Annotated in this window: 53 protein-coding genes, 1 tRNA gene and 5 pseudogenes; 50 read left to right on the top strand and 9 right to left on the bottom strand. The window is 68.8% G+C overall.

Annotation, left to right across the window (positions count from 1 at the left end):
* Positions 1-218 precede the first annotated feature (218 nt).
* The 3 genes and pseudogenes from ACFSL4_RS31235 to ACFSL4_RS31245 all read left to right on the top strand — a co-directional run.
* A pseudogene (locus ACFSL4_RS31235) lies at positions 219-1,259 on the top strand (IS701 family transposase); the annotation flags it as partial.
* Between the two features lie 2 nt (positions 1,260-1,261).
* A pseudogene (locus tag ACFSL4_RS31240) lies at positions 1,262-2,329 on the top strand (IS701 family transposase); the annotation flags it as partial.
* 267 nt (positions 2,330-2,596) lie between these two features.
* Positions 2,597-3,370, top strand: coding sequence for a hypothetical protein (locus ACFSL4_RS31245; RefSeq protein ID WP_381090359.1), 774 nt, complete (start codon positions 2,597-2,599; stop codon positions 3,368-3,370).
* A 66-nt stretch (positions 3,371-3,436) separates the two neighbouring features.
* On the opposite strand, the gene ACFSL4_RS37720 is transcribed toward ACFSL4_RS31245, so the two are convergent.
* From ACFSL4_RS37720 to ACFSL4_RS31265, 3 genes and pseudogenes are all read right to left on the bottom strand, one after another.
* Positions 3,437-4,515, bottom strand: a protein-coding gene (locus ACFSL4_RS37720) for an IS630 family transposase (RefSeq protein WP_465269771.1) whose coding sequence is annotated in 2 segments (ribosomal slippage) — positions 3,437-4,014 and positions 4,014-4,515 — 1,080 coding nt in all. Because the reading frame shifts where the segments join, the coding sequence is not laid out codon by codon here.
* A 105-nt stretch (positions 4,516-4,620) separates the two neighbouring features.
* On the bottom strand, positions 4,621-5,214 hold the full coding sequence (locus ACFSL4_RS31260) for a DUF4291 domain-containing protein (protein ID WP_381090362.1): 594 nt from the start codon (positions 5,212-5,214) through the stop codon (positions 4,621-4,623).
* Positions 5,215-5,278: 64 nt separating this feature from the next.
* Positions 5,279-5,579 (bottom strand): annotated as a pseudogene (locus tag ACFSL4_RS31265) (IS5/IS1182 family transposase); the annotation flags it as partial.
* A gap of 390 nt (positions 5,580-5,969) precedes the next feature.
* On the opposite strand from ACFSL4_RS31265, the gene ACFSL4_RS31270 reads away from it, so the two are divergent.
* The gene (locus ACFSL4_RS31270; RefSeq protein ID WP_381090364.1) at positions 5,970-6,896 is read left to right on the top strand and encodes a phosphotransferase enzyme family protein; all 927 of its coding nucleotides are present in this window, start codon (positions 5,970-5,972) and stop codon (positions 6,894-6,896) included.
* A gap of 25 nt (positions 6,897-6,921) precedes the next feature.
* Here the strand turns inward: ACFSL4_RS31270 and ACFSL4_RS31275 are convergent, their stop codons facing one another.
* A complete protein-coding gene (locus tag ACFSL4_RS31275) occupies positions 6,922-8,169 on the bottom strand; it encodes a hypothetical protein (protein WP_381090366.1) in 1,248 nt (415 codons plus the stop codon).
* A 413-nt stretch (positions 8,170-8,582) separates the two neighbouring features.
* Between ACFSL4_RS31275 and ACFSL4_RS31280 the strand changes: the two genes are divergently transcribed.
* The 5 genes and pseudogenes from ACFSL4_RS31280 (at position 8,583) to ACFSL4_RS31300 (ending at position 11,401) form a co-directional block, all read left to right on the top strand.
* Positions 8,583-9,134 (top strand): bifunctional DNA primase/polymerase, encoded by a 552-nt coding sequence (locus ACFSL4_RS31280; RefSeq protein WP_381090623.1) that lies wholly within the window; start codon positions 8,583-8,585, stop codon positions 9,132-9,134.
* Entirely contained in the window at positions 9,124-9,438 is a 315-nt protein-coding gene (locus ACFSL4_RS31285; protein WP_381090369.1) for a hypothetical protein, read from the top strand. The genes ACFSL4_RS31280 and ACFSL4_RS31285 overlap by 11 nt, the downstream gene beginning before the upstream one ends.
* A 4-nt stretch (positions 9,439-9,442) precedes the next feature.
* Positions 9,443-9,772, top strand: coding sequence for a hypothetical protein (locus tag ACFSL4_RS31290; protein WP_381090372.1), 330 nt, complete (start codon positions 9,443-9,445; stop codon positions 9,770-9,772).
* A gap of 326 nt (positions 9,773-10,098) precedes the next feature.
* Positions 10,099-10,860 carry a hypothetical protein gene (locus ACFSL4_RS31295; protein WP_381090375.1) on the top strand — a complete coding sequence of 254 codons (762 nt, stop codon included), beginning with the start codon at positions 10,099-10,101 and terminating at the stop codon, positions 10,858-10,860.
* Positions 10,861-11,136: 276 nt separating this feature from the next.
* Positions 11,137-11,401 (top strand): annotated as a pseudogene (locus ACFSL4_RS31300) (DUF6959 family protein).
* A gap of 364 nt (positions 11,402-11,765) precedes the next feature.
* Here ACFSL4_RS31300 and ACFSL4_RS31305 read toward each other — a convergent pair.
* Positions 11,766-13,637, bottom strand: coding sequence for a 5'-methylthioadenosine/S-adenosylhomocysteine nucleosidase family protein (locus ACFSL4_RS31305; RefSeq protein WP_381090378.1), 1,872 nt, complete (start codon positions 13,635-13,637; stop codon positions 11,766-11,768).
* An 886-nt stretch (positions 13,638-14,523) separates the two neighbouring features.
* Here ACFSL4_RS31305 and ACFSL4_RS31310 point away from each other — a divergent pair.
* Together ACFSL4_RS31310 and ACFSL4_RS31315 are read left to right on the top strand one after the other, a co-directional pair.
* Complete coding sequence (locus tag ACFSL4_RS31310) at positions 14,524-15,060, top strand: winged helix-turn-helix domain-containing protein (RefSeq protein WP_381090380.1); 537 nt, start codon at positions 14,524-14,526, stop codon at positions 15,058-15,060.
* Positions 14,964-15,575 (top strand): IS630 family transposase, encoded by a 612-nt coding sequence (locus tag ACFSL4_RS31315; protein WP_381090383.1) that lies wholly within the window; start codon positions 14,964-14,966, stop codon positions 15,573-15,575. The genes ACFSL4_RS31310 and ACFSL4_RS31315 overlap by 97 nt, the downstream gene beginning before the upstream one ends.
* A 525-nt stretch (positions 15,576-16,100) precedes the next feature.
* Here ACFSL4_RS31315 and ACFSL4_RS31320 read toward each other — a convergent pair.
* The gene (locus ACFSL4_RS31320; protein ID WP_381090386.1) at positions 16,101-16,841 is read right to left on the bottom strand and encodes a GntR family transcriptional regulator; all 741 of its coding nucleotides are present in this window, start codon (positions 16,839-16,841) and stop codon (positions 16,101-16,103) included.
* A 205-nt stretch (positions 16,842-17,046) separates the two neighbouring features.
* Between ACFSL4_RS31320 and ACFSL4_RS31325 the strand changes: the two genes are divergently transcribed.
* From ACFSL4_RS31325 to ACFSL4_RS31360, 8 genes are all read left to right on the top strand, one after another.
* Entirely contained in the window at positions 17,047-17,397 is a 351-nt protein-coding gene (locus ACFSL4_RS31325) for an SCO3933 family regulatory protein (protein WP_381090389.1), read from the top strand.
* Positions 17,397-18,713, top strand: a complete 1,317-nt coding sequence (locus ACFSL4_RS31330) for an FtsK/SpoIIIE domain-containing protein (protein WP_381090392.1) — start codon at positions 17,397-17,399, stop codon at positions 18,711-18,713. The genes ACFSL4_RS31325 and ACFSL4_RS31330 overlap by 1 nt, the downstream gene beginning before the upstream one ends.
* A 12-nt stretch (positions 18,714-18,725) precedes the next feature.
* Positions 18,726-18,920 (top strand): hypothetical protein, encoded by a 195-nt coding sequence (locus tag ACFSL4_RS31335; RefSeq protein WP_073497689.1) that lies wholly within the window; start codon positions 18,726-18,728, stop codon positions 18,918-18,920.
* Between the two features lie 35 nt (positions 18,921-18,955).
* A complete protein-coding gene (locus ACFSL4_RS31340; RefSeq protein WP_381090396.1) occupies positions 18,956-19,246 on the top strand; it encodes a hypothetical protein in 291 nt (96 codons plus the stop codon).
* 104 nt (positions 19,247-19,350) lie between these two features.
* Positions 19,351-19,611: a hypothetical protein gene (locus ACFSL4_RS31345; RefSeq protein WP_381090399.1), complete on the top strand. Its 261-nt coding sequence runs from the start codon at positions 19,351-19,353 to the stop codon at positions 19,609-19,611.
* Positions 19,608-20,978 (top strand): replication initiator, encoded by a 1,371-nt coding sequence (locus ACFSL4_RS31350; protein WP_381090402.1) that lies wholly within the window; start codon positions 19,608-19,610, stop codon positions 20,976-20,978. Before ACFSL4_RS31345 ends, ACFSL4_RS31350 begins: the two co-directional genes overlap by 4 nt.
* Complete coding sequence (locus ACFSL4_RS31355) at positions 20,968-21,180, top strand: helix-turn-helix transcriptional regulator (RefSeq protein ID WP_381090405.1); 213 nt, start codon at positions 20,968-20,970, stop codon at positions 21,178-21,180. Before ACFSL4_RS31350 ends, ACFSL4_RS31355 begins: the two co-directional genes overlap by 11 nt.
* The gene (locus tag ACFSL4_RS31360) at positions 21,177-22,556 is read left to right on the top strand and encodes a tyrosine-type recombinase/integrase (protein WP_381090408.1); all 1,380 of its coding nucleotides are present in this window, start codon (positions 21,177-21,179) and stop codon (positions 22,554-22,556) included. Before ACFSL4_RS31355 ends, ACFSL4_RS31360 begins: the two co-directional genes overlap by 4 nt.
* Positions 22,557-23,309: 753 nt before the next feature.
* Here the strand turns inward: ACFSL4_RS31360 and ACFSL4_RS31365 are convergent.
* Positions 23,310-23,381 (bottom strand) — tRNA-Arg (locus ACFSL4_RS31365).
* 107 nt (positions 23,382-23,488) lie between these two features.
* Here ACFSL4_RS31365 and ACFSL4_RS31370 point away from each other — a divergent pair.
* The 25 genes from ACFSL4_RS31370 to ACFSL4_RS31490 all read left to right on the top strand — a co-directional run bounded on the left by ACFSL4_RS31370 (position 23,489) and on the right by ACFSL4_RS31490 (position 50,477).
* Entirely contained in the window at positions 23,489-24,025 is a 537-nt protein-coding gene (locus tag ACFSL4_RS31370) for a response regulator (RefSeq protein WP_381090625.1), read from the top strand.
* Between the two features lie 378 nt (positions 24,026-24,403).
* The gene (gene nrtL / locus ACFSL4_RS31375; RefSeq protein ID WP_381090411.1) at positions 24,404-25,735 is read left to right on the top strand and encodes an ArgS-related anticodon-binding protein NrtL; all 1,332 of its coding nucleotides are present in this window, start codon (positions 24,404-24,406) and stop codon (positions 25,733-25,735) included.
* 25 nt (positions 25,736-25,760) lie between these two features.
* On the top strand, positions 25,761-27,152 hold the full coding sequence (lysA, locus tag ACFSL4_RS31380; protein WP_381090413.1) for a diaminopimelate decarboxylase: 1,392 nt from the start codon (positions 25,761-25,763) through the stop codon (positions 27,150-27,152).
* Between the two features lie 236 nt (positions 27,153-27,388).
* Positions 27,389-28,681: a homoserine dehydrogenase gene (locus tag ACFSL4_RS31385; RefSeq protein ID WP_381090416.1), complete on the top strand. Its 1,293-nt coding sequence runs from the start codon at positions 27,389-27,391 to the stop codon at positions 28,679-28,681.
* Between the two features lie 6 nt (positions 28,682-28,687).
* Positions 28,688-29,746 (top strand): threonine synthase, encoded by a 1,059-nt coding sequence (thrC, locus tag ACFSL4_RS31390; RefSeq protein WP_381090419.1) that lies wholly within the window; start codon positions 28,688-28,690, stop codon positions 29,744-29,746.
* A gap of 240 nt (positions 29,747-29,986) precedes the next feature.
* Positions 29,987-30,904: a homoserine kinase gene (thrB, locus tag ACFSL4_RS31395; protein ID WP_381090422.1), complete on the top strand. Its 918-nt coding sequence runs from the start codon at positions 29,987-29,989 to the stop codon at positions 30,902-30,904.
* Positions 30,905-31,311: 407 nt separating this feature from the next.
* Positions 31,312-33,297, top strand: coding sequence for a transcription termination factor Rho (rho, locus tag ACFSL4_RS31400; RefSeq protein WP_381090425.1), 1,986 nt, complete (start codon positions 31,312-31,314; stop codon positions 33,295-33,297).
* 634 nt (positions 33,298-33,931) lie between these two features.
* Positions 33,932-35,065 (top strand): LCP family protein, encoded by a 1,134-nt coding sequence (locus tag ACFSL4_RS31405; RefSeq protein WP_381090628.1) that lies wholly within the window; start codon positions 33,932-33,934, stop codon positions 35,063-35,065.
* A gap of 148 nt (positions 35,066-35,213) precedes the next feature.
* Entirely contained in the window at positions 35,214-35,435 is a 222-nt protein-coding gene (rpmE, locus tag ACFSL4_RS31410) for a 50S ribosomal protein L31 (RefSeq protein WP_103838593.1), read from the top strand.
* A gap of 141 nt (positions 35,436-35,576) precedes the next feature.
* Entirely contained in the window at positions 35,577-36,644 is a 1,068-nt protein-coding gene (prfA, locus tag ACFSL4_RS31415) for a peptide chain release factor 1 (RefSeq protein WP_381090630.1), read from the top strand.
* 93 nt (positions 36,645-36,737) lie between these two features.
* Positions 36,738-37,577, top strand: coding sequence for a peptide chain release factor N(5)-glutamine methyltransferase (gene prmC / locus ACFSL4_RS31420; protein ID WP_381090633.1), 840 nt, complete (start codon positions 36,738-36,740; stop codon positions 37,575-37,577).
* 82 nt (positions 37,578-37,659) lie between these two features.
* Entirely contained in the window at positions 37,660-38,307 is a 648-nt protein-coding gene (locus ACFSL4_RS31425) for an L-threonylcarbamoyladenylate synthase (protein WP_381090428.1), read from the top strand.
* Positions 38,308-38,350: 43 nt separating this feature from the next.
* Positions 38,351-39,010, top strand: coding sequence for an arsenate reductase/protein-tyrosine-phosphatase family protein (locus ACFSL4_RS31430; protein ID WP_381090431.1), 660 nt, complete (start codon positions 38,351-38,353; stop codon positions 39,008-39,010).
* A gap of 67 nt (positions 39,011-39,077) precedes the next feature.
* Positions 39,078-40,319, top strand: a complete 1,242-nt coding sequence (locus ACFSL4_RS31435) for a serine hydroxymethyltransferase (protein ID WP_381090434.1) — start codon at positions 39,078-39,080, stop codon at positions 40,317-40,319.
* A gap of 127 nt (positions 40,320-40,446) precedes the next feature.
* A complete protein-coding gene (locus ACFSL4_RS31440) occupies positions 40,447-41,775 on the top strand; it encodes an MraY family glycosyltransferase (protein ID WP_381090437.1) in 1,329 nt (442 codons plus the stop codon).
* 297 nt (positions 41,776-42,072) lie between these two features.
* Positions 42,073-42,510: a hypothetical protein gene (locus ACFSL4_RS31445; RefSeq protein WP_381090440.1), complete on the top strand. Its 438-nt coding sequence runs from the start codon at positions 42,073-42,075 to the stop codon at positions 42,508-42,510.
* 273 nt (positions 42,511-42,783) lie between these two features.
* Positions 42,784-43,554 (top strand): F0F1 ATP synthase subunit A, encoded by a 771-nt coding sequence (gene atpB, locus ACFSL4_RS31450; RefSeq protein WP_381090636.1) that lies wholly within the window; start codon positions 42,784-42,786, stop codon positions 43,552-43,554.
* A 77-nt stretch (positions 43,555-43,631) separates the two neighbouring features.
* Positions 43,632-43,871, top strand: a complete 240-nt coding sequence (locus tag ACFSL4_RS31455; protein ID WP_030928653.1) for an ATP synthase subunit c family protein — start codon at positions 43,632-43,634, stop codon at positions 43,869-43,871.
* 39 nt (positions 43,872-43,910) lie between these two features.
* Positions 43,911-44,468 (top strand): F0F1 ATP synthase subunit B, encoded by a 558-nt coding sequence (locus ACFSL4_RS31460; RefSeq protein ID WP_381090444.1) that lies wholly within the window; start codon positions 43,911-43,913, stop codon positions 44,466-44,468.
* On the top strand, positions 44,465-45,280 hold the full coding sequence (locus ACFSL4_RS31465; RefSeq protein WP_381090447.1) for a F0F1 ATP synthase subunit delta: 816 nt from the start codon (positions 44,465-44,467) through the stop codon (positions 45,278-45,280). Before ACFSL4_RS31460 ends, ACFSL4_RS31465 begins: the two co-directional genes overlap by 4 nt.
* A gap of 115 nt (positions 45,281-45,395) precedes the next feature.
* On the top strand, positions 45,396-46,988 hold the full coding sequence (gene atpA, locus ACFSL4_RS31470; protein ID WP_381090450.1) for a F0F1 ATP synthase subunit alpha: 1,593 nt from the start codon (positions 45,396-45,398) through the stop codon (positions 46,986-46,988).
* A gap of 21 nt (positions 46,989-47,009) precedes the next feature.
* A complete protein-coding gene (locus tag ACFSL4_RS31475; RefSeq protein WP_381090453.1) occupies positions 47,010-47,927 on the top strand; it encodes a F0F1 ATP synthase subunit gamma in 918 nt (305 codons plus the stop codon).
* Positions 47,927-49,363, top strand: coding sequence for a F0F1 ATP synthase subunit beta (gene atpD, locus ACFSL4_RS31480; RefSeq protein WP_381090456.1), 1,437 nt, complete (start codon positions 47,927-47,929; stop codon positions 49,361-49,363). Before ACFSL4_RS31475 ends, atpD begins: the two co-directional genes overlap by 1 nt.
* Positions 49,364-49,494: 131 nt before the next feature.
* A complete protein-coding gene (locus ACFSL4_RS31485) occupies positions 49,495-49,869 on the top strand; it encodes a F0F1 ATP synthase subunit epsilon (RefSeq protein WP_381090459.1) in 375 nt (124 codons plus the stop codon).
* Positions 49,870-50,030: 161 nt separating this feature from the next.
* Positions 50,031-50,477: a DUF2550 domain-containing protein gene (locus ACFSL4_RS31490; RefSeq protein WP_381090462.1), complete on the top strand. Its 447-nt coding sequence runs from the start codon at positions 50,031-50,033 to the stop codon at positions 50,475-50,477.
* Positions 50,478-50,511: 34 nt separating this feature from the next.
* Here ACFSL4_RS31490 and ACFSL4_RS31495 read toward each other — a convergent pair whose 3' ends face one another.
* Positions 50,512-52,101, bottom strand: a complete 1,590-nt coding sequence (locus ACFSL4_RS31495) for a glycoside hydrolase family 18 protein (protein ID WP_381090465.1) — start codon at positions 52,099-52,101, stop codon at positions 50,512-50,514.
* A gap of 284 nt (positions 52,102-52,385) precedes the next feature.
* On the opposite strand from ACFSL4_RS31495, the pseudogene ACFSL4_RS31500 reads away from it, so the two are divergent.
* The 3 genes and pseudogenes from ACFSL4_RS31500 to ACFSL4_RS31510 form a co-directional block, all read left to right on the top strand.
* Positions 52,386-52,910 (top strand): annotated as a pseudogene (locus tag ACFSL4_RS31500) (response regulator transcription factor); the annotation flags it as partial.
* A 226-nt stretch (positions 52,911-53,136) separates the two neighbouring features.
* Positions 53,137-53,541: a hypothetical protein gene (locus tag ACFSL4_RS31505; RefSeq protein WP_381090468.1), complete on the top strand. Its 405-nt coding sequence runs from the start codon at positions 53,137-53,139 to the stop codon at positions 53,539-53,541.
* Positions 53,541-53,753, top strand: coding sequence for a hypothetical protein (locus ACFSL4_RS31510; RefSeq protein ID WP_381090470.1), 213 nt, complete (start codon positions 53,541-53,543; stop codon positions 53,751-53,753). The genes ACFSL4_RS31505 and ACFSL4_RS31510 overlap by 1 nt, the downstream gene beginning before the upstream one ends.
* Positions 53,754-53,758: 5 nt before the next feature.
* On the opposite strand, the gene ACFSL4_RS31515 is transcribed toward ACFSL4_RS31510, so the two are convergent.
* Entirely contained in the window at positions 53,759-54,331 is a 573-nt protein-coding gene (locus ACFSL4_RS31515; protein ID WP_381090473.1) for a cob(I)yrinic acid a,c-diamide adenosyltransferase, read from the bottom strand.
* 674 nt (positions 54,332-55,005) lie between these two features.
* Between ACFSL4_RS31515 and ACFSL4_RS31520 the strand changes: the two genes are divergently transcribed.
* The 3 genes from ACFSL4_RS31520 to ACFSL4_RS31530 all read left to right on the top strand — a co-directional run bounded on the left by ACFSL4_RS31520 (position 55,006) and on the right by ACFSL4_RS31530 (position 56,813).
* Entirely contained in the window at positions 55,006-55,287 is a 282-nt protein-coding gene (locus ACFSL4_RS31520; RefSeq protein WP_381090476.1) for a zinc ribbon domain-containing protein, read from the top strand.
* A gap of 209 nt (positions 55,288-55,496) precedes the next feature.
* The gene (locus ACFSL4_RS31525; protein WP_381090479.1) at positions 55,497-56,345 is read left to right on the top strand and encodes a 3-hydroxyacyl-CoA dehydrogenase family protein; all 849 of its coding nucleotides are present in this window, start codon (positions 55,497-55,499) and stop codon (positions 56,343-56,345) included.
* A 144-nt stretch (positions 56,346-56,489) separates the two neighbouring features.
* On the top strand, positions 56,490-56,813 hold the full coding sequence (locus ACFSL4_RS31530) for an STAS domain-containing protein (RefSeq protein WP_381090482.1): 324 nt from the start codon (positions 56,490-56,492) through the stop codon (positions 56,811-56,813).
* The last annotated feature ends 95 nt before the right edge of the window (positions 56,814-56,908 follow it).

Below are 56,908 nucleotides of genomic sequence, written 5' to 3' on the forward strand. Positions count from 1 at the left end.
AGACTGCAGCAGGACTTCACCCCCGCAGCGTAAGCAACCGCTGTCCACGATCAGGGTGGAACTTCACAAGCTCGCCGTCCGCTACGAGGCGACCGTGCTGGTCGCAGCCATCAACGAGTGGCTGTGACCAGCACTTTCGAAACACGCCCTAGTACTGCAACCACAGTTACTGGTAGGGCAGTTGTGAGCTCTGCCGGTGACTGTGGTTGTGTTCTGCCGTGTCTGTGGATCTCGGAGTGGGGCAGATCGAGGCCTGGCAGGGGATGCTGTCCGGGCTGCACGAACGGTTCGCTGAGCGTTTTGCCAGGTCCGAGCCTCGGGCGCGGGCCCTGACGTATATGGCGGGGTTGATCGCTCCGCTGGAACGGAAAAACGGGTGGACGCTGGCAGAGCGTGCGGGTGAGGGGCATCCCATCGGGATGCAGCGCTTTTTGGGCGAGGCGGACTGGGACGCGGACGGTGTCCGTGACGACGTGCGGGACTTCGTCGTGGAGACCATCGGTGCCACGGACGGGATCCTGATCGGTGATGACACCGGCTTCCTGAAGAAGGGCACGCGGTCGGCCGGCGTCCAGCGGCAGTACACCGGGACGGCAGGCAGGACGGAGAATTCCCAGGTCGGCACGTTCCTGGCGTACGCGTCGGCGAAGGGCCGGGCGCTGATCGACCGGGAGCTGTACCTGCCGAAGTCCTGGACGGACAACCGTGAGCGGTGCCGGGCGGCCGGCATACCCGACGAAGTGCCGTTCGCGACGAAGAACGAGCACTTCCGGTGGATGCTGCAGCGCGCGATCGATGCCGGGGTGCCGTTCGCGTGGGTGACCGCGGACGAGGCGTACGGGCAGGTCAAGCACCTGCGTGTGTGGCTGGAACAGCGCGGGGTCGGCTATGTGCTGGCCACCAGGGTCAACGACACCGTGATCACGACCGGTTGGCGTGAGGTCCGGGTGGACGAGCTGGTCGCTGCCTTGCCCCGGCAGGCCTGGAAGCGCCTGTCCGGTGGCCCCGGCTCCCACGGCGAGCGCGTCTACGACTGGGCCCGGGTGGCGATCCGCCCCGTGTGGGAGGACGGTGTCGGCCATTGGGTCCTGGCCCGTCGCTCGGTCAAAGACCCCACCGACATCGCCCACTACGTCTGCTACGGCCCCGTCGCCACCCGTCTGAAGGACCTGGTCAAGGTCGCCGCGGCCAGGTGGGCCATCGAGGAATCGTTCCAGGTCGCGAAGAACGAGTGCGGCCTGGACCACTACCAGGTCCGCCCATCGACCAACTCGTCGATCAGGACGTGGTGCTGGTGGTGGACGAGACCGGGGACGCGAAGTCCTCGACCGGCTGTGTGGGGGCGGGGCGGCAGTACTCCGGCGCTCTTGGCGGTGTGGGTCTGTGCCAGGTCGCGGTGCATCTGGCGGCGGTCACGCCGACGATGCGGGTCATCATCGACCGGGCCTTGTATCTCCCGGCCGACTGGGCCGCCGACGACGAGCGGCGCGAGGCGGCCGGCGTCCCCGACGACATCGACTTCGCCACCAAGCGCCAGCAGGCGGCACGGATGGTGGCCGACGCTCTCGAAGCCGGAGTGCCTGCTCGCTGGTTCGCCGCCGACGAGGTGTATTGCGGCCGCGAACTACGAGCACAGATCCGGCAGTTGGGTCTCGGCTATACCGTCGGCGTCCCGGCAACCCACCCGGTGACCGACGGGGCCGGCCGCCGCAGGCAGGCCCGCCAGATGCTCAACAAGGTCCGCCCCGGGCAGTGGATGCGCCGGCAGACCGGCGACGGGGCCAAGGGTAGACGCGAGTACGACTGGGCCTGGCTGGACATCCGCACCGACGACGCCCCGGACGGCGCACGACAGTCGGACGGGATGAGCGTGCTCGTCGCCCGCCGCCACCGCTACACCGGCGAGACCTCCTACTTCCGCTGCTGGGCACCGGGCGACGTGGCCCTCGGCGCCCTCGTGGAGATCATCTGCCGCCGTTGGAAGATCGAGGAAACCTTCCAGCTCGCGAAGGGCTTCACCGGCCTGGACCAGGGCCAGGTCACCTGCTGGAACTCCTGGATGCGCTGGTCGCTGTTCTCTCTGATCGCCGCCGCCGTCCTCGCACTGACCCTGCACGCCATGACACCCAGCACCACCGTCAGCGCGAGGGTCTCCCGGCTCGTCCCGCTGGCCTGCCCGGAACTCGTACGCCTCCTGCGCAGCCTCGTTCTGCCGCCACTCGCCCGCGACCGCGAACACGTCCTGCACTGGACCGCTTGGCGCCGACACCATCAAGCCACCGCCCAAGCCTGCCACCAGCGGCGACACCGTCTTCACGACCAACCATGATCGGAACTACAGCTGCCGTGGCGGACCGGCCCCGCCACCCCCGGCGCTGCTTCACAGAGTGGGAAGGCATGTGGGGCCGGCTCTGTCTTGAGAGGTCAGGCCTCGGGAGCGACTACGGATCACCACATGCCCCCGCCCAGGACGCTTGACTATGAGACACCGCCAAGCGTCTTACGACGCCATTACTGACTTCGGCTCGTCAGGGTGACGTAGGTGTGTACGTGTGTCGGACCTTGCCGGTAGCGGGCGGTCCGTGAGACTCGTCGCATGAGTGAGGAGAAGGCTTCCGGGGACTACCGGGAGAGGGCGGGGCACGTGATGCTGCTGGCGGTGGTGCTCGCGGTCCCGGCGCTCAAGCTGGCCTGGACGCTTGGCGGCGGGGACGCGGCCAGGGACGCACTGATCGCCATGGGGCCGGGCAACTGGACCGACATCCCAAGCGGCATGTTCCTGAACGAGGCCCTGTTGGCCACAGTGCTGGCCGTGGTCATCTCGCGCGCCACCTACGCCCACTTCGCAGCCAGGGGCGGCGCCCTCAGACATCGGGACACCCCCATGGCAGTGACCGCGGCCACTGCCGCCGTAGTTCCGGCCGCCCTGGGGGTGGTCGTCGGTGCGTTCAACGGCCTGGGCTGGGGCCTGGCCACCGGCCTGGCCTCCTACGTACTGCGGGTGGGGGTGATGGTCGACTACAAGACCGGCCGCCGTGAGCACACCACGGGCCGCCGTACCGGCAACCGGGCCGAGACCGCCCCCCAGCGTGCCGCCGACGCCCTGTGGATCGCCGGACTGCTGCTCGGCGGCATCGTCCTGCCCGCCGTGGCGATCACCGCCGCCCTGGACGGACGCTCCTGGACCAGTGTCGAGACGTGCGACGTGAACACCGGCAGCGGAACCCACCGCGCCCGCCTGGTGGAACTGGCCCGGCAGGGCAACGGCATCGTCGGCTGGGACCTGGCCGGCTCAGAGGTCGTCCACGGCGTCAACTGCGCCGCCGACGGCAACGAGACCATCCGACCCCCGTGGTGGCGCGACGCCTGACAACAACTCATCCGGCTCCCGTCTGGACGTCGATGAACAGACCGGTCTCAGTGAGGCCCCTGTATGTCAGAGGGAGGCCGGGGTGTCGAGGGTCAGGCCGGTACCGGCTATGAAGCCGTCGAGGGTGTCGGGCCGGTACTGGAGGCGTTTGAGGCGGTTGCGTACGAGCGTCTCGAGCCGGTCGAGGGCGACAACGGCGAGGTTGGCCAGGCTGCGCTTGACGTGCGCCCACACCCACTCCACCGGGTTCAGGTCAGGCGAGTACGCGGGCAGCAGGAACACCGTCAGCCAGTCGCGCTCGGCGATCAGCTCACGCATGGCGTGGGAGATATGGGTGTTGAGCCGGTCCCACACCAGCACGATCGGTGCCTTGACGAGCTGATGGGTGCCGTCGATCAGCGCGATGAAGTCACGCTCGCCCATACTGCGGCGTCTGCCCTTGCCCGCGGGGTGGGTGCGCAGGCGGTGGCACAGCCGGGTCCGTGAGCCGGGACGCATCGCGATCAGCCCGGCTACCGACAGACGCCCCGAGCGCCTCCCGCTCACCGTCACTACCGGGGTGCGGCCGCGTCGGCCCCAGGTGCGTCCTCTGGGCGGCCGGCGGGTGAAGCCTGCCTCGTCCTCGAAGCAGATGTAGCCCCCGCAGGCCGCCCGGGCTCTTTTACCTCCGACCAGGTCGCCTCCTTCCATGCCTTGACGGCCTGCTCGTCCCGCTCAGCCACCCGCCGTGCGGGCACCTGCGGGCTGAAGCCGAGCCGGTGCATCAACCGGGTGGTACCCGAGACGCTGTAGGAGACGTGGAACTTCCTGCCGATCAATGTGGCCACCCGCGCAGCGGTCCACACCTGGTCCTCGACCCAGCCGTGCGCGGCCGGCCCTTGTTCGAGATACGCGGCGAGTTTCTCCAGGCAGAGCGGGGAGAGACGGCACCGAGAACCGCTCGGACCACGGGACGCCAGGGCCCGGCCGCCGCCGTCGCGCCACATCTGATGCCACTGATAGGCCGATTTCCGGCTCACTCTCAGCCGACGGGCAACCTCCGCCGGCTTGATCTTCTGCTCGAACAGTTCGGCCGCCTGCAGTCGTACCGACTCACGGCGCTGACGCCCTGCAGGGGTCAGCCCGCCTCCATCCGCATACCTCACACACCACGGAACAGGGCCACCACCCCGGCCTTGTCAGGGACTTCGCGAGAGATCACCCTGACGAGCCGAAGTCAGTAAAGAACATCTCGATAAGCGGGGCCTGGTTCATTGGTGTAGGTGGGCCAGGATTCCGTCGTTCACGGGGTACAGGCGTTCATGGGGCAGGAGTTGCCGGGCCGTGTCCAGGTCTCCGTCCCGTACATGGGTGTGGATCGTGTGGGCGAGCGGGGTGATGTCGACGATGGAAACGATCCACTCGTCGGCGTAGAGACGTGCGGCTTCGCCGGTGAGGCCGAGCTGGAGCGACCGGTGGGGAAGCGGCTGAAGGTGCAGGTCGCGTTCGGGGTCCCATTGGACCCGGGCCGGGGTCCGCTTCAACTGGCGCTTCCATGCGGCGCGGTCAGCGTGGAGCCCGTGTTCGTAGTGGGACAGGCAGGCGTGTTCCAGTGCCCACTCGAAGCCTTCCCGGGTGATTTCGACGGCGAGGACGGTTTCCTGGCCTTCCTTGGTACCCCACCCGCAGCGGTACATCATCCACAGGAACGATGGCTTGATCCATGTCATCCTGTCCCGCTGCCACACTGCTGGGAAACGGCCCTTTCGGGCCGCTGGCAGACCGATCTCCGGCGCGTACGCCTGGTAGACGGTGATCGTGGAGTCCGTGTGCAGGGCTCGAATCTGGTGCTTGGGTTCTGCCACGCGGACCAGGGTGGACACACCGCTCCGCGCGCGCCATCGAATTATCGCGGGGGAGACCGCCCCGCCTGCGGTGGCAGATGAGGGTGGCGGCGATGTCGGCGAAGGCGAGGAGGTTCCCGGCTTGCGCTTGCAGCGGCGGTGCGAGCGGCGGCCTCCGGCCAGCCAGACCACCGTTCTCTCCACAGCCCAGCGGCGACGGCCAGTCTTTGGGAGGACTCGACGCCCTTGCGGGCGATGTGCGGCCTGACATTCCGCGAGCGGAGGCGTCGGCGCAGGCGATTGTAGTTGTGCCCGTTGTCGCCGTGGAGCTTGGCGGGCCGAGGACTACGGGGCTCCCGCCGGGAGCGGTTGGGTGGTATGCACTGCATCAGCGTGGTCCTGTGCATGGTCCACGGGGATACGCTCAGAGGTCTCGGAACACCGTCTGACGTGCTGCGAAGCCCTCCAAGATCAACACGCTATTACAACGTGATCACTGGCAAACGGCTGCTTCCGGCGGCAGTCGCCTGCACACATAACAAGACCCCGCACTCAGCAAACATGCTGATGGCGGGGTCTTCAGGCACCTCATACAGGGTGCCCCCGGCAGGATTCGAACCTGCGCACACGGCTCCGGAGGCCAGGTGGGAACGGAAGCCGATTGGCACCCTGACCTGCGCCGGAGACACCTGATGACCGACCCTTGAGGAAGATCATTACGCCCCTATTACGCGAGCGGCCTGTTGGGTGGTGGGTCCGGCCCGTATCGTCGAAGCATGATCTCGGGCAGCGGCGAGGGACCGGACGGCGGTACGGAGTTCACGGCGGAGGGCCTGGCGCCCGTCCTCCGGGAAGCCTGCGCGACGGCCGGACTCGACTCCCGCGGCGCCGAGTTGCTGCGCCTCGGATCGAACGCGGTGTACCGCCTGGCGTCGTTACCGATCATCGTGCGCATCGCCCGTGACCCGTCGCTCCTCGAAGAGATGGACCGGGCGGTGAACGTCGCCCGATGGCTGGAAGCACAGGACTTCCCTGCCAACCGCGTGCCGGCGCGGGTCGCTCAGCCGCTCGTCATCGGCGGCCTGGTGGTGACCTTCTGGGAGAGCGTCCAGGAGAACGAGGAGTACGCCACCGTCGGCGAACTGGCCGACCTGCTGCGCCGCCTGCACTGGCTCGAAGAGCCGGAATCGCTGGGCCTGCCGTACTTCGACCCGCTGGCCAAGCTGTCGGCGTCCCTCGAAGGGCTGGACGGCGTCGCGGGGGAGGACCGGGAGTTCCTGGAGCAGCGGGCGGCCAGGCTCGCCAAGGACTACGACCGGCTGGACTTCGTACTCCCCTTCGGCCTGATCCACGGGGACGCCAACATTGGGAACGTCCTCCGCCACCGGGACGGGCACGCGGTCTTCATCGACCTGGACGGCTTTGTCCTCGCCCCACGCGAGTGGGACCTGATCCTGACGGCGATCTACTACGACCGTTACGGCTGGCACTCGAAAGCGGAGTACACGGAGTTCGTCCACCGCTACGGCTTCGACCTGATGAACTGGCCGGGGTACGAGACGCTCGCTGACCTGCGGGAGCTGATGATGGTCGCGTGGCTGGGCCACCAGGTCACGGTGAGCGAGCGGTCCGCCGCCGAATTTGCTCGGCGGATGCGGTCCCTGCGCACCGGGGAGGGCCGGAACGAGTGGGGCCCGTTCTGAACGCTGGCTGCGTGTGTCCCGGGCCTCAGACGCTGACGTGAGGGTCGGAGGCGATCCACAGCCTGTGTTCTCTGACCTGCTCGGTGAAGGCCCGTACGCCCGTGCCGTGGTCGGCCGCTGCGAGGTTCTGCCGGAACTCGGCAAGGTAGCTGACGCAACGCGCCGACTTGAGCTGTTCCCCCAGGTCGAGAGCATCGAGTGCGACGCGACACGCCTCCTCGACGTCTCCGGCACGTAGGTGAGCGTCGGCCAGAACCATGGTCACGAAGAAGTCGCTCCGCACGTGGCTGCCGCTCATGGCGTTCTCGGCGTGGGTGACGGCCTGGCGGGCGCTGTTGACGTCGCGGAAGCAGTGGGCGGCCTCGGCGGCAAGTTCGATCTCGTCGAAGTAGCTGATCCACTCAGGCTCGTCGTCGCTGTTCCGGCTCTCCAGCGCCTTCGTGGCCGCGCTCAAGGCTGCCTCGCAGGCGCGTACGTCGCCGGTTCTGGCGAGTGCGCGCGCTTCCATGGCGTGGAACTGAGCACGGAGGGTCGGCGTGGCCACGGGTGAGATGCCCATGAGTGCGGCGCGGGCGAGCGTGGCGGCCTCCGTGTAACGACCGAGGAACGTCGCCTGGTGGCTCATGGCCGACAGGATGCTTCCGGCGAGCCGGCGGTCGTTGGCGTCCTGGGCCAGACGCAGAGCCTTGAGGAAGTACCGCTGTGCCAGGCCGTGACGGCAGGCGTCGTACGACATCCAACCGGCGAGGAGCGTCGCCTCCGCCACGGTGGAGAACAGGGCTCGACCAACCTGCTCGGTGTACCGCCCGCGCAGGAGCGGCGCCACTTCGGTACTGAGGTACTGGATGGCCGCGTGCCGTGCGTGGTCTCCGCCGAAACGGTCGTCCAACTCGGCGAACATGTCCGCGGTGGTCTTGATGGCGGCCACGTCTCCGAGACCGACGTGCGTCCCGTCCTTGCGCTGCCGGGGAATCGCCGGCTCGGGCGCCACCAGCCACCGGAGAGACGCTTCGTTCCACGCGGGCTCGGACGGCTCGGCCTGTATGAGAGGTTCGTACCGGTTGAGATCGGCGCGCCACAGCTGGCCGACTGCTTCAATCGCGTCATCGGGACTCGCCGGATAGCTGACGTCCATGAGCGACGTATCCCGTCCGCTCTCGTGGTTCAGCCCGAGCTCGGCGGCGCTGAGCCCGAACACCTCGCACAGGAGCGGGCCGTAGAAGTCGTCGGGGACACTGTGGCCGTTCTCCCAACTGGCGATACGCCGTTTCACACTGGCGTCCGCCGGGAGCTGGTGCCCGCGGCGAGCCGCGACCTGACGCAACTCGCGCACCAACCGCGGCTGACTCCAGCCCCGATCCGTACGGGCCTGTCGTAAACGAACGCTCGTCGGCTGCATGGAAGACGTGACCGTTCCCTCCCCCGTGCGTGCGCTGGTGCAACTGCTGGGGCCTGTGACTCTGCGCCCCGCGTCCGAATGTACGCGCGGTTCACCGCTGAGCGCTGCAAGTAACCGGAGATCGGCGGCGGTTGGCCCCTGACGGGGGATGACGCGTCTGCGGGTGACGCGTCATCCCCCGTCACCCCTCGTCATCTTCCCTGGCCAGGAGGCTGACCTTGAGTCTGGATGCAGGGCGGCATCGCGGCCGCGACCGAGTCTGACCGAGGTGAGATGACGTGCAGAGGATGACCACGAGGGGCGTCGAATGGCTCTCCGCGGCGGCGGACGATCCGGCCGAGTGCCGGGCGATCTGGGCGGGTGATCCCCGTACACCGTTCGCGCTGTCAGCCGGCCGCTTCTTCGACGTGGTGACGGTCGAGCAACAGATTGGCATGGAGACCTTCGACCAGCTTCTGCGCCGTGGGCTGCCGTTCGGCCCGGTGGTACTCGACCACAAGGCCCGGCGCGTGGGCTTCTTCCTCGGCTCACGGAGCCAGGAGACCTTCACGCACTACCTCACGAAAGAAGAGGGAACTCCACCCGCGTACCGCTACCTGGGGCACGGCTCGGTAGTCGTCGTCCCGGGACCCATGCCCATGAGCGGTGACCGCTACCAGTGGCTCCGGGCCCCGACCCGGCGGCCCATCGCCAACCCGCTGCGCCCGGTCGCCCTGGCCACCATGCTGGTTGCCGCCGCTGAACTGCTCGTCCGTGTGGACCGGTACAGCGAGCGTTATCCGTCTGTGACTGCCCTCGCGCTCCAGATCCACGAGGGGATCCCGACCGATGCGGGATGAGGCCACCTTCCATGACCACGACGCTGCCGCCTGGTCCCCTCTGAACAGCCACGACTGGTACGCCGCCCGCAACGCCACGACCGCTCTCCGGGACGCTCTGCTCCGTGCCGGCCTGGAGAAGGACTTCCCGTACCTGCGAGCCGACTTGAATGCCTTCGGTCACGGCCTGGTCGAACTGGGCCGCGTCTCGCCGGTCACCGCCGAACGCCTGGCCGAACTGCTGCGTCTGGCGCTGGCCGCGGGCCTGCGGCGTCTGGAGGAGAGCGGCGACGGAACCGCCGAACACCACGCGGGAAAGGACTGACACCATGACCGACCGACGGGGAGTCGTTGCCAAACGCGCCGAGAACCTGATGCCGGACGTCCCCTACGTCCGCGGCTGGGCACAGGCTCGACGCGGAGCGGGCGCCTTGGCCACACAGCTGACCGCCCTGGGCCTGGAGCCGGACTTCCCCGGCCTCGCGGCGGACGTGAACGTCGCGGGCGACGGCCTGGTACGCCTCGGCACCATCCGCCCCGAAGCGGCCCTGATGCTGGCAGAACTGATCGTGTCGGGCCTTGCGGCAGAGATGGCGAAGCACGCCGAGACGCTGACACAAGAGGCGGGGAACGCCCGTCACAACTCGTCTGCTGCCTGACCGCTCCACCCCGAAGAACTCCGGCCCATCGCGGCACGAGCACACTCCCACGGCTGGCCGGGTCCCGCCCCGCACGTCACCGTTCCCCCGGCGGACGACGTGCGGGGCCTTCTGCTGTCCGCGGCGTCTCCTCGCCGGTGGTCTGCCGCTCGGCCGGGACCGGCGCCCCAGCGCCGCAGCCCGGACGAACGGGCAGGCCGATAGGCATTATCAGCTTTGGAAGCTCAAGCACATTGAAATCGCTGGATTGCGCGGCTCGCCTCAGGGATGCTCAATCCATGGCGGACAGAGTCTCGACCCCTCACCTGGGACAGCGACGTATCCCCGTGCGCTCACTGAAGGGCTCGGACCCTGTCGCATCCGAGGCACTGCGGGACACGGTGTACCTAGACGAGCTGAATCGGCAGGCCAGCATCGTCAACAACAACATCGCCTTCGCCTGGCGACGGGCCGCGGCTGAGTGCTCACCAACTGATGCGAAGGTATGGTCGGCGCTGCAAGCTGCTCTGTTTGCGGCGATCATCGTCCAGCGGATCCTTCACCCTGGAGGTGTCCATCAGTACCCACACCACAAGACCCAGAAGGAGTCCCGCGACTTCGCTCGGCGGAGAGGCCAGCACTTGCGTGACCTGTTGGGCAAGGCTGCTGACGCGGAGATCATCCGGCTGACGAAGGATGTCCGTGACCCCTTCGAACATGTAGACGAGCGTCTTGATCAGCTCATGACGCCAGATGCCATCGCCCTATCAGACTGGTATATCTCGACCGGCAGGGCGTTGCTCACTCCAGAGACCGGGGTTGGGTCAGTGGGGTATGGGCTGCGTGTGTTCTATCCGGACGGAGGCTTTCTTTACTTCGGCCGCGAGAAGCTCGATCTCTATCTGCTGGACCTGGCAATGCTGCAGCTCCGGACAGCGATCGGTGCAGTCCAGGGTGACCTGCAGAAGAGGACACGGGGCCGCAACGCGTTCGGTGGTAGCCAGCTTGTTGACCTTCTTCCTGAAGGCCGTGCTTACCAACGCACCGAGTATTGGCTCGCCGAGCGGCAGCAGCTCGGCCACGGACTCACACGCCCAACGGGTCGTTGACCTCCGTCGACAGACAAACAACCCCCTCGACGTGAAATACGGGCTGAGGACTGCTGGGCACGTCAAACGGGCGCCTGGGGCCGCTGGCGTTCGGGAGTGGTTGTGGTGGTTGCTTCCCTGCTGTACAGCACTCGCGCTGACCACCGCTTTAGGAGTTCGCTCCATCAGCCGCCCTGGAGCTCTTGGGCCCTCGTTCGTCGGGCGTCTTCGGTTGCTCAAGACTGCCTGCGTCCGACCTCGTTGATGTCAGCTGGTGATGTCAGGTTGGATGGTGCGATGGAACGCGTTGAGGCAGAGCTGTTCACGGACGGTGGGAACAACGCTGTGGTGCGACTGCCACCCCGTCGGTTCCCCGGCGTCTTGATCCAGGGTGACTCTCTCCATCATCCGCAGCGAAGTTGCCGAAGTCGTTGAAGCCTGCGACCAGGGCGACCTCGCCGGAGCACGGGAAACCGCCGGCCTTCTGCTGGCCCACCTCGATGAGCTGCTGGCGCGGTACACGGCCGCGCTGGATGCCCACAAGGTCCCGAGGCCGTACTGATCGCAAGGCTCTGGTCTCTGAAAGCTGGATCGCTGCTGTGTAAGGGCGGACGTGGTCTTCTGCATGTCCGCCCAGGTCGCTACGGCTGTGGCAGTAACCCGGATAATCGGTGCTTCTCGACTGCTACGAGACGTCGTTGACCGTGGCTGACCGCACGATGTGGCACGCCTGTGGCACGAGGACCGCTTAGTCCTGCAGCAGCCCTATGCCCTTGGGCTGCTGCGCCTGTCACCTGTGCTGATGGTCCGCTGGCGTCCACGGGTGTTCGCGGCTGTGCGTCGCGGTTGTCACGCAGTTAGACACGCAGTGAATGCTGTCGGAGAACTGAATATATGAGGGATGACAGTGATGACTGAGTTGTCCGTCAATTCCCACTCATTCGCGGCGCATATGGAACGTAAGTCCAACTGTCAAGCTGCTCCTCGTATCCCTCGGCTGGTACCTGTACGTAATTAGATGGGTCAATGTAATCCTCAAAACACCCCGGATCTGCTGATCGAGCAGTGGTGGAAATAAGGCAAAGAACAGGATCGGGTCTTTGAGACCAGCTACCATCGGATTGCAACAGGGTCCGCATCAACCTGTCCGCAACAACAAGGTCATCCTCGCAAACCTGGCCTTTGTGGGATCCTGAATGCACCCCTAGAACGATTCGCAGCGCGTTGCTGTTACCCATGTTTTCCACAGCTAGGCTTCTAGCCAGTCGGGGAATTATATAACTGACAAAGACATGTTCAGGGCGGGCATTCGTCGCCACAATGGCGAAACCAACCCGCCCCCACGTCCGAAGTTCCAAATCGTACCGCGACCCGGATTCCGATGCATTCGCGCAGATCTCTTGAACCAAAAGATTGATCCGACTCCTGATAACAGATTCAGGAAGATCGTCACTTGCGCTAACGGCCGCACCCACCAGTACAGCCTGCTTGTGAGTTTCGAGACGAGTCTTCATCCTGAGCCACATTCTGCGTGGACGGACCTGCGTCGTAACATCGAGTGATACCCATGAGCCGATTTCGCGTTCTCGTGTCACGTGTGGCGTCCGAGACTCGAATACTTCATCGGAGCAAATAGTAGCAAGCAGCGAGGAACGTCCGGACAGTGCATCTCTCAGAGCTGGGCTTTGCCGGTACGCGTTGAGTTCTGTCAGGACTTCTCCATTGAAGATTTCCCCGTGCAATTTGCCCGCCCCTCGATGTGCGGACATCCACAAGATCGGCCGCGACAAAGCTTGCAGATGCGGAAAGGCCCTAGTTGCCGCAGTGTCCAGGGTTTCCAAGAATCGCTCATAGGCAAGTTGGCTGGACGATCCATTCACGGCAATAGAAACCAGTATCTCACCGGACCACCCCCGGCTTTGATGCACTACTTCGCTGTCCTGCAAACACTCCTGGACTGAATCTCGTACGAGATCATCCAGGCTTACCTCCCTATTGGGGGGATTTCCGGCTGCCCACTCAATGACACAGGCAAGCCACTGGTCTGCGGGCCTGGCTCCAGCATCAACTTGCGGTTTGCTGTCAGTCGATAGCACTTTCAAAATCTCGAAAATCGCCTCAGCCGCACGAACCGATGCATTCTCTTGTGTTCCTTTTGCGTCATGTTGCGCCTTTTCTGCGTCAGCAAGATCGCTGATCCCCCGGACGACAAGGGTCGGGAGGTCGTCTGCTACATGGGCGGCATGCGCAGCTCCAGAGCCTTCCATTTCGATGGCGCAGGCATCGTTGTAGTGCCCTCGCAGAAGCTCTCGCAACTCAGACTCTTCACCTGCGATTACAACGTCCCCAGAGGCAATCGGCTTGTAATGTACACGCACATCTTCCCGGAGGGCTGCCATTGCGGCCTGCAAAAGTCTATAGGAAGCATGCCAGACTTCTGGCCTTACGGAGAATCCTTCCGCTGAAGCCTTACCACCGTGGATACCATAAATTTTAGTGCCGACTACAACATCTCCGATGGAAATATCAGATTTCAGGCTTCCGGCCACTCCGGAAAAGAGCATGATCTCTGGATCGATCCACGCGATAGCCTGCATTGTGGTCGCGGCAGCGTTGATGACACCAGGGCCCAATTGTACGAGTGCTACCCGCCACTCCGTGTCCGCCAAAGTGCCGAGCTCTATGCGGGTCCCATCCCTGTGAATTCCAGTCTCGATCTTGGTCAATCCTGAACGGATGGCGAGGTATTCGACGGGTAGTGCCGTAACGATAAGCGCGGTGCGATCTACGGAAGACAAGAGGGCTCGTTTCGGAGGATGGCGATTAAATCAAGAAATATGGATGCTGGACGATTCCCACACTTTTTCGAATAGGCGAGCAAAGGAGCCGTACATTGGAGAAGTTGCCGGATACTTGAGCACTTTTGAATCGCGACCGTGTGAATCGCTTGAGTAGGGTGTGAAGTAGGCGACGCGATCGGTCAGAAGTATGCGACCCAGATGTGGAAAGTCGTAACGCCGTATCTCAACAAGCCCATCACGTTGGTGAGTTTCCAAATGTGAGATATTCGTTTCGATTTGCCGATTAAGCTGTCCGTTGCCAAAACTTCTATCGAACGTGGCGAGCTCTGCTTCGCGATCGAGTGTCCACTTGGCACTTGGGCCCGACCCAGTACAAGGCAGAAGGACTCGCATGTTCGGACTGCTTCCTGTGGCGGTCCGCCTATTCAGGAATTGATCGAAAGTCGCTCGCTGCAGTTCATTGCCTCTGCCTGTGAGTAGGGCAACGTTTCTGGCTCGACGGAGCTCTCTGGATATATCGGCTTCTGCGGCTTTTTTGTCTGTCCATGATTGGCCGAAATCGCCCGAACTTAGCCGCGACAGTGCTACTATGAGCATCCAGCGGAAACGTCCTGACCACAAAAATGCGGCAACCAAGCCTAGCCATGTAGCAGCGATCGATGAAAGTACACCGACCAAGAAATCCCCCAACGTGACCACTCCCAGCTAGCCCAATGTTTGGGCAAAACTGTACTCAGAGTCGACGCGGCGAGTCCTGGTTTTGCTCGATGCGATGAGGTGATGCAACGTCTCGCACGACGTCTACGCGAAGAAGGTAGGGGAGGCCTGTACTGATCTTTGAGGCCGTGGTTGACGAGTCGGTCATGTGCGGCATACCAGATGTATGGGGACTCGAACTCGCAGGCATCTGAGCCTGGTTGAGGCGGAGCGGCGGCGTTTGCAGGCGGCCGATCTATTCGAACAAGGGATGCGGCAGAGCAAGGTCGCGGAGGTGCTCGGGGTCAGTCGGCAGGCGGTCAGCCTGTGGCACCGGGCCTGGCGGGAGGGCGGCAGCGACGCGCTGTTGTCCAGAGGGCCGGGCGGCAGCTCGTACCTGTCCGCCGAGCAGGAAGCGGAGCTGGAGGTCTTGCTGCGGGCCGGTCCGATGGAGCACGGCTGGGAGGACCAGCGGTGGACGCTGGCGCGGATCGGCAGGCTGATCGAGGAGCGGTTCGACGTCACGTACGAGGTCTCGGGGGTCTGGCGGCTGCTGGACCGTCTGGGCTGGTCCTGGCAGGTGCCGAAGGTGCGGGCCGTCGAGCGCAACGAGGAGGCGATCGCCGCATGGCGCACGGAGACGTGGCCGGCGGCATCCCATCCGCGCATGTCACAGCCCTCGGCGGGTGGATCTGCTTCGAGGACGAGGCCGGAGCCTGGCTGAACGGCCCGGTCCGCCGCACCTGGGGCAAGGCCGGGCACACCCCGGTGCTGCGCATGTCCGGCAAGCGCAACGACAAGATCAGCATGGTCGCCTGGGTGTGCTTCAAGGACGGTGTCGAGCCCCGGCTGATCTACGCGATCAAGCCGTCCGGCGGCTACACGAAGAAGGACTTCCCGCGCTTCCTCGCGCTGCTCCACCGCCGCCTGGACGGGCCCGTCACCGTCGTCTGGGACAACTACTCCAGCCACATCAGCAGACACGTGAAGCAGTACGCGCAGCGGCAGGACTGGCTCACGATCATCCAGATGCCGTCCTACGCACCGGAGTTGAACCCGGTGGAGCTGCTGTGGGCGCACGCCAAGGAGAAGATCGCGAACCGGGCGTTCCGTTCGATCGACGAGTTGCACCGGGCCGCCCGCAGCACCCTCCGCCACATCCAGCGCCACCCCGAACTCCTCCTGGCATTCCTGGCCGGAACCGGCCTCGAACTCACCCCACCAACGTCAAGTCCGTAGTCAAAGATCAGTAGAAGCCGTGTTGAGTGTTGCCTGCACTCGGCTGTCCGCGACACAACAATCGACCCCTGACCTACCACCCACCCCACCTCCCATCCCGTCCGCCGTCGACCCACACGTCTGTGGAGCGGGCGTGGTTCATGGCGTCCAGGTGGAGCGCGCCACTGTACGAACGACCTGGACGCCATGGGCCGCGTCTGCTCGGCTCTGCCTGGGTCGACGGTGGACGGGATGGGAGCCCACCACGCTCACCACGATGGGCCCGCAGCCGGGAACGGGGCCCCCTCCCACCCGGTGCCGGCCGATCCCCCGCCGGAGGCATGTCCTTGACCGTGGGCCGCGTACGTCGGGTGATCGACTCATGACCTCCGGGCCTATCCACAGTGGGCGGGCGTCGGCGCAGCCGGGGCGGAGCGGGCCGAAGGCAGGAGCGGCGCCCCGAGCGGAGCCGGGAAGCCCGCCCGGCGGAGCGGAGCGCAGCCGGGGGCTTGATGACGTAGAGAAAGTCTGAGCCAACACGGCTTGCTACAGCCGGAACGACAGTTCCAACTCGTCGCCTGGAAGGTGGAACTCCTCCAGGGCTAGAGGCTTGTCTGACTCGGTCAGGGTCACGCGGATGACGTGCAGCAGCGGGACCCCGTCCGCGAGTCGTAGGGCTTGGGCCTGGTCCGGGAGGGGCATGCGGGTGCGGACGTACTCCGTGAAGTGGAGTTCGTGGCCCAGGTCGGCGAGTGCGGTGTAGAGCTCCGGCGCCGGCGGTGGGGCCTCCTCCTCGTACTTCGTGTCGAGCAGTACGGAGAACGGTACGTACGTCCGGTGAAGTTGGCGCAGGCGGCCATGGTCGGCGGTCTGTAGGGCGTCGTACGTGAACATCGGCTCGCCTGGCGGGATGCGGAGCAGGTCGGCCAGGGCTAGAGGGGCGTCGGTGCGGGTGGCTACCGGTGGCTCGGCGTCTGCCCAGCGGATGCCGTCTGCCTCGACGTAGCGGCCGTCCGTGGTCCGGCGTACGCCGCGCGGGCGCGTGTGGCTGGGGCGGCTGTGGGGGGAGCGGGCGAAGGTGCCGCGGCCCATGATGGCTTCGACGAGACCTGATGCCCGAAGCTCGCTCAGTCCCTGACGGACTGTGGGGCGCGTCACGCCGAACCGTTTTGCCAACGCCTCTTCGGACGGGAGCGGTTGGCCTGCGGGGAAGGTGCCGTCCAAGATGCCTTCGCGCAGGTAGTCGGCAATCTGCCGGTACTTCGGCTGCGTGTTCTTCGGCGGCATGCGGGCCCTCCGTGGCCGTGGCTTGTGCGGCTGTTCGCCCTCGTAGACGGCTTGTCCACGTTCGTGGACAGCTTCGCTCACGGGTAGGTCGGTTGACAACCCGTACTACGGGTCGTCACTCTTGTCTTCGTCACCCGTACTACGGGTGGTCTAGCAACCCGCAGGATGGGCCTGCGGGTGCTGAGGACGAAAGGAGATCTGAGCAGTGGCAAGCCTTCCGATCGACACCGCGAAGTTCACGGGGATCATCTGCGCGGTTCCCCCGGCTCCGCGGGTCGCCAACCGTGAGACCGGTCAGCTCCGCGTTGACCGCGACACGGGCAAGACCGTGTATCAGGTCGGCCTCTGCCTGATGGCGGGGACGTCGGCCGACGTCGTGAACGTGAGCGTGGCCGGTGAGCCGGCCGGTGTGCAGCTCGGTATGCCGGTGGCTGTGCGAGACCTGGTCGCAACGCCGTGGGAGAACGAGGGGCGGCACGGGATCGCGTTCCGCGCGGCGGAGATCCGGCCCCTGAGCGCTCCCACCACTCCTGCGGGTAAGGGGGCCGGTCAGTGATGAAGCTGGCCTCCGCCACTTCGGCCGGTGCGACCTGGCCGAGCTGGGTGCTGGTGGTGGCCGCAGTGCTGGTGTCGGGTCTGCTTCTGGCGGGCCCGGCCCTGCGCCGCCGCTATCCCGTCGCCTGGTGGCTGTTATGCGGGTTCCCGGCCGTGGCCCTCCGAGTCGTGCAGACCTGGCGGCCTCTGATGGCCGGCTGCGGGCTCGCCGTGAGTCGTCGGCCGGCGCTGACCGTAGTGTCCGGACTCGTCGGCAAAGGGGCACCTCCGCCACAGCCGCGCGTGCCCCGGCGGGGACTCATACGCCCGACCGCCAGAGGCTTCGTACTGCTCGTTCGGCTGCTGCCGGGCCAGGTACCGGAGCACTTTGTCAAGGCTGCGCCCGCCATGGCGGAGAACTGGCAGGTGCACGCGGTGCGGGTGACCTCCTGGAAGCCAGGGGTCGTGCGGATCGTCGCCTCGGCGGCCGACCCATTGGCCGATCCCCGGGTGCCGAAGCAGCGCGGGCCCGGCCATCTGCTCCGGGTGACCGTGGGCGCCTTGGAGACCGGGGCCGCATGGGTGGTCGACCTGCGGCGCGTGCCTCACTGGCTGATCGTCGGGGCCACCCGCTCCGGAAAGTCCACCCTGATCAACGCCCTCGTGGCGGGCCTCGCCCCGCAACCCGTCGCCCTGGTCGGGATCGACTGCAAGGGCGGCATGGAACTGTCCCTCTACGAACCCCGGTTGTCCGCCCTCGCGACGAACCGAGAGCAAGCGGTCCGGCTGCTGGCTGCCCTCGTCGACCTGACCATTGACCGGATGACCCTGTGCCGGGCGGCTCGCGTCCGCAACATCTGGGGCCTGGCCCACAAGGAACGCCCGGTACCCGTCGTCGTGATCGTCGACGAGATCGCGGAACTGTTCCTCGTGGCGGGCCGGAGCGAGAAGGACGAAGCGCACGCGGCTGGTACGGCGCTGATCCGGCTGGCCCAACTCGGTGCGGCCTTGGGGGTGTTCCTGGTCGTGGCCGGCCAACGCGTCGGCTCCGACCTGGGGCCCGGTGTCACCGCGCTGCGGGCGCAGCTGGGCGGCCGGGTGTGCCACCGCGTGGCCGACCCCGGTACGGCCGAGATGGCTCTTGGCGACCTCAACCCCGACGCGCTGAAAGCGGCGCAGGCCATCACCCCGGAACAGGCCGGTACGGCCGTCCTCGCCTCCGGCGACGGCTGGGAACGAGCCCGGTCCCACCTGATCACGGAAGCGGAGGCGGAAGCCGTCGCCGCCGAGTACGCGCACCTGACTCCCGTGCTGTCCGAACTGCACGTCGAACTGTGAAAGGGGCCTGCCGTGCTGGTGTCCATGTCGGCCGTTCTGCTGCTCGGCCTGCTGATCTGGTTCCTCCTGCGCATCCGGTACCTGAGGTGGGCCGACGCGCTGCTCTGCGGAGCCTTCGGCTTTCTGCTCGCCCGGACCGTGGCCGCGCCCGTGGTTCAGGCCCTCCTCGACGGAGTGAACGGCTTCCTCGGCCAACTCCGCTTCTGAAACGCCCCACTACAGACCAGAAAAGGGGACTTCCTGTGTCCGACTACGTCATCCGCGCCGGCGACCGCGCCGCTTTCCTGGCCGACCTGAGGGAGCTGGTCGACTTCCTGACCGCCAACCCGGCCGTCGTCGTACCCCGTCACGCGTCCGTCGTCGTCCTCGTCGACGCCTCCGACCCCGCTGCTCGCCGCGACGGCGTGGAGTTCGTCGCCGTTCCGCTCGGAGTGCCGACGGAGGACATCGGCCGGGGCTATTTCGACGCGCGCCGCGACTTCGGACCGATCTCGTACAGCGTCGTCGGGATTCCTCCCGAGGAGCGGCAGTGATCGCCCGTACGACGGGCTCCCGACGGGGCGCGAAGTCGCCAAACCCGACCCCGTCAGGAACCCACTCCATCCGCCACATGAGTAGTGAAAGGAGCACTCACACTTTGTCCACCGCGCATCATTCGCGCAAATCCCCGTCGCCCGACTGCGACCTCAGGCAGCGTGACGCGCAGGTCTCGACCTGCGCCGGACGGGAACAGATCGTCCTCGTCGAACTCGACGGAACCGAGCAGTGGCTGTGTCCCGCGCACGCGGCGGCCGTCTGGCTCACGGACCCGACACTCCGCTTCAGCGCCAAGACTCGGCCGGAAGGGATCGCGGCCGTGATGGGGCAGGCGTTCGGCGGCGGGGGTGGTCGCCGATGACCACCACCCTTCCGCAGAGCGTTGCCGCTCTCGTTGCCAGGGCGTCTGAGCCGGAGTTCGTGGCATGGCGCCGGAACATCGTCCGCCTCGGTGGCTGCACCAACCCGATTCACCTGGTCGGCGCTGCAACCGTCTACGACACGACGACCGGCGCGGCCCTGCTCTCCTACGGCTCGGATGTCTACGGCGGTCGCCTGCTCACCGCGTGCGGCAACCGGCGGGCGACGGTCTGCCCGGCCTGCTCGGCTCTGTACCGGGCGGACACGTACCAACTCGTCCGTGCCGGTCTGGTCGGCGGCAAGAACATCCCGGAGGCGGTGAGCGGTCACCCGCGGGTGTTCGCCACGCTCACCGCCCCCGGATTCGGCCCGGTCCACACCCGCCGCGAACGTGACGGACGTATGTTGCCCTGTCGGCCTCGTCGGAAAGGCGACCGCTGCCCGCACGGGACTCCGGCCGGATGCCGGGAACGGCACTCGGCGGACGACCGCCGTCTCGGCGAACCCCTCTGCCCGCGCTGCTACGACTACGCGGGAGCCGTCCTCTGGCACGCGTTCGCCGGTCGGCTCTGGCACCGCTTCGGGCTGGAACTGCGGCGGGAGGTCGCACGCCGAGCCGGGCTGTCCCGTACCGAGTTCGGGGAAGTCGCCCGGCTGTCGTACGCGAAGGTCGCCGAGTACCAGCGGCGGGGCCTGGTCCACTTCCATGCCGTGATCCGCCTCGACGGCCCGGACGGACCCGACTCGCATCCGCCCTACTGGGCGACCGTCCCGCTCCTGATCGACTCCGTGCGGGCCGTGGCCAGTCGAGTGCGGCTGAACGCTCCCGGCGCGGGCGTCATCGGTCCGCGGGTCCTGCGCTTCGGTGCTCAGGTCGACGCACGTCCGGTTGCCTCGTACCGGCGGGACGCGGGTGAGCGGCCTGCTTCTCCGGCCTCCGTGGCGGGCTACATCGCCAAGTACGCCACCAAGGGAGCGGAGTCCGCCGGCGCGGTGGACGGTCGGATCTACCTGGCGAGAGACATGGTCATGCTGCCCGTGCGGGCGCATGTGCTGTGCATGATCGCCACTTGCTGGTGGCTCGGCGGCCTGCCGGAGTTCGAGTCGCTCGGGCTGCGCCGTTGGGCCCACATGCTTGGGTACGGCGGCCACTTCTCCTCCAAGTCGCGCCGCTACTCGACGACGCTGACCGCTCTCCGGCGGGCCCGTGCCGAGCACCGTGCGGAGCAGCAACGGGCGTCCCTCGGCCTGGCTGACGTCCCGACCGTCACGGTCGGCCACTGGCGTTACGCGGGGCGCGGCTACTCACCGGAAGCGGCGCTCCTGGCTGCCTCTGTGCGGGAGGGCGGTGGTCGTCATGGCGCGTGAGAGCCGTGCGAAGGCGGCCGAACTGCTCACCGTGCGGCAGGTGCTCGATGAACTGGGCGGGATCTCCCGGCGCACCTTCTACCGCTGGCGGGAACTGCGCCTCGCCCCGGCCTGCATCCGGCTGCCGAACGGTGAGCTGCGGGTCCGCCGGGACGTGCTCAACGACTGGTTGGAGGAGCGGGCGGAGGGGGCGGCGTCGTGAAGTCGTACAAGGTCGTCATCTGGAAGCTCAGTATCAACCGTTCTGCGAAGAAGCCGACGTATCTCGTTCGGTGGTCCGTGGACGGTGAGCCGTTCCACGAGTCGCACAAGACGAAGGCGCTGGCGGACCGCTTCCGGGCAAAGCTCCTTCGTGCCGCTGACAAGGGTGAACCGTTCGACACCGTGACCGGGCTGCCGGACTCGCTGCGGGGTGGAAAGGCGGCGCTGTCGTTCCTCGACCTGGCGGTCAAGTACGTGGATGCGCGGTGGGCGGAGGCGTCCGCCAAGCAGCGGGACAGCATGACCGACGCACTGGCAACGGTCGTTCCCGCCCTGGTCAAGCCCGGGCGGGGGCGGCCCTCTCCGGAGATGCTGCGGCGTGCTCTACGCTCGTACGTTCTGCCCGTGCCGCGCAGGGAGCGGGAGCGGCCTGAGGAGATCGCCGCGTCGGTCCGGTGGATCGAAAAGACCTCGCTCCCGGTGGGCGAGTTGCAAGAGATCGCTCGGGTTCATGAGCTGATCGACGCGCTGGGCCGGAGGCTGGATGGCAAGCCTGCGGCAACGCAGACCTACCGGCGACGTCGAGCAGTGGTCTTCAACGCGCTGGAGTACGCGGTCGAACTCGAACACCTGCCGTCCAATCCGCTGAGCCGGGTCCGGCGCAAGCGGGGGAAGCGGCCGGTGCAGGAGGTTGACCGTCGTGTCGTGGTCAACCCTCGGCAGGCTCGGGAACTGCTGACCGCGCTCACGTACGTGGGCGGCTACGACCGTGCAAGCGGTCGGAGGCTGCGGGCGTTCTTCGGGTGCCTGTACTACGCGGCTATGCGACCGGGGGAGGCGCTGGGGCTTCGCCGCTCCGATTGCACGCTTCCGGTGTCGGGCTGGGGCCGTATCGAGCTGGCGGAGACCCGTCCCACGGCTGGTAAGGCGTGGACCGACTCCGGTGAAGCGCACGACCGGCGCGGGCTGAAGCAGCGGGCTGACGGTGAGGTGCGCATCGTGCCGATTCCGCCTCCGCTGGTTCGGCTGCTCCGCGAGCATCTGAAGGAGTTCGGTACGGCGGAGGACGGCCGGCTTTTCTCCAGCGAGCGGGGCAACGTGATCGCGGCCTCGTCGTACTCGCGCGCGTGGAAGCAGGCTCGGGAACTGGCACTCCTGCCGCATCAGGTGTCGTCGGTCCTGGCCTTACGGCCGTACGACCTCCGACACGCAGGCGTCTCCCAGTGGCTCAACTCCGGTGTGCCTGCGCCGGAGGTGGCCGCCCGCGCGGGTCACTCGGTGGACGTCCTCCTCAAGATCTATGCCAAGTGCATCGACGGCCAGGAACAAGAGATGAACGACCGCATTCTGAAGGGGCTAGGTGAGGAAATGCCGTAGCGCGGGGCTGCAAGTAGATACTCGAAGGAGCTTCGGAGTCATCCGGGGCTCCTTCGTTGGTTCTGGCCTCCGCCCCGTCGTAACGCTCTTCGGTTCTGGAGTGCCAAAATCTCTCCAACACAGAACGAGGGGGGAGAGCGTTGCAGGATCGGCGTGCAGCCATTCTGAGCGAGCTTGAGGCAGACCACGGGGTGACCGCGGTTTCGATGGGGTGGCTTCGAGAGCGTTACGACCCCGAGTGGGGACGTCTTAGCGCCAGTCGAGCGGCGGAGATCAGCCGTTGGCTCGCGAAGCAGGAGGTCGCACACCTTCCGTCGCCGCTGCCATCGAGGGAGACGGAAGAGGTGGTGCTCTACAGGCCCTCTTCCCCCGTCGGTGTGTACATCAACGCGGCGCGTCTGGAGGGTCCGTTCAAGCATCGCCCAGCCGCTGCCGCCTACTTCCTGCAAGACATTGCACAGAGACTGAGCCGCGCTGAACAGACCGAGATGGAGTCCGACTGAGGGCGCTTGGGGAGCCCTGGAATGTGCCTCAGGCCATGGGCCTAGCATCGAGCCCCAGGGTGTCGCTTGGGGCCAATGACCTCGTGCTTTGTGACAGCTGACCTGCACGGAAGGCCACCAAGATCATTACGTGGCCATTACGTGATCACTGGCAAACGGCTGCTTTCACCGGCACCCCCCTGCGCATACGCGAAGACCCCACCCTCAGCGTTTCCGCTGGTGACGGGGTCCTTAGGCACCTCGTAACAGGTGCCCCCGGTAGGATTCGAACCTACGCACACGGCTCCGGAGGCCGTTGCTCTATCCCCTGAGCTACGGGGGCGTGTCTCGCGGTGTTCGCGGCGACGGGTAGAACCCTACCAGCTCTGTCGGGGTCGTCATGAACGGTTTCCTCGGGGGTCCTGCCAGGTGCGGCTCCCCCCGGACGGGGTGGAAGTGGGGAAAACCCGGACGCGAGCCCCTGCGCCCGCCTACTCTCGAGTTGTGTCAGGCGCGTCCGGCCGGGTTCTTGTCGTGGACGACAACAAGGTCATCCGGCAGCTGATCAGGGTCAACCTCGAACTGGAGGGTCTCGAGGTCGTGACCGCGGCTGACGGCGCCGAGTGTCTGGATGTCGTGCATCAGGTGCGGCCCGATCTGATCACTCTGGACGTGGTCATGCCGCGGCTCGACGGGCTGCGGACCGCCGCGCGGCTTCGCGCCGACCCCCGTACGCGTGATCTGCCCCTCGCCATCATCAGCGCCTGCACGCAGTACGAGGTCGAGAGCGGTCTCGGTGTCGGCGTCGACGCGTTTCTTGCCAAGCCCTTCGATCCGGCTGAACTCGTGCGGCTCGTGAGGGAACTGATGGGGCGTCGAAGGGTTGGCGATGTGGGTCCGTCCGCCCTCGGGGGCGGCTTCGAGGTGGAACCGGGCGAGTCCGAGCGCGCCGGGCGGGCAGGCCACGCCGGGCGTGCGGGCGGCTGAGGCCGGTCATCGCTTTCCGGGCAGCCCAGTTCCGTCAGGGGACCTGCAGGGTCCGACCGACGCCCTGTCCCGCGGAGGGTCTGGCCCCGGATCTCGTCCCATCCCGGCCCGGCCCCTGGCCCCACCGCTCCAGGTAGCGGCCCCATGGCCCCCGCCGCACCCAAGCCATCGCATCCCGCCCCAGCGCGCCCATGCCCCTTGTCCGCCCCTTCCCCGCCCCACATCAGCGCCCCCACCCTCCGTGACCGCACCCTCCGTGACCGCACCCGCACTCCTCCCCACCCCAGATCAGCGCCCTACCCGGCCCCCCGTCCCACATCCCGGACCCAAGCCAAACCTGCTCGCATACCCACCCCCCTCCTCCCATACCCTTGTCCCGTGACTCCCGTCGAGCTCTCCTGCACCGTGCTGCGCGCGGTGCGTACTGCTGTGGACGGCGGGGAACTGAGCGTGCCCGTGCCCGCACGTGCCGTGGTCACTCCGCCCGGGCCCGGTGGCCGTGGCGACTATGCGACCAACATCGCCCTTCAGCTCGCACGCCCGGCAGGACGGGCCCCTCTGGATGTCGCCGAGATCCTGCGGCCCCACATCCGCGGCACCGCCGGCATCGCCGACGTCGAGATCACCGGGCCCGGCTTCCTCAACATCCACCTCGAACGGGCCGCCGCCACCACCGCCCTCGTCCGCGAGATCCTCGACCGCCGCAGCGGGGGAGACGGTCGTCCCGGCGGCAAGCACGTCCGTCCCGGCGGTGAAACCGGCGACAGCACTGCCACCCCGTACGGGCACACCCCCACCCTCGCCCACCAGGTGATCCGCCTCCGCATCCCCTACGACATCCGCGCCGAAGTGGTGGCCGACACCCTCGTCCGCATCATCGCCACCCAGGGCGGCCGCGCCGAGGTCCACCACGCCCGCCCCGGAGAGCCCGTCGACCTCCGTCCCGTCCCCGCCCCGGAGGATCCCGCCCCCCTCGGCGCCGACGCCGCCCGCTGGGCCCTGCTCCACCCCGCCCCGCACGACCGGCCCCGGATCACCGCCGACCATCTGCTGCAGCGGGAGAGCAACCCCCTCTTCCGCGTCCGCTACGCCCATGCCCGTGTCCGTGCGCTCACCCGCAACGCCGCCCGGCTGGGCTTCGGCGCCGTCCCCGGCGATGTCTGCGACGGGCCATACGGAGCCCACACGGCCGACGGGCCATACGGAGCCCACACGGCCGACGGGCCATACGGAGCCCACGCGGCCGACGGGCCGCACGGAGCCGAGGGAACCCATGGAACCCATGGAACCCATGGAACCCAAGGCGCCCCTGTAACCCACACGTCCCAAGACGGGCCCCAAGGGACCCAGGCGCCGCACGGGCCCCACCGGCCGCACCCCTATGGGCCCCACCGGCCCCCCCGGCCCCACTGGCCCCACGAGCCAAATCTCCCCGCCGTCACCACTCCCACCACCCCCCTCCTCCAAACCCTCGCCGCCTACCCCCCCACCCTCACCCAGGCGGCCACCCACCGCGCGCCCGATCGGCTCGCCCGGTATCTCGTCGGTGTCGCCGACGCCCTGCTCGCCTTCCAGCACACCGTGCTCCCGCTCGGCGACGAGAAACCCTCGGCCGCCCACCGGGCCCGGCTCGCCCTTGCCGAAGCCGCCGGGACGGTGCTGGCCGGCGGTCTGTCCCTGCTCGGCATCAGCGCCCCCGACTACCTTTGAGACCCGCGAGAAAGCACCGACCGTCATGAGCCGTTCAGCACACCCCGCCGGGCCCCGCCACGCCGATGTCCTGCCCGAGGGCCACTACTCCGCCCCGCCCGCCGACCTCAACGCCCTCGACGCCAAGGTGTGGGCGCAGACCGTCGGCCGCGACGACGACGGTGTCGTGACCGTCGGGGGCCTCGACGTGAAGACGCTCGCCGAGCGGTTCGGCACTCCCGCCTACTTCGTCGACGAGGCCGACTTCCGGGCCCGGGCCCGGGCCTGGCGCTCCGCCTTCGGGGCCGACGCCGACGTCTTCTACGCCGGCAAGGCGTTCCTCTCCCGCGCCGTCGTGCGCTGGCTGCACGAGGAAGGGCTCAACCTCGACGTGTGCTCCGGAGGTGAGCTCGCCACCGCGCTCGCCGGCGGCATGCCCGCCGAGCGCATCGCGTTCCACGGCAACAACAAGTCCACCGAGGAGATCACCAGGGCGATCGAGAGCGGTGTCGGGCGCATCGTCCTCGACTCCTTCCAGGAGATCGTGCGCGTCGCCCACATCGCCGAGTCGCTCGGCAGGCGGCAGCGGGTGCAGATCCGGGTCACCGTCGGCGTGGAGGCCCACACGCACGAGTTCATCGCCACCGCCCACGAGGACCAGAAGTTCGGGGTCCCGCTCGCCGGCGGGCAGGCCGCCGAGGCCGTGCGGCGTGCGCTGCGGCTCGACGGGCTCGAACTCGTCGGCATCCACAGCCACATCGGCTCGCAGATCTTCGACATGTCCGGGTTCGAGGTCGCCGCCCACCGCGTGGTGGGGCTCCTCAGGGACATCCGGGACGAGCACGGCGTCGAACTGCCCGAGATCGACCTCGGCGGCGGGCTCGGGATCGCGTACACCGGTGACGACGATCCCCGTGAGCCGCACGAGATCGCCAAGGCCCTCGGTGAGATCGTCTCCCGGGAGTGCGAGGCCGCGAGGCTGCGCACCCCGCGCATCTCCGTCGAGCCCGGGCGCGCCATCGTCGGGCCGACCGCCTTCACGCTGTACGAGGTCGGCACCATCAAGCCCCTCGACGGGCTGCGCACGTACGTCTCCGTCGACGGCGGCATGTCCGACAACATCCGCACCGCGCTGTACGACGCCGAGTACAGCGTCGCCCTCGCCTCCCGCGCATCCGACGCCGAGCCCATGCTGAGCCGCGTCGTCGGCAAGCACTGCGAGAGCGGTGACATCGTCGTACGCGACGCCTTCCTGCCCGCGGACCTGGCGCCCGGTGATCTCATCGCCGTGCCCGCCACGGGCGCGTACTGCCGGTCCATGGCCAGCAACTACAACCACGTGCTGCGTCCGCCCGTCGTCGCCGTGAGCGACGGCGAGGCCCGCGTGATCGTCCGTCGCGAGACGGAGGAGGACCTCCTGCGCCTCGATGTCGGGTGACGGAGGAGGAGTGGAACCTCCTGCGCCTCGACGTCGGGTGACGGAGGAGGAGCGGACCTCCTGCGCCTCGACGTCAGGTGACGGACGGAGCAGGGGCCGGGAGCGGCGGAAGATCTTCCTGTTCAGCGCCGCTGACAAAATGAAATAAACGTCTCACGATCCGGACGAAGGGCAGAAAGCCCCGTCCGGTGAGTGAGACTGGTCAAACCGTAGACCGCATGAGGAAACGAGGTCGGATGATGCGTACGCGTCCGCTGAAGGTGGCGCTGCTGGGCTGTGGGGTCGTCGGCTCAGAGGTGGCGCGCATCATGACGACGCACGCCGACGACCTCGCGGCGCGGATCGGGGCGCCCGTGGAGCTGGCGGGGGTCGCGGTCCGCAGGCCCTCCAAGGTGCGTGAGGGCATCGACCCCGAGCTGATCACCACCGATGCCACCGCCCTCGTCAAACGCGGCGACATCGACGTCGTGGTCGAGGTCATCGGGGGGATCGAGCCCGCCCGTACGCTCATCACCACCGCCTTCGAGCACGGCGCGTCGGTCGTGTCCGCCAACAAGGCCCTCCTCGCCCAGGACGGGGCCGCGCTCCACGCGGTGGCCGAGGAGAACGGCGGGGACCTGTACTACGAGGCCGCCGTCGCCGGGGCCATCCCGCTGATCCGGCCGCTGCGCGAGTCCCTCGCCGGCGACAAGGTCAACCGGGTGCTCGGCATCGTCAACGGGACGACCAACTTCATCCTCGACAAGATGGACACCACGGGGGCCGGGTACCAGGAGGCCCTCGACGAGGCCACCGCCCTGGGGTACGCGGAAGCCGACCCGACCGCCGACGTCGAGGGGTTCGACGCGGCCGCCAAGGCCGCCATCCTCGCCGGGATCGCCTTCCACACCCGCGTGCGCCTCGACGACGTCTACCGCGAGGGCATGACCGAGGTCACCGCGGCCGACTTCGCCTCGGCGAAGGAGATGGGCTGCACCATCAAGCTGCTCGCGATCTGTGAGCGCGCCGCCGACGGGGGCTCGGTCACCGCGCGCGTGCACCCCGCCATGATTCCGCTGACCCACCCGCTCGCCTCCGTGCGCGGTGCGTACAACGCCGTCTTCGTGGAGTCCGACGCCGCCGGTCAGCTCATGTTCTACGGGCCCGGCGCGGGGGGTGCGCCCACCGCGTCCGCCGTCCTCGGTGATCTCGTCGCGGTGTGCCGCAACCGGCTCAGCGGCGCCACCGGGCCAGGTGAGTCCGCGTACGCCGCCCTGCCCGTCTCGCCGATGGGGGACGTCGTCACGCGGTACCACATCAGCCTCGACGTCGCGGACAAACCGGGTGTTCTCGCCCAGGTCGCCACCGTGTTCGCCGAGCATGACGTCTCGATCGATACGGTTCGCCAGCAGGGCAAGGACGGGGAGGCGTCCCTCGTCGTCGTCACCCACCGTGCGTCCGACGCGTCCCTGGACGGGACCGTCGAGGCGCTGCGCAGCCTCGACACCGTGCGGGGTGTCGCCAGCATCATGCGGGTTGAAGGAGAGTAACCAGCAATGACCCACCAGTGGCGCGGAATCATCGAGGAGTACCGGGACCGGCTGCCGGTGTCGGACGGTACGCCGGTCGTCACCCTCCGCGAGGGCGGTACGCCGCTCGTGCCCGCGCAGGTGCTTTCCGAGCGCACCGGCTGTGACGTCCATCTCAAGGTGGAGGGTGCCAACCCCACCGGGTCCTTCAAGGACCGCGGCATGACCATGGCCATCTCCAAGGCCAAGGAGGAGGGCGCGAAGGCCGTCATCTGCGCCTCCACCGGCAACACCTCCGCGAGCGCCGCCGCCTACGCGGTGCGCGCGGGCATGGTGTCCGCCGTCCTCGTGCCACAGGGCAAGATCGCGCTCGGCAAGATGGGCCAGGCCCTCGTGCACGGCGCGAAGATCCTCCAGGTGGACGGAAACTTCGACGACTGCCTCACGCTCGCCCGGGCGCTGTCCGACAACTACCCGGTCGCGCTGGTCAATTCGGTCAACCCGGTGCGCATCGAGGGCCAGAAGACCGCGGCCTTCGAGATCGTGGACATGCTCGGCGAGGCGCCCGACATCCATGTCCTGCCGGTGGGCAACGCGGGCAACATCACCGCGTACTGGAGAGGCTACAAGGAGTACGCGGCCGACGGCGTCGCCGGGCGGACCCCGCGGATGTGGGGCTACCAGGCGTCCGGTTCGGCCCCCATCGTGCGCGGTGAGGTCGTCAAGGACCCGTCGACCATCGCCACGGCCATCCGCATCGGCAACCCGGCGTCCTGGAAGTACGCCCTGGCGGCGCGGGACGAGTCGGGCGGCCTCATCGACGAGGTGACGGACCGTGAGATCCTGCGTGCCTACCGGCTGTTGGCCGCGCAGGAGGGCGTCTTCGTGGAGCCCGCCTCCGCGGCGTCCGTGGCCGGTCTGCTGAAGGCCGCCGAGCAGGGCAAGGTCGACCCGGGCCAGACCATCGTCTGCACGGTCACCGGCAACGGCCTCAAGGACCCCGACTGGGCCGTCGCGGGCGCCCCGCAGCCGGTCACGGTACCGGTGGACGCGGTGACTGCGGCCGAGCGGCTCGGACTCGCGTAACCGGGCCGTTTGCGGGGGATAACCCTGTTGGCACCCGACAGAGGGGGCACAGGGGGCTTACGACACGCATCGTGCGCCTCCTGTGCGCCCTATGTCGCCGCAGAACCTTCCTTCGATAGGCTGTACTGAACCCGCCCACCGCATATGACGCGGTGCCGCGCCGTCCTTGCGGCCTTCGGGTCTTCCGCACGTATCGAATCTCATTCGACCATCACGCAGCTCAAGGAGAGTCATCGAGCGATGGCCGGTCCAGCCTTCCGCGCCGCCGCCGTCCGGGTGCGCGTCCCCGCCACCAGCGCCAACCTCGGCCCGGGCTTCGACGCCCTCGGCCTCGCGCTGGGGCTCTACGACGACGTGGTCGTCCGGGTGGCCGACTCCGGGCTGCACATCGACATCGCAGGTGAGGGCAGCGAGACGCTCCCACGTGACGAGAGCCACCTCCTCGTACGGTCCCTGCGCGCCGCCTTCGACGTCCTGGGCGGGCAGCCGCGCGGCCTGGAGATCGTCTGCGCCAACCGCATCCCGCACGGCCGTGGCCTCGGCTCCTCCTCCGCCGCCATCTGCGCCGGCATCGTCGCCGCCCGCGCGGTGACGATAGGCGGCGACAGCCGGCTCGACGACGCCGCGCTCCTGGAGCTCGCCACCGAGATCGAGGGCCATCCGGACAACGTCGCCGCCTGTCTGCTCGGCGGCTTCACCATCTCCTGGATGGAGCGCGGCGCCGCGCGGGCGATCCGCCTGGACCCCGCCGATTCCATCGTTCCGGTGGTTTTCGTACCCGGAAAGCCGGTCCTGACCGAAACGGCCCGCGGACTGCTCCCGCGCGCCGTGCCGCACGTCGACGCCGCCGCCAACGCCGGCCGCGCCGCCCTGCTGGTCGAGGCCCTCACCCGGCGCCCCGAGCTGCTGCTGCCCGCCACCGAGGACCGCCTGCACCAGGAGTACCGCGCCCCGGCCATGCCCGAGAGCGCGGCGCTCGTGGAGCGGCTGCGGGCGGACGGCATCCCCGCGGTGATCTCCGGCGCGGGCCCCACGGTCCTGGCGCTGGCCGACGGCGCCAGCGCCGACAAGGTGGCCGACCTGGCGGGCGAGGGCTGGGCCGCCAACCGGCTGGAGACGGACAGCCAGGGAGCGAGCGTGCTGCCGCTTGCGCCCTGACACACGGTTGCCGGATTTCGAGAGGGGGAATGTTTGTTGGATCCGGTAGTGTTAACCTCAAGTCTGCACCCGACCCCGCCATGGCGAGGTGCTTCGTGTCCCCGTCCGGGACAACCATTCTTCCGGGAGCTTCCCAAGTCGCCCTGTGTTCCGTATCTCGTACGCGCGCGGTACGTCGTACGCGGATGCTGAGCGGGTTGCCGAGCACGCTCCGGAATCGGCGTGACCGAGCCGCGTGACACAAAACCGGGTGCCACGGCTTCGGGAAGCGCCATCACCAGATATTTCCTCCGCCGCTTTGGCGGACCACCGCCCCGGCACGGTCCACCCAGACGGGACCGAAGCCGGACAGCACAACCGGTCGCCGAGCCAGACAGGCCGACGTCCGCTCCAGGGAAGGACCCTTCGTGAGCGACACCACCGATCTGATGGGCGCACGTGTCGAGGAGACCGCTGCCGCGCCCGCCACGGACGCCTCCGCGCCTGCCACCGGTGCCGGCTCCCGGCGGCGCCGCGGTACCGGCCTCGAGGGCATGGTGCTGGCCGAGCTGCAGCAGGTCGCATCCGGCCTCGGTATCAGGGGCACCGCGCGCATGCGCAAGAGCCAGCTGATCGAGGTCATCAAGGAGGCGCAGGCCGGGGGTGCCTCCCAGGCCGCTTCGGGCGCCGGGGGAGGCGGCGCGGCCAAGGCCGCGGACGCCACCGAGGCCAAGCCGAAGCGCCGGGCCACCTCCCGGACCCGTACCGGCGACGAGGCCGCCGCGGCGGCCGAGCCCAAGGCCGAGCAGGCCGTGGCCACGGCCACGCAGCAGATCGAGATCCCCGGCCAGGGAGCCGGCGACGACACGGGCGGCGAGCGCCGCCGTCGCCGCGCCACGGCCGAGGCCGGCAGCCCCGAGACCGTCACCGCCGAGGCGAAGAGCGAGCCGAAGGCCGAGACCTCGGCCCAGCCCCAGCAGGCGCAGCCGCAGGGCGACGCCGGTGAGGGCGGCGAGGGCCGTCGCCGCGACCGCCGCGAGCGCGGCCGTGACCGTGACCGCGACCGGGACCGCCGGGGCAAGGGCGACGACCAGCAGCAGGGCCAGGGCGGCCAGCAGCGCCAGCAGCAGGGCCAGCAGCAGGGTGGCGGCCGGCAGGACCGTCAGGACGACGACGACTTCGAGGGCGGCCGCCGGGGCCGTCGCGGCCGCTACCGCGACCGCCGGGGCCGTCGCGGCCGCGACGAGATCGCCGAGCCGCAGCTCGCCGAGGACGACGTCCTGATCCCCGTCGCGGGCATCCTGGACATCCTCGACAACTACGCCTTCATCCGCACGTCGGGCTATCTGCCGGGTCCCAACGACGTGTACGTCTCCCTCGCCCAGGTCCGCAAGAACGGCCTGCGCAAGGGCGACCACGTCACCGGCGCGGTCCGCCAGCCGAAGGAGGGCGAGCGCCGCGAGAAGTTCAACGCGCTGGTGCGCCTCGACTCCGTCAACGGCATGGCGCCCGAACACGGCCGCGGTCGCCCGGAGTTCAACAAGCTGACCCCGCTGTACCCGCAGGACCGGCTGCGCCTGGAGACCGACCCGGGCGTGCTGACCACCCGGATCATCGACCTGGTGTCGCCGATCGGCAAGGGCCAGCGCGGTCTGATCGTGGCCCCGCCGAAGACCGGCAAGACCATGATCATGCAGGCGATCGCCAACGCGATCACCCACAACAACCCCGAGTGCCACCTGATGGTCGTCCTCGTCGACGAGCGTCCGGAAGAGGTCACCGACATGCAGCGGTCGGTCAAGGGCGAGGTCATCTCCTCGACCTTCGACCGCCCGGCTGAGGACCACACCACGGTCGCCGAGCTCGCCATCGAGCGCGCCAAGCGGCTGGTCGAGCTGGGCCACGACGTCGTCGTGCTGCTCGACTCGATCACGCGTCTGGGCCGTGCGTACAACCTCGCCGCCCCGGCGTCCGGCCGCATCCTGTCCGGTGGTGTCGACTCGACCGCGCTGTACCCGCCGAAGCGCTTCTTCGGCGCGGCCCGCAACATCGAGGACGGCGGCTCGCTGACCATCCTCGCCACCGCACTGGTGGACACCGGGTCCCGCATGGACGAGGTGATCTTCGAGGAGTTCAAGGGCACCGGCAACATGGAGCTCAAGCTCGACCGGAAGCTCGCCGACAAGCGCATCTTCCCGGCGGTGGACGTGGACGCGTCCGGCACCCGCAAGGAAGAGATCCTGCTCGGCGCCGAGGAACTCGGCATCGTCTGGAAGCTGCGCAGGGTGCTGCACGCGCTCGACCAGCAGCAGGCGATCGAGCTGCTCCTCGACAAGATGAAGCAGACGAAGTCGAACGTCGAGTTCCTGATGCAGATCCAGAAGACGACGCCGGCTCCGGGCAACGGCGACTGAGCCGAGGCCGGCCGTCCGCGTGCTGTGAAGTCCCGCTCCGTCACCTGGGTGACGGAGCGGGACTTCTGCCTTGTGCGATCAGCGCACCGAAGTGGGGGAACGCATTTTCGGGCAGGCCCATGGCCGGCGGGCAAGGGCAACGGGCTGTTCGGCACCCGCCTGCCCGCCCTGGACGGCTGCGGCGTGCTGTGGCTGCACAAAGGCACCGGCGTGGCCCCTGTGGTGTCCAGGAGCCGGGTCGAGGCCGGCAGCGGCCGGGGAGAGCCAACCTCTTCGGCTGATGGCGCCGGCAACGCCGCAACCGTGCTCAGGGCCGCTCCTGCGACGGGGACGGCCCTGAGCCGTACGAGCGCGGACCCGGCGGCCGCGGGCGGGCCCAGGCGCGCTCGGGGAAGGGCTCAGGCGCGCTCGGGGAAGGGCTCAGGCGCGCTCGGGGAAGGGCTCAGGCGCGCTCCGGGAAGGGCTCAGGTGCGCTCCGGGAAGGGCCGACACCTCCGCGCGGGGCACCGGGGCGGCATGTGCCCGGGGCGTTGTGCAACCCGTCTCCCGGTTTCTCCGTCTGACCGGTCGGAGTGACCATGGAGCGATGGGGTCACTCGCCAAGGTGACTGACCGGACCAGGACCGAGGAGCACATGCCCGCCGAGAGCACGCCGGACTCCGGCATACCTGACGACGCCGCGAGCGGCCCGCCCCACCGGACCGGGGGCCGGCGAGGGGAAAGCGGCACACGGCGCAGGCCCCTCCTCGTCGCCGCCTGGATCGCGGCGGGCATCCTCGTGCTCGGCGGCACCGGCGTCGGCTACCTGTACGTCAAGCTCAGCGGCAACATCAAGAGCGTCGACATCGACCAGGCCCTGGGCAACAACCGGCCCGCGAAGATCGACAACGGTTCCGAGAACATCCTGGTCCTCGGCTCGGACAGCCGCTCCGGCGGCAACAGGGCGCTGGGCGGCGGCACCGACGACGGCAGCGCCCGCTCCGACACGGCGATGATCGTGCACGTCTACAAGGGCCACAAGCGGGCCGGTGTGGTGTCCATCCCGCGCGACACCCTCGTCGACCGCCCCGAGTGCACCGACACCAAGGGCGTCACCCACGCTGCCGCCCCCGGCTCCATGTTCAACGAGGCGTACTCCGTCGGAGGCGCCGCCTGTGTCGTGAAGACCGTGGAGTCGATCAGCGGCATCCGCATGGACCACTACATCGAGGTCGACTTCGCCGGCTTCCGGAAGCTGATCGACGACCTCGGCGGCGTCCGCGTGACCACCACCAAGGACATCGACGACAAGAGCAGCCACCTCGACCTGAAGGCCGGCACCCACACCCTCGACGGACGGCAGGCGCTCGGCCTGGTCCGCACCCGGCACGGCGTGGGCGACGGCTCCGACCTCGGCCGCATCCAGCTCCAGCAGGCTTTCGTCAAGGCCCTCGTCAACCGGATCGAGCACATCGGCGCCCTGTCCGACCCGGCCAGGCTGGTGGAGCTCGCCGACACCGCGACCAAGGCCGTCACCACCGACTCGGGCCTGGCCTCCGTCAGGGATCTGGCGTCCTTCGCGGGCGGGCTGAAGGGCATCGGTTCCTCGCACATGACCATGGTGACGATGCCGGTCCGGTACGCCCCGGCGAACCCCAACCGCGTCATCATGGCGACGGCCAAGGCCAGGCTGGTGTGGGACGCCCTGAAGAACGACGCGCCGATCCCGGCGAGCGCGACGAAGGGAACGGCCACGGGCGAGGCCAAGGGCGTCGTGACCTCCTCGTGAGGGGTCGCGGGGCGAGCGGGAATAGATCGCCTGTGCCCCTGGTTTTGGGGGATACGGCCAGTCCTGGCAGACTGGTACGCCGGTTCCGGTTCACGCGTCCGCACCCCGCGGCCGCGACCCGGCGCCCTCCCGGAATCTAGGAGACACCTTGAAGCGCGACATCCACCCCGCGTACGTCGAGACGCAGGTCAGCTGCACCTGCGGCGCGTCGTTCACCACCCGCAGCACGATCGAGTCCGGCACGATCCGGGCCGAGGTCTGCTCCGAGTGCCACCCGTTCTACACGGGCAAGCAGAAGATCCTCGACACCGGTGGCCGTGTGGCCCGCTTCGAGGCCCGCTTCGGCAAGGCTGCCGCTGCCAAGAAGTAGCGAGTTCACAGCGCCGGTCTCCGGTGCCTCCGCGCGATGCAGCGGGGGCGCCGGGACCGGCGCTTTGCGGTGCAGCCACTGTTCGTCGTACACACGTCCCAGACGCTCGCCCGGGCGGGGGACATCGCATGGGAGCCGGAGATGTTCGAGGCGGTCGAGGAACTGGTCGGAGAGCACGCCGACCTGGAGAAGAAGCTCGCTGATCCGTCGGTCCACGCCGACCAGGCCAACGCGCGCAGGCTCAACAAGCGCTACGCCGAGCTCACCCCGATCGTCGCCGCGTACCGCTCCTGGAGGCAGACCGGTGACGACATCGAGACCGCGCGTGAACTGGCCGCCGACGACCCGGAGTTCGCGGCCGAGGTCAAGGAGCTGGAGAAGCAGCGCGAGGAGCTGACGGAGAAGCTGCGCTTCCTGCTGGTCCCGCGCGACCCCAGCGACGACAAGGACGTCATCCTTGAGATCAAGGCGGGCGCGGGCGGTGACGAGTCCGCCCTGTTCGCCGGCGACCTGCTGCGCATGTACCTGCGGTACGCCGAGCGCGTCGGCTGGAAGACCGAGATCATCGACTCCACCGAGTCCGAGCTCGGCGGCTACAAGGACGTCCAGGTCGCCGTGAAGTCCCGCGGTCAGACCGAGCCCGGCCAGGGCGTGTGGGCCCGCCTGAAGTACGAGGGCGGGGTGCACCGTGTGCAGCGCGTGCCCGCGACGGAGTCACAGGGCCGTATCCACACCTCGGCGGCCGGTGTGCTCGTCACACCGGAGGCGGAGGAGGTCGACATCGAGATCAACCCCAGCGACCTGCGCATCGACGTCTACCGCTCCTCCGGCCCCGGCGGCCAGTCCGTCAACACGACCGACTCCGCCGTGCGCATCACCCACGTCCCGACCGGGGTCGTCGCCTCCTGCCAGAACGAGAAGAGCCAGCTGCAGAACAAGCAGCAGGCGCTGCGCATCCTGCGTTCCAGGCTGCTCGCCATGGCGCAGGAGGAGGCCGAGAAGGAGGCCGCCGACGCCCGCCGCAGCCAGGTCCGCACCGTGGACCGCTCCGAGAAGATCCGCACCTACAACTTCCCGGAGAACCGCATCTCGGACCACCGCGTCGGCTTCAAGGCGTACAACCTGGACCAGGTCCTGGACGGCGACCTCGACGCCGTGATCCAGGCATGCGTCGACGCGGACTCGGCCGCCAAGCTCGCAGCCGCGTAAGGACCCGTACGCAAGGACCCGTACGTAAGGACCAAGCACCGGAGGACCAGCGTGCAGCAGAATCTTGGGGGACGGCCCCCGGTCTCCCGCAGCGTGCTGCTCGCGGAGGTGGCCCAGGCCACCCAGCGGCTGGCCGACGCGGGCGTGCCCTCGCCGCGCAACGACGCGGAGGAGCTCGCCGCGTTCGTGCACGGCGTCAAGCGGGGCGAGCTGCACTCCGTGAAGGACTCGGACTTCGACGCCCGCTACTGGGAGGTCATCGCCCGCCGCGAGGCGCGCGAGCCGCTCCAGCACATCACGGGGCGCGCCTACTTCCGCTACCTGGAACTCCAGGTCGGGCCCGGGGTGTTCGTACCGCGCCCGGAGACCGAGTCGGTCGTCGGCTGGGCGATAGACGCCGTGCGCGCGATGGACGTCGTCGAGCCGCTGATCGTCGATCTGTGCACCGGCTCGGGCGCCATCGCGCTCGCCCTCGCCCAGGAGGTGCCGCGCTCGCGCGTGCACGCCGTGGAACTGTCCGAGGACGCCCTGGAGTGGACCCGCAGGAACATGGCGGGCTCCAGGGTCGACCTGCGCCAGGGCGACGCCCGGGACGCCTTCCACGACCTCGACGGGCAGGTCGACCTGGTCATCTCCAACCCGCCGTACATCCCGCTCACCGAGTGGGAGTACGTCGCGCCCGAGGCCCGCGACCACGACCCGGAGCTGGCCCTGTTCTCCGGCGAGGACGGACTGGACCTCATCCGCGGGCTGGAGCGCACCGCGCACCGGCTGCTGCGGCCCGGCGGCGTCGTCGTCATCGAGCACGCCGACAAGCAGGGCGGCCAGGTGCCGTGGATCTTCACCGAGGAGCGGGGCTGGGCCGACGCGGCCGACCACCCCGACCTCAACAACCGACCCCGCTTCGCGACCGCCCGCAAGGCGCTGCCGTGAGCACGGCGCGCGGCATTGCGTGGGGCACGTCCGCTCCGAAGACTTTCATCCAGCAGTACGCGTACGAGGAGGCCCGCTAGACATGGCACGGCGATACGACACCAACGACGCGACCGACCGCGTGACCGGTCTGCGTGAGGCCGCGTCCGCCGTCCGCCGTGGCGAACTCGTGGTGCTGCCCACCGACACCGTGTACGGCGTGGGCGCCGACGCGTTCTCCTCGGAGGCCGTGGCCGACCTGCTGGACGCCAAGGGGCGGGGTCGCAACATGCCCACGCCCGTGCTCATCGGGTCCCCCAACACCCTGCACGGCCTCGTCACGGACTTCTCCGAGATGGCCTGGGAACTGGTCGACGCGTTCTGGCCGGGGGCCCTCACGCTCGTCGCCAGGCACCAGCCGTCCCTGCAGTGGGACCTGGGGGACACCCGGGGCACCGTCGCCGTGCGCATGCCGCTGCACCCGGTCGCCATCGAGCTGCTGACGGAGGTCGGCCCGATGGCCGTCTCCTCCGCGAACCTGACCGGCCACCCGGCACCGGAGAACTGCGACGCCGCGCAGGACATGCTCGGCGACTCCGTCTCCGTCTACCTGGACGGCGGCCCGACCCCCGGCAACGTCCCCTCGTCGATCGTGGACGTCACCGGCAAGGTGCCGGTCCTGCTGCGCCAGGGCGCGCTGTCGCCCGAGGAGCTGCGCAAGGTCGTCCCCGACCTCGAGGTGGCGAATTGACAGCCCCCGACCGGGAGCATCCCCATGAGCAGGGGGGACCCCCATGCGCGGCATAGGCAACGGGGGCGAGACGGGGAACGCGGTACCACCGGGACCTCCCCGCGACGCCTTCCGCATCCTCTACGTCAGCACCGGCAACGTGTGCCGCTCGCCGATCACCGAGCGGCTGACCCGGCACGCCCTCGCGGACCGGCTGGGGGACCCGCTGTGGGGCGGGCTGATCGTGGAGAGCGCGGGCACCTGGGGCCACGAGGGCGCGCCCATGGAGGCGAACGCCGAGGCCGTCCTCGCGGACTTCGGCGCGGACGCCTCCGGGTTCGTCGGCCGCGAACTCCTGGACGAGCACGTCATCCGCGCCGACCTGGTCCTCACCGCGACCCGCGACCACCGTGCCCAGGTCATCTCCATGGGCCACTCCGCGGGGCTGCGCACCTTCACACTGAAGGAGTTCACCCGTCTGGTGCGGGCGATAGACCCCGCGACGCTGCCTCCCCTGGAGGACGGTGTCGTGGCGCGGGCCCGCGCCCTGGTCCGTGCGGCGGCGGCCCTGCGCGGCTGGCTGCTGGCGCCCACGGCGGACGCGGACGAGGTGTACGACCCCTACGGGGCGCCGCTGCCGTTCTTCCGCTCGATCGGGGACGAGATCCAGCAGGCACTCGATCCGGTGGTGACGGCGCTGACCGGAGTACGCGCGCGGACCTGACGGCCGGGCGGCGCGCGGACCACGGGCCTACAGTGGACCCACGTCCCCCCGACGTCCGGAGCCCACCATGGCCGTCACCCTCACCCCGGAGGCCGGCGCGCTGCGCCGGCAGGACCCCGAGATGGCCGAGATCCTCCTCGGGGAACTCGCCCGGCAGTCGACGACGCTGCAGCTCATCGCCGCCGAGAACTTCACCTCGCCGGCGGTGCTCGCCGCTCTCGGCTCCCCGCTGGCCAACAAGTACGCCGAGGGCTATCCCGGCGCCCGGTACCACGGCGGGTGCGAGATCGTCGACGTCGCCGAGCGCCTGGCCGTGGAGCGTGCCAGGGCGCTGTTCGGGGCGGAGCACGCCAATGTGCAGTCGCACTCGGGGTCGTCCGCGGTGCTCGCCGCGTACGCCGCCCTGCTCAGGCCCGGCGACACCGTGCTGGCCCTCGGGCTGTCGCACGGCGGCCACCTCACGCACGGCTCGCCGGCCAACTTCTCCGGCCGCTGGTTCGACTTCGTCGGCTACGGGGTCGAGGCGGAGTCCGGGCTCATCGACCACCAGCAGGTGCGCGCCCTGGCCCGCAGCCACCGCCCGAAGGCCATCGTCTGCGGGTCCATCTCCTATCCGCGCCACATCGACTACGCCTTCTTCCGGGAGGTCGCCGACGAGGTGGGCGCGTACCTCATCGCGGACGCCGCCCATCCGATCGGGCTCGTCGCCGGGAAGGCGGCGCCCAGCCCGGTGCCCCACGCCGACATCGTCTGCGCCACCACGCACAAGGTGCTGCGCGGACCGCGCGGCGGCATGATCCTGTGCGGAAGCGAACTTGCCGAGCGGGTGGACCGGGCCGTCTTCCCCTTCACCCAGGGCGGCGCCCAGATGCACACCATCGCCGCGAAGGCCGTCGCGTTCGGGGAGGCGGCGACGGAGGGCTTCGCCGCGTACGCCCGCCAGGTGGTCGCCAACGCCCGGGCGCTCGCCGACGGGCTGGCCGCCGAGGGGCTGGTGGTCACCACCGGCGGGACGGACACCCATCTGGTGACCGCCGATCCCTCCCCGCTCGGTGTCGACGGCCGCACCGCGCGGGGGCTGCTCGCGGCGGCCGGCATGATCCTGGACACCTGTGTGCTGCCCCACGGGGACGCCCGCGGCCTGAGGCTGGGCACCGCCGCCGTGACCACGCAGGGCATGGGCGAGAAGGAGATGGCACGCATCGCCGCACTGTTCGCGTCCGTGCTGCGCGACGCGGCGAACGTCAGGAAGGCGCGTGAAGAAGTGCGGGAGCTGACCGGCGGATTTCCGCCGTATCCCGGCCGGTGAGGGGCTCACGCGGCGGTGCGCACAGCCACACGTGCAACCATCGTCGCTACCCGTTAGTCCTCAACCATATGCACGCGAAGCTACGCTGTGGGGCTGAGGATGCCCAGCGAGACCTGTGGGGAAGCCCGTGCGTGAATACCTGCTGACGCTCTGCGTCACGGCCGCGGTGACGTATCTGCTGACAGGGCCGGTACGCAAGTTCGCGATCGTGGCCGGAGCGATGCCGGAGATCCGGGCCCGTGACGTGCACAGGGAACCCACCCCCCGGCTCGGCGGTATCGCCATGTTCTTCGGTCTGTGCGCGGGTCTGCTGGTCGCCGACCACCTCAAGAGCCTCAACGAGGTCTTCGCCAAGTCGAACGAGCCGCGGGCGCTGCTGTCCGGGGCGGCCCTGATCTGGCTGATCGGTGTTCTGGACGACAAGTTCGAGATCGACGCCCTGATCAAGCTGGGCGGTCAGATGATCGCCGCGGGCGTCATGGTCATGCAGGGTCTGACGATCCTGTGGCTGCCGGTCCCGGGCGTCGGCACGGTCTCGCTCACCCAGTGGCAGGGCACCCTGCTGACCGTGGCGCTGGTCGTCGTCACGATCAACGCGGTCAACTTCGCCGACGGCCTCGACGGCCTCGCCGCCGGCATGGTGTGCATCGCGGCGGCCGCGTTCTTCATGTACGCCTACCGCATCTGGTACGGCTACGGGCTGGAGGCGGCGGCCCCCGCGACCCTGTTCGCGGCCGTCCTGATCGGCATGTGCCTGGGCTTCCTGGCGCACAACATGCACCCCGCGCGGATCTTCATGGGCGACTCCGGGTCGATGCTGATCGGTCTCGTGCTGGCCGCCGCCGCCATCTCGGTCACCGGCCAGGTGGACCCGGACGCGATGAACCTGTTCTCCGGTTCCGAGCGCGCGACGGTCCACCAGACCGTCCCCGTCTACATCCCGCTGCTCCTGCCGCTGACGATCATCGCCGTCCCGGTCGTCGACTTCTTCCTCGCGATCGTGCGCCGCACCTGGCGCGGCCAGTCGCCGTTCGCCGCGGACCGCGGGCATCTGCACCACCGGCTCCTGGACATCGGCCACTCCCACAGCCGGGCCGTGCTGATCATGTACTTCTGGTCGGCGCTGATCTCCTTCGGCGCCCTGGCGTACTCGGTCAACTCGGCGTCGATGTGGATCGTGCTCGGCGTCATGGCCCTCAGCGCGGTCGGTCTGGTGCTGCTCCTGCTGCCGCGGTTCACGCCGCGGGCCCCGCGCTGGGCCGAGGCCTTCGTGCCCCCGCGCTACCGCCGCCGGCGCCGGGCCGAGGACGCGCAGCCGATGCCGGCCGTCGTCCACGAGAGCGGGCCGAGCGGTCACCGCACCCCGGTGGGGGCGGGCGCCGCCGGCATCAACGGTGCGACCGCCCTGGGCCCCCGTCGCCGCCTGGAAGGGCGCAAGGCCGAGTCGTCACGCTGACGCGCAAGGTAAGAATCCGACTAATACGTTGCCCGTTCTTGACGGTTCAAAGCGCCTCAATACCAGACAAGGTGGCGCCTGATTCGCGCAGACGCGCAGGTTCACACTCATGTGTGACAGCAGGCACACCGCCAAGGTAAAGACCGCATCAAATAGTTTGTGATACCGTTCACGAGAACCCCGGGATAGAGCCGAAGGGCCGACTGTGACGGCCCCTCGGCGTGAGGCTTGTGCTCGGCCCGGGACTACGCTCGTCCATGACGACACCCTGCCCCCTCAGTAAGCGGAGTTGCCGCCATGCCGTCCAATGACGCCCGGAACCTTCTGCGGACCGCTGCGCCCACAGCGGCTGTCGGCGTGCTCGTCATCGCCGTCAGCGGTGTGGTCGCCGGCGGCAAGGGGGCGTTGGGCGCGGCCGTCGGGACGGTACTCGCCCTCCTGTTCATGGGGATCGGGCTGTACGTCCTGCAGTGGACGGCAAGAACGCTCCCGCAGCTGTTCCAGGCCATGGGGCTGATGCTCTACGTCGCCCAGCTCCTGCTGCTTCTGATCTTCGTGGCCCTCTTCAAGGGCACGTCCCTCTTCAACCCGAAGACGTTCGCGATCGCCCTCGTCGTCGCGACGGTCGTGTGGATGGCAGCGCAGGCGCGCGCCCACATGAAGGCCAAGATCTTCTACGTCGACCCCGACTCCCGGACGAGCCAGAAGCCCGAGAAGACGGGTTCCACGTCGTGAGGGGTAGGGCCGGGATAAAGAGGGCTGAGAGATCCTGCTATCGTCCGGTGCCAACTGCGGCATCGCGGGCGAGGGCATCTGAGCTGACGCCCGCTCAATCGCGAGGCGTGATGCCCGAGAGCCGCCCCCACATCCGTAACACCAGTCCGGTGCCGAACCGCGGCTGCGCGCCGCGCCGACACAACGAGGTTGCCGAACCCATGCGTCACGCCGAAGGAGCCCGCGGTGAGTGCTGACCAGACCCAGCTCGCCTTTGACTGGAGCTGCCGCATCCTGTCCGACAACGGCTGTGGTTTTCCGGCTCCGGGCCTGAACTCCTTCCTCTTCAAGCCGCTGTTCACCGTGGGCGGCTACGAGTTCAACAAGGTGATGCTGCTCGCACTCGTCACCACCGGGCTCGTGATCAGCTTCTTCTGGGCCGCCTTCGGCAACGCGAAGGTGGTTCCCGGCAAGCTCCAGATGGTGGCCGAGGCGGGCTACGACTTCGTGCGCCGGGGGATCGTCTACGAGACGCTCGGCAAGCGCGAGGGCGAGAAGTACGTCCCCTTCATGGTCTCGCTGTTCTTCTTCGTCTGGATCATGAACATCTGGTCCGTGATCCCGCTGGCCCAGATCCCGGTCTCGTCGTTGATCGCCTTCCCGATGGTCCTCGCCGCGACCGTCTGGCTCATCTGGGTCTCGCTGACCTTCAAGCGCCACGGTTTCGTCGGCTTCTTCAAGAACGTCACGGGCTACGACAAGTCGCTCGGCGCGGTGCTGCCGCTCGTCATGGTCATCGAGTTCTTCTCGAACCTGTTCGTCCGCCCGTTCACGCACGCCGTGCGACTCTTCGCCAACATGTTCGCCGGTCACCTGATGCTGGTGATGTTCACCGTCGCCTCCTGGTACCTGCTGAACAGCTACATGATCCCGGCAGCGGGCGTCTCGTTCGTGATGACCATGATCATGATCCTCTTCGAGCTCTTCGTGCAGGCCGTCCAGGCGTACGTCTTCGTGCTCCTCGCCTGCTCGTACATTCAGGGCGCTCTCGCCGAGCACCACTGAGCCCCGAACCGCACCCCAACCCCTGATCGTCCGGTGGCCAACCCCCACCGGTCCGTAAAAGAGAAGGAAGTAACGGCATGTCCGCGACCCTCGAACTCGCCGCTGGCGTCTCCGGCTCCCTCGGTTCCATCGGCTACGGTCTCGCTGCCATCGGTCCCGGCGTCGGCGTCGGCATCATCTTCGGCAACGGCACCCAGGCCCTGGCCCGTCAGCCCGAGGCCGCCGGTCTGATCCGTGCCAACCAGATCCTCGGCTTCGCCTTCTGCGAGGCGCTCGCCCTCATCGGCATCGTCATGCCGTTCGTGTTCGGTCAGTAATCCACCCCTGACCGGCACGTATCGACGAAAGGCACTGATGTGATCGCCAACCTGGTACAGCTGGCGGCCGAGGAGAAGCAGAACCCGCTGATCCCGGCCGGTCCGGAGCTGCTCGTCGGCACCATCGCCTTCGCCATCGTGTTCTTCTTCTTCTGGAAGAAGCTGCTTCCGAACATCAACAAGGTTCTGGAAGAGCGTCGCGCGGCGATCGAAGGCGGTATCGAAGAGGCCGAGGCCATGAAGGTCGAGGCCCAGAGCGTCCTGGAGCAGTACAAGGCTCAGCTCGCCGAGGCCCGGCACGAGGCCGCGCGTCTGCGCCAGGAGGCGCAGGAGCAGGGTGCCGTGCTGATCGCCGAGATGCGCGCGGAGGGCCAGCGGCAGCGCGAGGAGATCATCGCCGCCGGCCACACGCAGATCGAGGCCGACCGCAAGGCCGCGGCGCAGGCCCTGCGGCAGGACGTCGGCGCGCTCGCCACCGAGCTGGCCGGCAAGCTCGTCGGCGAGTCCCTCGAGGACCACGCCCGGCAGAGCCGCGTCATCGACCGCTTCCTCGACGGGCTCGACGAGGCCGCTTCGAAGGCCGAGGCGGCGCGATGAACGGAGCGAGCCGCGAGGCCCTGGCCGCCGCACGAGAGCGTCTCGACGCGCTGACGGACGCCACGTCCGTGGACGCGACGCAGCTCGCCGACGAGCTGGCCGCCGTCACCGCGCTGCTCGACCGCGAGGCCGGCCTGCGCCGGGTCCTCACCGACCCGGCGCAGCAGGGCGAGGCCAAGGCCGAACTGGCCCGGCGGCTGCTCGGCGGCCAGGTCGGCGAACCGGTCGTGGACCTGCTGGCCGGCATGGTGCGCGCCCGCTGGTCGCAGTCCCGCGACCTGGTGGACTCGCTGGAGGAACTGGCGAACCTCGCCGACCTCACCGCCGCCGAGAAGGCCGGCACGCTCGACGACGTCGAGGACGAGCTGTTCCGGTTCGGCCGGATCGTCTCCTCCAGCACCGAGCTGCGTGCCGCGCTGACCGACCGCGCCGCAGCCGCAGCGGCCAAGGTCGAGCTGCTTCACCGGCTGCTCGGTGGCCGGTCCGCCGTCGCGACCGAGCGTCTGGTGACGCGCCTTGTGACCGCGCCGCGTGGACGTAGCCTGGAAGCGGGAATCGAGTCCCTGTCCAGGCTCGCCGCCGCGCGCCGTGACCGCATGGTCGCCGTCGTCACCTCGGCGGTACCGCTGAGCGACGGGCAGAGGCAGCGCCTCGGCGCCGCACTGGCCCGGCTCTACGGCCGCCAGATGCATCTGAACCTCGACGTGGACCCCGAGGTCCTCGGCGGGATCAGGGTGCAGGTCGGTGACGAGGTCATCAACGGTTCGATCGCGGACCGACTCGAGGACGCCGGCCGCCGCATGGCGAGCTAGCAGCAACTCCATACGCAGTACTACGGCCCGAGTTGGGCCGTGCAGAGGATTCCTGGGGGTCGCCCCCAGACCCCCACAGAAACTTCGGGCCCAACAAGGAGAGCAGGGAACCCAGATGGCGGAGCTCACGATCCGGCCGGAGGAGATCCGGGACGCGCTGGAGAACTTCGTCCAGTCGTACAAGCCGGACGCGGCCTCGCGCGAGGAGGTCGGTACGGTCACCCTTGCCGGCGACGGCATCGCGAAGGTCGAGGGTCTTCCCTCGGCCATGGCCAACGAACTGCTGAAGTTCGAGGACGGCACCCTCGGCCTCGCCCTCAACCTCGAGGAGCGTGAGATCGGTGCCATCGTCCTCGGTGAGTTCAGCGGCATCGAGGAGGGCCAGCCGGTGCAGCGCACCGGTGAGGTGCTCTCCGTGGCCGTCGGCGAGGGCTACCTCGGCCGCGTCGTCGACCCGCTCGGCAACCCGATCGACGGCCTCGGCGAGATCGAGACCGAGGCGCGCCGCGCCCTCGAGCTGCAGGCCCCCACGGTCATGCAGCGCAAGTCGGTGCACGAGCCGATGGAGACGGGCTACAAGGCCGTCGACGCGATGACCCCGATCGGCCGTGGTCAGCGTCAGCTGATCATCGGTGACCGCCAGACCGGCAAGACCGCGCTGGCCGTCGACACGATCATCAACCAGCGCGACAACTGGCGCACCGGCGACCCGAACAAGCAGGTCCGCTGCATCTACGTCGCCATCGGCCAGAAGGGCTCCACCATCGCGTCCGTGCGCGGCGCCCTGGAGGAGGCCGGCGCGCTCGAGTACACGACGATCGTCGCCGCCCCGGCGTCCGACCCGGCCGGCTTCAAGTTCCTGGCGCCGTACACCGGCTCGGCCATCGGCCAGCACTGGATGTACCAGGGCAAGCACGTCCTGATCGTCTTCGACGACCTCTCGAAGCAGGCCGACGCCTACCGCGCCGTGTCCCTGCTGCTGCGCCGCCCGCCGGGCCGCGAGGCCTACCCGGGTGACGTCTTCTACCTGCACTCCCGCATGCTGGAGCGCTGCGCCAAGCTCTCCGACGACATGGGTGCCGGGTCGATGACCGGTCTGCCGATCGTCGAGACGAAGGCCAACGACGTCTCGGCGTTCATCCCGACCAACGTCATCTCCATCACCGACGGCCAGTGCTTCCTGGAGTCCGACCTGTTCAACGCCGGTCAGCGTCCGGCCCTGAACGTCGGTATCTCGGTCTCCCGCGTCGGTGGCTCCGCCCAGCACAAGGCGATGCGCCAGGTCTCCGGCCGACTGCGCGTCGACCTCGCCCAGTTCCGCGAGCTGGAGGCGTTCGCCGCCTTCGGTTCCGACCTGGACGCCGCGTCGAAGGCGCAGCTGGAGCGCGGCCAGCGCATGGTCGAGCTGCTCAAGCAGCCGCAGTACCAGCCGATGGCCACCGAGGACCAGGTCGTCTCCATCTGGGCCGGCACCAACGGCCGCATGGACGAGGTCCCGGTCGCCGACATCCGCCGCTTCGAGAAGGAGCTGCTGGAGTACCTGCACCGCCAGGAGCAGGGCCTCATGACCTCCATCAAGGAGGGCGGCAAGATGTCGGACGACACGATCCAGGCGATCGACGACGCCGTGGCGGCCTTCAAGAAGCAGTTCGAGACCTCGGACGGCAAGCTGCTCGGCGAGGACACTCCGGCCGCTGCCGCCAAGTGACGTAAGGAAGGGACCTGACTCATGGGAGCCCAGCTCCGGGTCTACAAGCGTCGCATCCGATCCGTCACCGCGACCAAGAAGATCACGAAGGCGATGGAGATGATCGCCGCCTCGCGCGTCGTCAAGGCGCACCGCAGGGTGGCGGCCTCCACGCCGTACGCGACCGAGCTCACCCGGGCGGTCGCGGCGGTCGGCACCGGTTCGAACACCAAGCACCCGCTGACCACCCAGGCCGAGACGGTCACCCGGTCCGCGGTGCTGCTCCTGACGAGCGACCGCGGTCTGGCCGGCGCCTTCAACTCCAACGCGATCAAGGCGGCGGAGCAGCTGACGGAGCGGCTGGAGCGCGAGGGCAAGCAGGTCGACACGTACATCGTCGGCCGGCGGGGTGTCGCCCACTACAACTTCCGTGAGCGCAAGATCGCGGAGTCGTGGACGGGCTTCACCGACGAGCCCTCGTACGCGGACGCCAAGAAGGTCGCGGCTCCGCTGATCGAGGCCATCGAGAAGGAGACGGCGGCCGGCGGCGTGGACGAGCTCCACATCGTCTACACCGAGTTCGTCTCGATGCTGACGCAGACGGCGGTCGACGCCCGCCTGCTGCCGCTCAGCCTCGACGAGGTGGCCAAGGACGCTCCCGTCAAGGGCGAGATCCTGCCGCTGTACGAGTTCGAGCCGTCGGCGGAGGATGTCCTGGACGCCCTGCTGCCGCGCTATGTGGAAAGCCGCGTCTACAACGCGCTGCTCCAGTCGGCCGCTTCGAAGCATGCCGCCACGCGTCGTGCGATGAAGTCGGCCACCGACAACGCCGGTGAGCTCATCGAGACGCTCACCCGGCTTGCCAACCAGGCCCGCCAGGCCGAAATCACCCAGGAAATCAGCGAGATCGTCGGTGGCGCGAGCGCCCTGGCCGACGCGACCGCGGGGAGTGACTACTAATGACCACCACTGTTGAGACCGCGACGGCTACGGGCCGCGTCGCCCGGGTCATCGGCCCGGTCGTCGACGTGGAGTTCCCCGTCGACGCGATGCCCGAGATCTACAACGCCCTGCACGTCGAGGTCGCCGACCCGGCGAAGGCGGGCGAGAAGAAGACGCTGACCCTGGAGGTGGCCCAGCACCTGGGCGAGGGCCTGGTCCGCGCCATCTCCATGCAGCCGACCGACGGTCTGGTCCGCCAGGCCCCGGTGACCGACACCGGTGCCTCCATCTCCGTGCCGGTCGGAGACTTCACCAAGGGCAAGGTGTTCAACACCCTCGGTGAGGTGCTGAACGTCGACGAGTCGTACGACGGCGAGCGCTGGCCGATCCACCGCAAGGCGCCGAACTTCGACCAGCTCGAGTCCAAGACCGAGATGTTCGAGACGGGCCTGAAGGTCGTCGACCTCCTCACCCCGTACGTCAAGGGCGGCAAGATCGGTCTGTTCGGTGGCGCCGGTGTCGGCAAGACCGTGCTGATCCAGGAAATGATCATGCGTGTCGCCAACCTCCACGAGGGCGTGTCCGTCTTCGCGGGCGTCGGTGAGCGCACCCGTGAGGGCAACGACCTCATCCAGGAGATGGAGGAGTCCGGCGTCCTCGACAAGACCGCGCTGGTCTTCGGCCAGATGGACGAGCCCCCGGGCACCCGTCTGCGCGTCGCCCTGGCGGGTCTGACCATGGCGGAGTACTTCCGCGATGTGCAGAAGCAGGACGTGCTGTTCTTCATCGACAACATCTTCCGCTTCACCCAGGCCGGTTCCGAGGTGTCCACCCTGCTCGGCCGTATGCCGTCCGCGGTGGGCTACCAGCCGAACCTGGCCGACGAGATGGGCCAGCTGCAGGAGCGCATCACCTCGACGCGTGGTCACTCGATCACCTCGATGCAGGCGATCTACGTTCCCGCGGACGACCTGACCGACCCGGCGCCGGCCACCACCTTCGCCCACCTCGACGCGACGACGGTGCTCTCCCGTCCGATCTCCGAGAAGGGCATCTACCCGGCCGTGGACCCGCTGGACTCCACGTCCCGGATCCTGGACCCGCGCTACATCTCGCAGGACCACTACGAAGCCGCCATGCGTGTCAAGACGATCCTGCAGAAGTACAAGGACCTCCAGGACATCATCGCGATCCTCGGTATCGACGAACTCGGCGAGGAGGACAAGCTCGTCGTCCACCGTGCCCGTCGCGTGGAGCGTTTCCTGTCCCAGAACACCCACGCCGCCAAGCAGTTCACCGGTGTGGACGGTTCGGACGTGCCGCTGGACGAGTCGATCGCCGCGTTCAACGCGATCTGCGACGGCGAGTACGACCACTTCCCGGAGCAGGCGTTCTTCATGTGCGGTGGTCTTGAGGACCTGAAGAAGAACGCGAAGGAGCTGGGCGTCTCCTGACCCCGTGCTCGTGGTGGAGGGGGACGAGACCGCGCCCGAACGTGGGCCGCGTCCCGTCCCCCTCCGCACGGCTACTAGAATTGATCCCAACACCCGGCCCTCCCGCCGGGTGGTGACCCGAGGAGCCACCCTTGGCTGCTGAGCTGCATGTCGAGATGGTCGCCGCCGACCGTCAGGTCTGGTCCGGCGAGGCCACCCTGGTCGTCGCGCGCACCACGTCCGGCGACATCGGCGTCATGCCCGGTCACCAGCCGCTGCTCGGTGTGCTGGAGTCGGGCCCGGTGACCATCCGTACGAGTGATGGTGGAACGGTCGTCGCCGCGGTGCACGGCGGTTTCATCTCGTTCGCGGACGACAAGCTGTCGCTGCTGGCCGAGATCGCCGAGCTGTCGGACGAGATCGACGTCCAGCGTGCGGAGCGGGCGCTCGAGCGCGCCAAGGCAGAGGCCGACGCCTTGGCCGAGCGCCGCGCGGACGTCCGACTGCGTGCGGTGGCGGCGCGCTGACTTGGGGCGCACCTCCCGTGCCGGCAGGGCGCGGGGGGAGCGCCCTGTGATGATGTGACTCAGCCGCGGCCGGCCCGGAGCAATCCGGTGCCGGCCGCGGCTGAGGTGAATGCGGGTGTTTTTTCCTTTCCGTTACCTAGGAGACGAGGAGGTCGGTGCCGATGGTCCTCGCTCTGACTGTGTGCGGATTGGTCGTGGTACTCGCGGCGGCGGGGCTCTTCGTCTTCGGCCTCAGGCGCCGGCTCATCCAGCGCTCCGGCGGCACCTTCGACTGCAGTCTCCGGTGGAACGTCCCGGAGCAGCGCGACACCAGCGGCAAGGGCTGGGGTTATGGCGTCGCCCGCTACAGCGGCGACCGCGTCGAATGGTTCCGTGTCTTCTCCTACGCCCCGCGCCCGCGCCGTGTGCTGGAGCGTTCGTCCATCGAGGTGGCCGGCCGGCGCGGCCCCGAGGGTGAGGAAGAACTGGCGCTGCTCTCCGACGCGGTGATCCTGGCCTGCCATCACCGCGGTACGCGCCTGGAACTGGCGATGAGCGAGGACGCGCTGACCGGGTTTCTCGCATGGCTGGAAGCGGCCCCGCCCGGTCAGCGGGTGAACGTGGCCTGACGGCTCACCCCCACCCGCTTCGCCGGGGGCCGGGTTACGACAGGCCGTTGCTCAGGGCACTCACCAGTTCGCCGCCCGCGGTGTCACCGCTGAACTCCCAGAAGAAGGCGCCGCCCAGGCCCTGGTTCTTGGCCCAGGCCATCTTGGTGCCGATGGTGGCCGGGGTGTCGTAGGACCACCAGTTGCTGCCGCAGTGCGCGTACGCGGTGCCGGCGACGGTGCCGGTGGCCGGGCAGGACGTCTTGAGGACCTTGTAGTCCTCGATGCCCTGCTCATAGGTGCCGGCCGCCGGGCCCGTGGCCGTGCCGCCCGGGGCGTCCTGGGTGACGCCGGTCCAGCCGCGGCCGTAGAAGCCGATGCCGATCAGCAGCTTGCCGGCGGGCACTCCGATCGCCTTGTACTCGGCGATCGCGTCGGCCGTGGTGAAGCCGGCCTTCGGGATGCCGCTGTAGGAGGTGAGGGGGGAGTGCGGAGCGGTGGGGCCCTGAGCGTCCCAGGCACCGAAGAAGTCGTACGTCATCACGTTGTACCAGTTGACGTACTGCGCCGCGCCCGCGTAGTCGGCGGCCTCGATCTTGCCGCCGGCCGAGCCGTCGGCGGTGACGGCCGCGGTGACCAGGGCGGAGGAGCCGAACTTGGCGCGCAGGGCGGCCATCACGTTCTTGAAGGCCGCGGCCCCGCTGGTGTCGCAGGACAGGCCGCACGCGTTGGGGTACTCCCAGTCGATGTCGATGCCGTCGAAGACATCGGCCCAGCGCGAGTCCTCGACCAGGTCGTAGCACGACTGCGCGAAGGCCGCCGGGTCCTTGGCCGCGTCCCCGAAGCCCCCGGACCAGGTCCAGCCGCCGAAGGACCACAGCACCTTGATGTCCGGGTACTTCGCCTTGAGCTGGCGCAGCTGGTTGAAGTTGCCGCGCAGCGGCTGGTCCCAGGTGTCGGCGACGCCGCTGACGGACTGGTCGGCGGTGAACGCCTTGTCGTAGTCGGCGTAGGAGTCGCCGATCGCACACTTGCCGCCGGTGACGTTGCCGAAGGCGTAGTTGATGTGTGTGATCTTCGACGCGGAACCCGACGTCACCAGGTTCTTGACGTTGTAGTTGCGGCCGTAGATGCCCCACTCGGTGAAGTAGCCGAGCTTGACGGCGGAGCCGGAGGTCGGGGGCGGGTTCGTGGTGCCGCCCGTGGTGTGCACGGCGACGGCGCCGCTGACCGGGCCGGTCTGGTCGGCGGTGTCACGGGCCTGGACGGTGTACGAGTAGTCGGTGCCGGCGCTCAGGCCGGTGTCCGCGTACGACGTCGTGGTCACCGTGGCGACCTTGGCGCCGTCACGCAGGACGTCGTAGTTCTTGACGCCCTTGTCGTCGGTGGCCGCAGGCCAGGACAGCTGTACCGAGGTGTCCGTGATGCCGGAGGCCGTCGGGGTGCCCGGCGCGGAGGGCGGGTTGTCCCCGGGCAGGGGGCTGCCGCCGTCGCAGCCGGCCCCGTTCAGTGTGCAGTTGGACGGGGAGCCGGCCCCGGTGCCGTTGAAGCCGAAGGAGACGGAGGGGCCGGTGAGGCCGACCAGGCCGGCGAGCGGCAGCAACAGGGTCGCGATCCCTGCCGCGGCCCGGTGTCCGAAGCGCATCTGCGCCTCCTCGATTGTCGGGGGCATGACTGAGCGCGGTGCCGCGAGAATAGAAAGGTCTGGACCATAGGTCAATAGGTCTGGACCAGTGGCCCGTGCATCGGTGCGACGGGCGGCCGGACCCCCGACCTCTGGGACCGCGTGGCCCCCGTGCGCCCTCGTGATCCACGGGCCGATCGCCCCGGCCTGCCCGCCGCGGCCCGGGAAAGCCCCCGGCCTCCGCTGCCGCCCGTCCGGAGGAGGGCCGTACCCTGACCGAGGGGTGAGCGGCTCGGGGAGGGCGGATGGATCGGTCGGGGCGTCCTGGTGCGGTGCTCGTCGTGGACGACGACGCGGCCATCCGCCGTTCGCTGGAACGCGGGCTGAGGCTCAGCGGCTTCCGGGTCCGTACCGCCGACAGCGGTCCCGAGGCGCTGGCCGCGATCCGGGACGCACCGCCGGACGTGCTCGTCCTCGATGTGTCGATGCCCGGCATGAGCGGTATCGAGGTGTGCGCACGGCTCCGCGACCATGGGCAGGACCTTCCCGTCCTCATGCTCTCCGCGCTCGACGAGACCGCCGACCGCATCGCCGGGCTCCAGGCGGGCGGCGACGACTACCTGGTCAAACCGTTCGCCCTGCAGGAACTGGTGCTGCGGCTGCGTGCCCTGCTGCGCCGGCGGCCGCCCACGGACCGGGACGCGCTGCGGGTGGCGGACCTGGTGATCGACCCGGCCGCACGCACCGCCCACCGGGCAGGCCGGCGCCTGGAGCTCACACGGCGTGAGTTCGAGCTCCTGGAGGTGCTCGCCCGCAACGCGGGCCTCGTCGCAGGCGGCGCTGCACCGGGGGAGCGTCACGGTGGCTGAGGGTCCCGGCGGCGTCGGGGCGCGCTTCGCGGTACGGCTGCCGCGGGCCGGCGGGGACCTGCCGGAGCGACGGGACTGGCTGATCGGTACGGCAGGGACGAACCGGTCACAGAGTTCCCACAAAGACGGCCCCTAGCCTCCGCGGCGTCGGACGGACGACAGGGCCGTCCGGGAAACGGAGACTGAGATGGTGGACGGACGACGACGCGGGCGCACCCTGCTCGTGGGGCTGGCCGCGGCGGCGCTGCTGGCGGGCGGGACCGGGGCGGCCGTGGCCGACGGCTCGCCCGCCCCGGCGCCCACGGGCGACGGGGCGCAGGCGCTGTGCAAGCGGGTGCCGAAGATCGACCGGCGGATCGACCGGGCGCTGAAGCGGCTCGACGGGGGAGTGGGCGTGCGGGGCTGGGTGGCCCGGCTGCAGCGGCGCGTGGACAACGCCAAGGAGGCGGGCCACGACGAGATCGCCACGCTGCTCCAGGACCGGCTCGACTTCCGCAGGTCGCTGGTGACGACGCTTCAGCAGCGGCGGAAGGACCTCGACGGCGTCAGGACGTGGTGTGCGGACCACGAGGGCGGGAAGGCGGGGAGCTGATGCGGAGGCCGCGCCGGCTGCGGGCGGCGCTGCCCGCGGTGGCCCTCCTCGTGGGACTCACCGCCGGCTGTGCGCGCGACCACCATGGGGCCGCCACGACCTCCCCGTCCCCCACGCCGTCCGGTCTCGTGGACCTGCAGAAGAAGGTGGCCGCCGCGGAGTCCGCGCTCGCCGCGGCGGACCGGGACGCCGCGCGGGAGGACGACCGCTGAACGCCTCAGCGCTCTCCGCCGGGGACCCACAGCACGTCCCCGGACTCCTTGTTCGCATGGCGGGCGAGGATGAAGAGCAGGTCGGAGAGGCGGTTGAGGTAGGTCGCGGTCAGCGGGTTCATCACCTCGCCGTGGGCGTCCAGCGCGGCCCAGGTCGAGCGCTCGGCGCGCCGTACGACCGTGCACGCCTGGTGCAGCAGGGCCGCGCCGGGCGTGCCACCGGGCAGGATGAACGAGCGCAGCTTCTCCAGTCCGGCGAGGAAGCGGTCGCAGTCCGCCTCCAGCCGGTCGACGTAGAACTGCTCCACCCGCAGTGGCGGGAACTCGGGGCTCTCGGCCACCGGTGTCGACAAGTCCGCGCCCACGTCGAACAGGTCGTTCTGCACGCGGGTGAGGACCTTGACGACCTCCTCGTCGAGCCCGCCCAGCGCGATCGCGGTGCCGATCACCGCGTTCGCCTCGTTGGCGTCGGCGTAGGCGGCGATGCGCAGGTCCGTCTTGGGCACCCTGCTCATGTCGCCGAGGTGCGTCGTGCCCTTGTCGCCGGTCCGCGTGTAGATGCGCGTCAGATTGACCATGCGGCCAAATCTAGACGGTCTTCTCCGCGGTGCCGAGGCAGGGCTGGAAGAGCGTCGGACAGCCCTGCCCTGCTCGCGACCGACATCGGGCGTGCGTTCCTGTTCCGCTCGGTCGAACGGCCGGGCCGGAAGCGGGGGCGGGTACGGGTGCCGAAGCTCGGGTGGATGACGTTTTGCTGGTCGCGCCCGCTCGACGGCACAGTGAAGTCCGCCACTGTGTCCCGTGACGGCAAGCACTGGAACATCAGCTTCATCGTGGAGACCGGAAGGGAAGGGCCCACAGCGCCGCTGGACCGTGGCCGGGTCGGCGTGGGCCGGGAGGTCGTCACCCTGGCGGCCACCGGCGGTGGCGAGTTCTTTGACCGGGGATTCATCACCCCTGGCGAAGCCAGGCGCTACCGGCGGCCACAGCAGCGGCATGCTCGCACTCGACGTCGATCCCAGCGGCGGAGAACCTGTCGGGAGAAGACGGGGGCCGTCATGTGGCGGGTCCGTGACCGTCGCAGAGACTTCCACGCCCGGACGGCACGTCAGATCCGCGGTGGCAGTGCCCTCGTGGTCCTCGAAGATCTCAGCACGGCAAGCACGACGGCCACCGCCAGGGGATCCATGGCCGCCCCCGGAACCGGCGTCCGCCAAGAGGCCGGACCGAATCGCGCCATCCTTGGCAAGGGTTGGCACTCCTTCGAACTGGCCGTGCCGTCCGCAACAGGGCACGCCGCACAGGTACCACCGTGCGCACCGCAAACCCCGCGTATACATCCCTGACGTGCCCCGCCTGCGGGTATGTGCACCCGGACAACCGCAAGAGCCGGGCGACGTTCGTGTGCACCTCCTGCGGTCACGGCGAGCACGCGGATACGGTGGGCGCGAAGAACACACTGGCCCGCGGCATGCGGGCCAAAGGGCGTGGAGACCTCGGTGCGAACCGGTCCGTGAAAGGCCAACCGGCTTGAACCCGCAAGGAATTGGCGCTCCGGTCACTGAGGTCGCGATCCCCGCGGCCTCAACTGCGGGGAGGATCGCCAAGTCCGTCGTGTGGGACGTGACGTGTATCTCACGTTGTGAGACGTGACACGGGTTACTAAGCAGTCACAACAACCCTCACGAGCGCTACTCTCCGCCCGAGAGGCATATACGAGCAGCGCGTCAGGGGAGTCGCACAGTGGCACGGAAGCTTGCCGTCATCGGAGCCGGACTGATGGGTTCCGGCATTGCCCAGGTATCGGCCCAGGCCGGCTGGGACGTCGTCCTGCGTGACGTCACGGACGAGGCGCTGACCCGTGGTACGGACGCCATCAAGTCCTCGTACGACAGGTTCGTGAGCAAGGGCCGGATGGAGGCGCGTGACGCCGAGGAGGCGCTCGCCCGCATCACCACGACCACCGACCTCGACGCCGCCGCCGACGCCGACGTCGTCGTCGAGGCCGTCTTCGAGAAGCTGGAGGTCAAGCACGAGATCTTCCGGACGCTCGACAAGCTCGTCCGCGAGGACACCGTGCTCGCGTCGAACACCTCCGCCATCCCGATCACCAAGATCGCGGCGGTCACCGAGCGCCCGGAGCGGGTGGTCGGCGTGCACTTCTTCTCGCCGGTGCCGATGATGCAGCTCGTCGAGCTGGTCCGCGGGTACAAGACGAGTGACGAAACCCTGGCCACGGCCCGCGAGTTCGCCGAGTCCGTCGGCAAGACCTGTATCGTCGTCAACCGCGACGTCGCCGGGTTTGTGACGACCCGTCTCATCTCGGCGCTCGTCGTCGAGGCGACCAAGCTGTACGAGTCCGGTGTGGCCACCGCCGAGGACATCGACCTCGCCTGCAAGCTGGGCTTCGGCCACGCCATGGGGCCGCTCGCCACGGCCGACCTCACCGGCGTCGACATCCTGCTGCACGCCACCGGCAACATCTACACCGAGACCCAGGACGAGAAGTTCGCTCCGCCGGAACTGATGCGCCGGATGGTTGACGCCGGTGACTTCGGGCGCAAGAGCGGGCAGGGTTTTTACACGTACTGAAACCGCACACGCCTCTGGGGTTTCGCCTCATCGGGTGAATTTGGTATCGGTTCGCTTACAGATGGCAACCTGATCGGCCACCAGGCAGTCAGACGTTGCAAACCACAACGCGGAGTACGACGAGGCACTCTCGGGGAGCGGATTATGCACATCAGGGGCGACCACGCCGGGCTGGTCGTCGGGGGCCGCCTCGACGTCCGCAGCGCGGCGGACGCCCGTACGGTCCTGCACTCGGCCGTCGACGACGGAGTCGGCGACCTGGTGCTGGACCTGTCCGAACTGGACTCCTGGGACGCCACCGGACTCGGGGTGATCATGGGGGTCCACCGGCGGGCCGGGCGGTGCGGCCGGCGGCTTGTGCTGCGCGGTGTGCCGCCGCAGATGCAGCGCCTGCTGGTGGCCACCCGGCTGCACCGGATCCTGGCCATCGAGGGCGGCATCGGGGTGGAGTCGCTGCCCCGGGTGTGACCGGGCGGTACGCGGTGCCACGGGAGTGAACGCCGACGAACCGCACGTCGGGCGCAATCCTCACGAGACTGTGACCTCTCGGACGGGGTGGCACC

The sequence above is a fragment of the Streptomyces caeni genome (assembly GCF_042678285.1).
In the GTDB taxonomy this organism is placed as follows: Bacteria; Actinomycetota; Actinomycetes; order Streptomycetales; family Streptomycetaceae; genus Streptomyces; species Streptomyces caeni.

Coding starts and splice junctions, on each gene's coding strand:
- ACFSL4_RS31350 (WP_381090402.1), top strand. CDS start 19,608: ATGACCACCACCCTTCCGCAGAGCGTTGCCGCTCTCGTTGCCAGGGCG.
- ACFSL4_RS31285 (WP_381090369.1), top strand. CDS start 9,124: ATGCGGGATGAGGCCACCTTCCATGACCACGACGCTGCCGCCTGGTCC.
- ACFSL4_RS31445 (WP_381090440.1), top strand. CDS start 42,073: ATGCCGTCCAATGACGCCCGGAACCTTCTGCGGACCGCTGCGCCCACA.
- ACFSL4_RS31405 (WP_381090628.1), top strand. CDS start 33,932: ATGCCCGCCGAGAGCACGCCGGACTCCGGCATACCTGACGACGCCGCG.
- ACFSL4_RS31430 (WP_381090431.1), top strand. CDS start 38,351: ATGCGCGGCATAGGCAACGGGGGCGAGACGGGGAACGCGGTACCACCG.
- ACFSL4_RS31505 (WP_381090468.1), top strand. CDS start 53,137: ATGGTGGACGGACGACGACGCGGGCGCACCCTGCTCGTGGGGCTGGCC.
- ACFSL4_RS31510 (WP_381090470.1), top strand. CDS start 53,541: ATGCGGAGGCCGCGCCGGCTGCGGGCGGCGCTGCCCGCGGTGGCCCTC.
- ACFSL4_RS31270 (WP_381090364.1), top strand. CDS start 5,970: ATGATCTCGGGCAGCGGCGAGGGACCGGACGGCGGTACGGAGTTCACG.
- ACFSL4_RS31330 (WP_381090392.1), top strand. CDS start 17,397: ATGAAGCTGGCCTCCGCCACTTCGGCCGGTGCGACCTGGCCGAGCTGG.
- thrC (WP_381090419.1), top strand. CDS start 28,688: ATGACCCACCAGTGGCGCGGAATCATCGAGGAGTACCGGGACCGGCTG.
- ACFSL4_RS31355 (WP_381090405.1), top strand. CDS start 20,968: ATGGCGCGTGAGAGCCGTGCGAAGGCGGCCGAACTGCTCACCGTGCGG.
- ACFSL4_RS31465 (WP_381090447.1), top strand. CDS start 44,465: ATGAACGGAGCGAGCCGCGAGGCCCTGGCCGCCGCACGAGAGCGTCTC.
- ACFSL4_RS31495 (WP_381090465.1), bottom strand. CDS start 52,101: ATGCGCTTCGGACACCGGGCCGCGGCAGGGATCGCGACCCTGTTGCTG.
- ACFSL4_RS31490 (WP_381090462.1), top strand. CDS start 50,031: ATGGTCCTCGCTCTGACTGTGTGCGGATTGGTCGTGGTACTCGCGGCG.
- ACFSL4_RS31385 (WP_381090416.1), top strand. CDS start 27,389: ATGATGCGTACGCGTCCGCTGAAGGTGGCGCTGCTGGGCTGTGGGGTC.
- lysA (WP_381090413.1), top strand. CDS start 25,761: ATGAGCCGTTCAGCACACCCCGCCGGGCCCCGCCACGCCGATGTCCTG.
- ACFSL4_RS31310 (WP_381090380.1), top strand. CDS start 14,524: ATGGGGACTCGAACTCGCAGGCATCTGAGCCTGGTTGAGGCGGAGCGG.
- ACFSL4_RS31245 (WP_381090359.1), top strand. CDS start 2,597: ATGAGTGAGGAGAAGGCTTCCGGGGACTACCGGGAGAGGGCGGGGCAC.
- atpD (WP_381090456.1), top strand. CDS start 47,927: ATGACCACCACTGTTGAGACCGCGACGGCTACGGGCCGCGTCGCCCGG.
- ACFSL4_RS31290 (WP_381090372.1), top strand. CDS start 9,443: ATGACCGACCGACGGGGAGTCGTTGCCAAACGCGCCGAGAACCTGATG.
- ACFSL4_RS31530 (WP_381090482.1), top strand. CDS start 56,490: ATGCACATCAGGGGCGACCACGCCGGGCTGGTCGTCGGGGGCCGCCTC.
- thrB (WP_381090422.1), top strand. CDS start 29,987: ATGGCCGGTCCAGCCTTCCGCGCCGCCGCCGTCCGGGTGCGCGTCCCC.
- ACFSL4_RS31280 (WP_381090623.1), top strand. CDS start 8,583: ATGACCACGAGGGGCGTCGAATGGCTCTCCGCGGCGGCGGACGATCCG.
- ACFSL4_RS31320 (WP_381090386.1), bottom strand. CDS start 16,841: ATGCCGCCGAAGAACACGCAGCCGAAGTACCGGCAGATTGCCGACTAC.
- atpA (WP_381090450.1), top strand. CDS start 45,396: ATGGCGGAGCTCACGATCCGGCCGGAGGAGATCCGGGACGCGCTGGAG.
- ACFSL4_RS31435 (WP_381090434.1), top strand. CDS start 39,078: ATGGCCGTCACCCTCACCCCGGAGGCCGGCGCGCTGCGCCGGCAGGAC.
- ACFSL4_RS31425 (WP_381090428.1), top strand. CDS start 37,660: ATGGCACGGCGATACGACACCAACGACGCGACCGACCGCGTGACCGGT.
- ACFSL4_RS31455 (WP_030928653.1), top strand. CDS start 43,632: ATGTCCGCGACCCTCGAACTCGCCGCTGGCGTCTCCGGCTCCCTCGGT.
- ACFSL4_RS31315 (WP_381090383.1), top strand. CDS start 14,964: ATGGCGCACGGAGACGTGGCCGGCGGCATCCCATCCGCGCATGTCACA.
- ACFSL4_RS31475 (WP_381090453.1), top strand. CDS start 47,010: ATGGGAGCCCAGCTCCGGGTCTACAAGCGTCGCATCCGATCCGTCACC.
- ACFSL4_RS31515 (WP_381090473.1), bottom strand. CDS start 54,331: ATGGTCAATCTGACGCGCATCTACACGCGGACCGGCGACAAGGGCACG.
- prfA (WP_381090630.1), top strand. CDS start 35,577: ATGTTCGAGGCGGTCGAGGAACTGGTCGGAGAGCACGCCGACCTGGAG.